Source organism: Bradyrhizobium sp. AUGA SZCCT0182 (assembly GCF_018130185.1).
In the GTDB taxonomy this organism is placed as follows: Bacteria; Pseudomonadota; Alphaproteobacteria; order Rhizobiales; family Xanthobacteraceae; genus Bradyrhizobium.
Map to the genome: position 1 here is coordinate 57,672 of NZ_JAFCLY010000024.1, position 57,671 is coordinate 115,342.

The following is a 57,671-nucleotide window of genomic DNA, read 5'->3' on the forward strand; positions in this document are numbered from 1 at the left end:
GAAGGATTCCTACGCCAATTACGCGAGCGAGCATAAAGCGCTCTATGGCTGAGGTGGCGGTGCCGGACGATCTTGCCAGATAAGGAAAAGAAGAAAATGGCCCGCCTGCCCTATCTCGAAGCCGACCAGGTCGCGCCTGAGTATCGCGACATGCTCAAGCGCAACACCAATTTGCACAAGCTCCTGGTCAATTCGCCCGACATGGCGCGCGCCTTCAACGGCATCGGCGGCTACATCCGCTTCCAGAGCAAGCTCGATCCGCGCCTGCGCGAGCTTGCGATCCTGCAGGTCGGCTGGATGGAGAAATCGGAATATGAATTCACCCATCATGTGAAGATCGGCAAGGAGTTCGGCGTCACCGACGACGACATCAAGGCGATGATGGCGGAGACCGAGGGCAAGCCCTCGAACCTCGAACCGCTGGCGAAAGCCATCCTGCGCGGCGCCCGCGAGATGGTGCGCGAGCTTGCCATGTCGGATGCGACCTTCGCCGAGATCAAACAAGACCTCTCCGACGAGCACATGACCGACCTCGTAGTCACCATCGCGTTCTACTGCGCCGTGGTCCGCGTGCTGGCGACGATGAAGATGGACAACGAGCCCTATTACAAAGAGGTACTGCAACAGTACCCGATCCCGGGAGTGGAGTGAAATGCGCCTGAAAGATCGTGTCGCCATCGTGGTCGGCGCCGGCCAGAGCCCCGGCGAAGGCATCGGCAACGGCCGCGCCACCGCGCTCACCTTCGCGCGCGAGGGCGCCAGGGTGCTGTGCGTCGATCACCATCTCGAATCGGCGCAGGAGACCGTCGACTTGATCGCGGCCAAACAGGGTACGGCGATCGCCTTCAAGGCCGACGTCACCAAGAATGCCGACATCAAGGCGATGGTGGCGGATGCGCATGGCCGCTGGGGCCGCATCGATATCCTGCACAACAATGTCGGCGTCAGCCTGTCCGGCGGCGACGCCGAACTGCTTGATATCACCGAGGAGGCGTTCGATCGTTGCGTCGCGATCAATCTGAAGAGCTGCATCCTCGCCGCCAAGCATGTGATCCCGATCATGCGCCAGCAAAACAGCGGCAGCATCATCAACATCTCCTCGATGGCTGCGATCACCACTTATCCATACGTCGCCTACAAGGCGACCAAGTCCGCGATGATCGCCTTTACCGAACAGCTCGCCTACCAGAACGCGCAATATGGCATTCGCGCCAACGTCATCCTGCCCGGCCTGATGAACACGCCGATGGCGGTGGATACCCGCGCGCGCGAATTCAAGAAGACCCGCGCCGAGGTCGAAGCCGAACGCGACAGTAAGGTTCCGCTGCGCCAGAAGATGGGCACCGGCTGGGACGTCGCCAATGCCGCGCTGTTTCTCGCATCCGACGAAGCGAGTTTCATCACCGGCGTGACGTTACCGGTCGATGGCGGCGCGAGCGTGCGCCGCGGTTAAGGATTGTGGCGCTTTGACGCAATGCAGCACGTCACGATTCGAGACAGTTGAAATATTCCAATGACACGATGATGTGACGGCGCATCATCGCACGTCCAAATCCTGACTCGTTGTGGTCGCATGAATTTCATGAGCGGCGGCTATCACGCGCCTTGAGAACGTGAGGAGTCTTTGGACGCCATGAACGATGAAATCGACTACGATCTGACGCCCGACCAGTGGGAAGTGTTGAAGAATTTGCGCAACTCCGCATCACGGCCACAGCGGATGAATCGATTCACAATTCAAGGCCTGATTGCGCTTGGACTCGTTACGATCAACGGCGATGTGCCGGTCCTCACGTCAAGCGGACGCAAGGTGCTGGTTAGAGGCTCATCGTGCCTGCTGCTCGATCTTGCGGCGTAATGTCGCCGTCGTGTCACAGCGGCTTCTCGTCATCCGTCACCGGTGAAGTGATGACGAGGAACACCAGATCGGCCAGGCCGGAATTCGAGATGGCGTGTTCCACGCCCGGCGGCAGGAAAATAAAATCGTGCTTGCGCACGACGTGGTTCTTGCCGGCGATTTCCATCAGCCCCTCGCCCTCGAGCACGTGATAGATCTGCTCCTGGATCTTGTGCTTGTGGCGCGCGACCTGGGCCATCGGCTGGTACATCGAAATCCGGTAGTCGATGTGACGCGAGCCCGCCGTCTCCGGCATGACCAGCGGTTTCGACAGTGCGCCGCCAAAATGATTGGGGAATTCGCGCCAGGGCACTTCGGCGATGTTGCGGATGAAAGCGCCGTGATCCTCTGAAGCCATTTGGTGCTCCTTCAGTTACCGCGACGATCAGATCACCAGCGCGCCGCCGTCGATATAGACGATCGATCCCGTCGCAAAGCCGTTCGCCATGAACGACAATATCTGTCGCGCGATGTCGTCGCCGATCCCGACCCGGCCGACCGGTAACGCCGCGGCGGTTTTGGCGAGCATATCACGGCGCGCCTCCTCCGGCATTGCGGCGCGGATCGGCGTATCGATCACGCCGGGTGAGACGGCATTGACGCGCACCGGCGCCAGTTCGAGCGCCAGCGCTTTTGCCAACGATTCGAGTGCGCCATTGGCCGCACTGACGATGGCCGAATTCGGCCGCGGGCGAACGCTGAGGAAGCCGGAGACCAACGTCAGCGATCCGCCGGGGCGAATCTCGGCCGATCGCGCTACCCGCCAGGCGCCCCAGAACTTGCTTTCCATCGTGGACCGCACGTCCTCCATCGCGACCGTCTTGAACGGACCGGTGCGAAGCTGGGCTGCCGTGACCACGACATGATCGACCGGGCCGCAGGCGCGAAACAGCTTTGCGATGCTTTCGTCGCTGGTGACATCGGCCGGGATCGCGATCGCGTTCAGCGTTTCCGCAACCTTGTCGAGGCGCTCGACATTCCGCGACGAAACAATCACATCGGCGCCTTCGCGCTTGGCCATTTCCGCGGTCGAAAGACCGATGCCGGAGGAACCACCGACGACGACGATTTTCTTGCCTGCAAGCAACATGCGCTCTCCTCAGTTCAAATCAGACGGGCTGATAGCGGGTGCCGATGCCCGCCTTGCTTTGGCCCAGGCCGGGCAATTCCCAGACGCCGGCGCCGGTGGGATTGATATCGGCGGCGATATCGACGTCGATCAGATAGGGCTTGTTGGCGGCGATGCCCCTGCGGATGGCCTCGCCGATATCGCCGGCGCGATCGACCCGCACGCCCTCGACGCCGCAGGAGCGCGCCATCGCGGCAAAATCCGGATTGTAGCGCTGGCCGGTCACGGGATCGTGGAAGTCGGTCGCCAGTTCGCGGCCGCCGAGATAACCGCGCTGCAGCCCGCGGATCGAGGCATAGGCGTAATTGTTCCAGACCACCCAGACGACGGGCAGATTATATTCGACCGCGGTTCCAAGCACGTTGGCGTGCATGAAAAAGGCGCCGTCGCCGCACACGGATACGCAGGGCCGGTCGGGCGCTGCGAATTTCGCCCCCATCACGCCGGCGACACCAAAACCCATCGGGCCGAACCCCATCGAACCGATCAGCGAGTCCGGCCGCTTCGGCTTGCAGAAGGAGAGCAGCCAATTGTGGTGCACGCCGATGTCGCTGACCAGGATCGCATTCTCGGGCAGCGCCTTGTCGATCTCAAGCGCAGCACGCTGCGGGTTGATGGGCATGGTGTCGTCGGAAAATCCGGGTGCGACGAACTTGTCCCACTCCTTGCGATAGGTATCGATCTGCGCCAGCCATTTTTTGCGGCTGTCGCCCTTCTTGGTCAGATCGGCGCGGCGGTCGAGTTCGGCATGAACCTGCCGCAGGAACGTCCGAACGTCGGCCATCAGCCCGAGCGCGACCGGATAGTTGCGGCCGATCTCTTCGGGGTCGATGTCGACATGGATCAGCCGCGTCGGCGGAATGGTGAAGGAATAGCCGGGAATCCACGAACTCGAGGTACGATCGTCGAACCGCATCCCCATCGCCAGCAGCACGTCGGCCTGACGCGTCGCGTGGTTGGCCTGGTAATGACCGGCACGCGCGACGAGGCCCAGCGCCAGCGGATGGTTGCAGTCGATCGCGCCAAGCCCGCTGGCCGATGCCGCCACCGGAATCTGCAGCCGCTCGGCGAGCTTCAGCAATTCCTCGGCCGCGCCACCATAACGCACGCCCTGCCCGACGATCATCACCGGCCGCTCGGCGCCGAGCAGCATATCGACCGCCTTCACCACGCCCTCGGGATCGGCGCCGCAGCGGCTGGAGATGTTGGCGTTCCAGGCCTGCGCGTTCGGCGCCTCCTCGGCGGCCGACTCCATGAACACGTCAAAGGGAACATCCAGCACGACAGGTCCCGGACGTCCCGACATCATCGTCTTCCAGGCTTGCCGAACCGCGAGCGGCACCATCTCGCCCCGCGTCGGCTGGAACACCTTCTTGCAATAGGAACGCACAGTGGAGGGAAAGTCGGCCTGATAGTGCCGATACAATTCCTGAAACGCCCCGCGATTGAACTGGCTGGTCGGCACATTGCCGGTCACCGCCATGAACGGCACCGAATCGAGGAACGCATTGCCGAGCGAGATCGGCAGATTGGCCGAGCCCGGCCCGCAGGAGGTGAAGGTCGCGGTCGGCCGCCCCGATACACGGTAATATACGTCCGCCATGAACCCGGCGACGCTCTCATGGTGGACCGAGATGGTCTTGATGTCGTCGGAACGCTCGTACAGCGCATCGATGAACTGGATATTGCCGTGGCCGCACAGGCCGAACACCTGCGGCACCTTCTCCTGGATCAAATAGTCGACGATGACCTGGGCCCCGTTGAGCATATTGCGCGCCATCGGATCACTCTCTCCCTGCTCAACAAGCTTGGACGCCGCGTCTTAATTCGCGCGGCCGGCAAGGGCGGACCCTATTTCTCATAATACTGTACGTCAATTGCTATTGTGGTATAGATGAACAGGCCCGCAGCGGAGCATCATGCTATTCATTGACGAGGACAGCCTGATAGAATTCGGCCCTGCCCTCCTGGAGACCCATCCGTGAAATCGCGAACCAAGCCGAAGACGAGCGAGAAGCCCGCCACGCCACGCAAGACGGCGGTCGCCCGGCTGGTGCAATCGAACGCGCCCAACATCGACGACGACGCCGAGGAGCGTCAGCGCGGCGGCGTGCAGTCGCTCGGGCGCGCGTTTTCGATCCTCGAGGAAGTCGCGCGCCACCGCGAGGGCATCAGCCTCGCTGAACTCAGCAAGCTTGTCGGCCTGCATAATTCCACCACGTTCCATCTTGCCAAGACCCTCGTCACGCTGGGCTACATGCGCCAAGAGCGGGATTCCAAGCGCTACCGCGTTGGTCGGCCGTTGTTCGCGCTCGCCGCCAGCGCGCTCGATGAAATCGAGATGGTCAATCTCGCAACACCGGTGCTGGAAGATCTCTCGCGGGAAACCGGCGAGAGCGGGCATTTTGCGGTCCGAATGGGCGATTCCGTCGTGGTTATTGCCCGCACCAGCGGCTCCGGCGCGTTCCAGCTCACCGACCGGGTCGGCGTGGTGCGACCGGCGCACTGCACTGCGCTCGGCAAGATCATCCTGGCCTCGCTGCGCCCCGACCAATTGAAGCGGTTCCTCGAACGTGTCGAACTGAAGCCTTCGACCGGCAAGTCGATCACCGATCCTGCCGTGCTGCTGCGCGAAATTGCCGAAATCCGGCGCAGCGCAATCGCGATCGACGACGGCGAGTACAACGCGGAAGTGCGCTGCATCGCGGTGCCGGTCTATAATTTTACCGGCGACGTGATCGGGGCGCTGGGCATTTCCGGCCCGATCTGGCGGATGTCCGACCAGGTGCTGAAAAGCCGCGCCAAACTGGTGCAGACCGCCGCCGCCCGGCTGTCCGCCGAGTTCGGCGCCCGCGACACCGCGAAGTCCTCCTAACGCCTCTCCCCAATCGCCTGAAGCGAATCTGCGACGCATTTGGCGTTGACAGGCGCGGCTGTGTCCGGAATTATCCTCCAATAATAAAAAAACGTCTCTCACATCCTCGCATAGCGAGAATCGGAGGCAGGACGTCGTGACGCGCCCCCAGGGAGGAGACCCGCCATGTTCAGCTACAGCCGACGTACTTTGTTGAAGACGGGCGCCGCGTTTGCCGGCGCTTCCGCTTTGGGATTTCCAGCGATCGTTCGCGCCCAGGCAACCCGGATCAAGATCGGACATCTCGTGCCGCTGACCGGCTTTCTCGGCGCGATCGGCAGCTACGCCCAGCTCGGCGTCAAGCTCGCCGCGGAAGAGATCAATCAATCCGGCGGCATCACGGGCAAGCAAATCGATCTGATTTCGGAAGACTCGGTCAATCCCGCAACCGCCTCGACCAAAGCCCAGCGCATGATCGAGCAGGACGGCGCCGTGGTGCTGCTCGGCGAAATCTCCTCGGCCTCCTCGCTGACCATCATGCAGGTCGCCGAGCGCAACAAGAAGGTGTTCTTCTCGACCGGCGCGCGCTCCGACGCGCTGCGCGGCAAGAACTGCAACCGCTACTCGTTCCACTGCGACATTCCGAACACGGTGATGGTCAATGCCGTCGGCACCGCGCTCAATCAAAAGGGCATGGTGAAGGGCAAGAAATTCTTCACGCTGACCGCGGACTACATTTTCGGCCACGATCTGCTGAAAGCCGCAAAAACCTTCTTCGACGCCAACGGCGCCACGCTGGCCGGCGACGAACTGATCGCGACCGACGTCACCGATTTCAGCCCCTATCTGCTGAAGGTGCGGCAGGCCAAGCCGGACGTGGTGTGCTGCAACCTCGCGGGCAACCAGGTCACCAATCTGGTGAAGCAATATGCGGAGTTCGGCTTCCCCTACCCGCTGGTCGGCTTCAACCTCAACACCGGCGACGCCTGGGCCGCCGGCGAAGGCAATCTCAGCGGCACCTGGCCGACCGTCTGGTATCACACGCTCGACAACCCGGCCTCCAAGGCCTTTGTCGCCGCCTTTACCCAAAAATACGGCAAGCCTCCGGAGAACCACGCCTGGATCGAATACGTCACGCTCAAGCTGCTGGCGCAGGCGATCAACGAGATCAAATCGACCGAGAGCGACGCGCTGATCGCGCATTTCGAAAAGCAGACCGAGTTCGACATCATGAAGGCGCGCAAGGGCTATTTCCGTTCCTGGGATCACCAGCTGGTGCAGGAGGCCTATCCGTTCACGGTGAAGCCGAAGGGCGAGATGAAGGACAAGTGGGACATGCTGGTGCTTGGTGACGCCGTGCCGGTGGCGGCAGAGCCGCTGGAGAAAATCTATCCGACCAAGACGCAGAATCCCTGCGAGATGAAGGCCTAACGCGCCACTTGGCGCGCTAGCCCCGTTTGGCGTGAGCGGCGCCGGCATCGACCAGCCGGCGCCGCTTTTGTTCAAGGTAGACACATGCAATTCACGTTCTTGCTGGAACAGGTGGTGAATGGCCTCGTGCTCGGGGGCTATTATCTCCTGATCGCGCTCGGGCTGTCGCTGATCTTCAGCGTCGGCGGCGTCGTCAATCTGGCGCATGGCGCGTTCTTCGCGCTGGGGGCCTACGTCTCCGTCGAGATCACCAAATATCTCGGCTTCGGCTCCGCCGTCGTGCTGTCGCCGATTGCGGTGGCGATGCTGGGCATCCTGTTCGAACGATACATCCTGCGCCGTTTTTACACCGCTGATCCGATCCTGAGCCTGCTGGTGACGTTCGGACTCGCGATGGTTGCCGAACAGGCGATCCGCATCATCTGGGGCGCGCCGCCTATTTCGGCGGCGATCCCGCCCGCGCTGCGCGGCTCGGTGTTCCTCGGCGACTTCCTGTTTTCCCGTTACCGCCTCCTCATTCTTGCTGTCGTGATCGGGGTGCTGGTCGCCGTATGGCTGCTGCTGCACAAAACCTCCTTCGGCCGCGTGGTGCGCGCCGGCATCCAGCGGCCCGACATGGTCGCTGCCCTCGGCATCCGGCTGCAGCCATACATGACCGTGATCGTGATGCTCGGCGTCGGCATGGCCGCACTCGCCGGCGCGTTCTTCGCGCCGATCACCATCGTGCAGCCGGCGATGGGCGCCGACATCATCACGGTCGCCTTCGTCGTCGTCGTGATCGGCGGCCTCGGCAGCTTCTGGGGCGTGGTGATCGCAGCCCTTCTGGTCGGCGTGGTGCGCGGCATCACCATCCATTTCGAGCCCGCCGCCGGCGAGGCGTCGATGTATGTCCTGATGTTCGTGGTGCTGCTGGTGCGGCCGCGCGGGCTGTTGGGCGAGCGTATCGAGAAATTCGAATGAAGCAGTCGTCCGCCTCGAAATACCGACCGCTGCTGCTGGCGGGCCTTGCACTGATTGCGCTGCCATTCGGCATGCAGGCGCTTGGCCTGTCGCACAACACCGGGACCATGGTGGTGGCGCTGGCGATCGCGACCATGGGACTCAATTTGTGCGTCGGCTACACCGGCCTCGTCTCGTTCGGCCACGGCACCTGGTTCGGCATCGGCGCCTATGCGGCGGGCCTGATCCAGCTCAACTGGTTCCCCGGCGCGATCTGGCTGCCGCTGCTGCTGTCGCTGGTCGTGGTGGCGGTCGCCTCCGCGGCCGTCGGTATAGTTATCCTGCGGCGCCGCGGCGTCTACTTCTCGCTGCTGACGCTGGCGCTGGCGGCGCTCGCTTACACCACCGCCTTCCGCTGGACCAGGGTAACCGGCGGCGAAGACGGCCTCGGCGGTCTGAAGCGCGGCAGCATCGGCGCCTTCGATCTCGACAACGCGCTCAATTATTACATCGTGGTCGCGGTGCTCAGCCTCGGCGTGCTGTATCTGTTGCTGCGGCTGGTGCGTTCGCCGTTCGGCCATGTGCTGGTGGCGATCCGCGAGAACCAGCTGCGCGCCACGTTCCAGGGCTATCCGGTCGAGCGCTACAAGCTCGGCGTCTTCGTGATCTCGGCAGTGGTCACAGGCTTTGCCGGCGGGCTGATCGGATTCCAGAATTACCTTGTCTCCGCAGAAGCGGTGTCGGTACCGTTTTCCGGCGAACTGCTCGCGATCGTCGTGATCGGCGGCATGCGCAGCATGCTGGGGCCGGCGCTCGGCGCATTGTTCTTCATTCTGTTCCGCGAACTGTTTTCGATCTGGACCTCGGACTGGTTGCTGTGGTTCGGACTGATCTTCGTCGCCTTCGTGCTGTTCTCGCCGGACGGGCTGGTCGGCATCTGGGCGCGGCTGAGCAAACGCTGGTGGCCGGCGCCGGAGGAATCCGCGGCGATGAGCCGGCGCAAGATCTACGATGGCCTGCCGCTGCCGGCCTTCCTGATGCCGAAGGGGCTCACCGGCACCGTGCTGGAAGTGAATGGCGTCTCCAGGAGCTTTGGCGGCATCCGCGCCGTCAACAATGCGAGCCTTACGGTCGGCGCCGGTGAAATCCATGCGCTGATCGGCCCGAACGGCGCCGGAAAAACCACGCTGTTCAATCTGGTCTCGGGGCTGTTTCCGACCGACAAGGGCACCATCAAGCTCAACGGTCGCGAGATCCAGGGCGTGCCGTCCGACCTGATCTGCCATCAGGGGCTGGCGCGCTCGTTCCAGATCACCAACCTGTTCAAGGGCCTGTCGATCTACGAGAATTTGCGGTTGTCGCTGCAGGCGCAGAGCGACATGCGCTTCAATTTCTGGCGCGACATCGACAGCTATGAGAGCATCCACGCCGAGACCGCGGAGCTGATCAAGTTCCTCGGCCTCGAAGGCATCGAGACCATCGAAGGCGGCGAACTGTCCTACGGAGGGCAGCGGCTGGTCGATCTCGGCATCGCGCTCGGCTCCAAGCCGCAGGTGCTGCTGCTCGACGAGCCGCTGGCCGGCCTTGCCGCTGCCGAACGCGAGCGCGTTTCGAACCTCGTCAAGAACGTCGCCGCCAATATCCCCGTGCTGATCGTCGAGCACGATATCGACCGGGTGCTCGGCTTCTCGCACTCCGTCACCGTGATGAACCAGGGCGAGGTGCTGATGACGGGCCCACCCAGTGCGGTGCGTGCCGACCGCCGGGTGCAGGAAATCTATACCGGCACCGGCGTTCCCGAGGTGGAGCACAGCCGCACCGACGAAGCCAGGGAGAGCGCGGCGCAAGTCCTGCGCTTCGAAGGCGTCAACACCTTCTATGGCAAGAGCCATATCCTGCACGACGCCTCGCTCGACGTGCGCGAAGGCGAGATCGTCGCTTTGCTCGGCCGCAACGGCGCCGGCAAATCGACGCTGCTCAAGACGCTCGCCGGACTGACGCCGCTGTCGTCGGGTAGAATCGAATATGCCGGCGCCGATATCGCCCGCCTGCCCGCGCCCGATATCGCGCGCATGGGCATCGGCTATGTGCCGCAGGGGCGCGGCCTGTTCGCGGGCATGACGGTACGGGAAAATCTCTCGCTCGGACGCCTCGCGCGCAAGACCGACGGCAGCAACGGCGTGGTGTGGGACGAAGCGCAGATCCTGCAGTATTTCCCGCGGCTGGCCGAGCGGATGGACGTCGCGGCCGACTATCTCTCCGGCGGCGAGCAGCAGATGGTCGCGGTGGCGCGCGCGATGTCGGGCAATGTCAAGCTGCTGCTGCTCGACGAACCGTTCGAAGGACTGGCGCCGACCGTGATCCTCGAACTCTTCAAGGTGTTCGACCAATTGCGGCGGCATACGTCCATTGTGATCGTCGAGCACAATCTCGATCTCGTGCTGGCGTTGGCCGACCGCGTCTTCGCGCTGGAGCGCGGCGCAGTGTTCCATCAGGGACCGGCCGCGCCGCTGCTGACCGATCTTGAGTACCGGAAGAAGATTTTGTGGCTTTGAGTAGTTCGTCATTGCGAGCGAAGCGAAGCAATCCATAGCCAACTCAACGGTAGAGATGGATTGCATCGTCGCTCCGCTCCTCGCAATGACGGGGTTGGGTTCTTGAGAATAACGCACAGGGAGGCAACGATGCGAAACCTGATGACGATGCTGGTAGCCGCGACGGCGTTGCTGGCACATAGCGCCACCGCGGCCGACAACCAGATGACCATCGCCGTGTTCACCAAGAATTCGACCAACCCGGCGTATGAAGCCTTCCGCATTGCCGCCGACCAGATCGCGCGGACCAGCGGCACAAAGGTCGTGCACTTCGTGCCGAAGCAGCCTGACAATGTCGACGAACAGAAGGCGATGGTGGAGCAGGTCATCAAGGATCGGCCGGATGCGATCATCTTCATTCCCGTCGATGATGTCGCGATGGTCCCTTCGGTGAAGCTGCTCAACGAAGCCAAGATTCCGGTGATACTGGTCTCCAATCCGCTGCCAGGCAGTTTTGTCACCTATGTCGGCGCCGACGATTTCGAGATCGGCTATCGCGAGGCGCGCTATCTGTTCGAGCATCTCGGCGGCAAGGGCAAGATCGTCGTCATCGAGGGTACCCCGGCGGCCCCCACCAACCGCGAGCGGCTGCGCGGTTACCAGCGCGCTTTCGGCGAATTCCCCGGCATCGAGGTGCTCGGCTCCGCTGTCGGCAACTACCAGACACCCGACGCCAGGCGCGGAATGGAGAAGCTGCTCGCCGAGCACAAGCAGATCGACGCGGTGCTGTCGGCCAATGACAGCATGGCGCTCGGTGTGCTCGACGCGCTCAAGACCGCCAACCGGAGCGCGATCGTGATCGGCATCAACGGCATCCTCCCGGCGGTCAAGCAGATCGAAGCCGGCGGGATGCTCGCGAGCGTCGACTTCAACATGTTCAAGATCGGCTGCACCGCGACGCGGGCGGCGGTGCGCCATCTCAAGCGCGAACCGCTGCCGGAGAAGGTGATGCTGCCGGCCGAGGTGATCGACAAGACCAACTACAAGGCATGGCTGGTGCCAGTCGATCAGCGCTCCTGCCCGGACTGGAGCGAGGTCGTTCGCTAATGCTCTTCGGGGCGGTTGCGCGCGATGATCTCGGCGGCGCCCTTATCGAGCAATTCGAGACCGACCGCGCGACCGAGTTCGCGGGGCCGGTCCGCTGCCGCCGTTCGCGACGCTTCGATGAAGCGCGCACCGGTTTCATCCAGCACCGCCGCCGTGAGCGTCATGTCGCTGCCGGAAATGGTCGCGTGACCCGCGATCGGCGAGTTGCAATGGCCGTTCAGCACCCACAGCACCTCGCGCTCGGCCTCGGCGCAGAGCCGCGAGGACGTGTCCTCGATGCCAGAAAGATAGCCACGCGTGAGCCAGTCCTTCTCGACGCATTCGACCGCGACGATGCCCTGACCGACCGACGGCAGCATTTCGGTGACGGAGAAATCATAGGCAATGCGGGAGGTCATGCCGATGCGCTCGAGGCCGGAGCGTGCCATGACCAGCGCATCCGCCGGCCCGACCTCGCCGCCATCGGGCAGCCGCTGCATGTCGCCGCGATCGAGTTTTGCGATCCGCGTGTCGGCGGCGCCGCGGTAATGGATCACGGTCACTTCCGGAAACAGCCGGCGCAGATAGGCCGCGCGGCGCACCGCGTTGGTGCCGATCTTGAAGCCTTTGCCGCGCGAGGCCCGAAAAGTTTCTAGCGAAAGTCCCGGACGCAGCACCAGTGAATCATTGGCGGCATCGCGCGGCAGCGTCGCTGCGATGACGAGGCCGGGCGTCTCCTCATTGCCGGGCACGTCTTTGAGCGAATGCATCGCGGCCTGCAATTCGCCGGCGCGCATGGCCTGACGGATTTCGGCGACGAACGCGCCGCCCTTGCCGCCATGGCGCAGCAGCTTGCTGGTCTGGTCCTGATCGCCACGGGTTTCGAATTTTACGATCTCAACGTTCAGCCCCGGATTGGCCGCGCGCAGCAGCCGCGCGACCTCATCCGTCTGCGCCAGCGCCATCACGCTCTTGCGCGTGCCGATGCGTAGGGGTTGGTCTGACACAGGGTCTCCGTTTCGAGGCGATCAATGGGTGGGGGATTAAAGCAAAGGGGCGGGTAAGACAATCCGCCTTCGTCCGTTGGGCTACGGCGCGACAAGTCCGCTCTCGTCGTCCCGGCCTTGAGCCGGGACCCATACGCCGCGGCGTTTGTTTTGAGAGGCGCTGTTCGTCGACCTTCTTTCCATGGCTGGTTTCGGTGGCTATGGGTCCCCCGATGCGCAATTGCGCATCTGAGATCGCGCTTCGCTTGTCCGGGACGACGAGGATATAGTTTCGCGTTCCCGCGGCGCAATGCGCCCGAGGTTTGCATGTAATCTTCACCCTTCAAAGAGAGGGCGCAGGGAATGCCGGATGCGCGCTGCACCCGCGGTCTCGCGTGCGGTTTGCACAAAACAAAGTGCACACGAGCATACAGGGCAGCGGAGAACATCCGACATTCCCTGCGCAGTGGCTTTACGGCTTATGCCGTGCTCTCCCCGGAGACGAGTTCTTGGTTGACTCCGTCGCTGCCGTTCCCGCTTGCGCTTCTCCGACAGCTTGACGCCTGCAACGGGCGCCAGGACCACACGGTTTTGCCGTACGCTCGATCCACGCCGTCGTCAGACGTGAGCCCGGCGTCCACCGCAACCCGTCCAACGTCCGTGACGACGGCCGACGCCCTTCTGAGTAGGACGGGATGGGCAAACATATGCACCTGATTTGCCTTCTGGTAAACCGAAATATTTTTCATTTCGGGGCTTGACATGATTTCTGCAAAACAGAACTGATTTGCCCGTCGGGTCGTTTTCGTGGAAGCCGGCCACACGAAAGGGTCGGGTCCCTCCCCTTGCGGGGGAGGGAACGCACTATGTGCTTGGCGCGACTGCGTACCGCAACCCGCAAAACCACTTCCCTACCCATACCCCATCCCTCCCCGACGGGCAGCCATCCCGGATTGGGCATTGTGCGGCGCAACAAAAGGAATAGATTCACGGCCTGAAACGAGGTCGTAAGTGTCTGAAATCAATGCCAATGCCTGGGTTTCCTCAGGCCACCGCCCGATGGGCTTCCCCGAATTCGTTATCATCATCGCCTCGATCATGGCGCTGAATCCGCTGGCGATGGACATGATGCTGCCGGCGCTGCCGAACATCCGCTCCGCGTTCCACCTCACCGACGCCAACCGCCCGCAAATGGTGCTGTCGATCTTCCTGGTCGGCTTCGGTGTCGGCCAGTTCGTGATGGGGCCGTTGTCCGACCGCTTCGGCCGCCGGCCGGTGCTGCTCGGCGGCATGACCGTTTATTTTATCGCGAGCCTGCTGGCGATCGCCGCCCCCTCGTTCGAGACGTTACTGCTGGCGCGCGCGCTGCAGGGCCTCGGTACCTCGGCCACCCGCGTCATCGCCACCTCGATCGTGCGCGACTGCTACGCCGGCCGCCGCATGGCGAGCGTGATGTCGCTGGCGATGATGGTGTTCATCGCGGTGCCCGTCATCGCGCCGTCATTCGGTCAGGCGGTGCTGATGCTGACGCAATGGCGCGGCATCTTCATCGTGCTGATGGTCTATGGCATGGTGACGCTGATCTGGAGCGCGTGGCGCATGCCGGAGACGCTACCGCTTCAGCTGCGCCGGTCGCTCGCCGTCCGCGACATCCTCGACGCCTTCCGCCAGACCGTGACCAACCGCCAGACGCTGGGCTATGCGCTGGTCTCCGGCGGCGTGCTCGGCTCGCTGTTCGCTTACGTGTTCACGTCGCAACAGGTGTTCACCGAGATCTACAAGCTCGGGCATTATTTTCCCATTGCTTTCGCAGGCATCGCGATCGGCACCGCCATCGCCGGCTTCGTCAACTCCCGCTTCGTCAATCGTCTGGGCATGCGCGTGATTTCACACGCCGCATTGCTCGGTTACGTCGCCGTATCCGGCATCATGCTGGCGGCGGTGAAATTGCAGATGCTGCCCTTGCCGCTGTTCATGGCGCTGTCGGCGCTGATGATGTTTTCGTTCGGGCTGATGATCGCCAACTTCACGGCACTGGCGATGGAGCCGCAGGGCCACATCGCCGGCACCGCCTCGTCGCTGTACGGATCGATCACCACCCTGCTCGGCATCGGCATCGGCACCACGATCGGCCAGGATTACGACGGCACGCTGCTGCCGTTCGCGACCGGCTTCTTCCTGTGCACGCTGGCGTCGCTCGGCGTCGTGCTGGTGGTGGAAAAGGGCCGGCTGTTCAGGCCGCATCAGGTGGCGGGGTACTAGCTTCGTAGGCGGGTAGAGCCAACGGGTCGCGGATCGGCCGGAACCATCATGAGCCAGGCGGCTTGGTCTCCAGCAAGGGATAGCCAACACCGGTGTTCGACCAACCCGACCTCGATCGGGGGTCTCGGGCTATCTGCCAATGCCCAGGAAACGCTGGAACAAGCGAAGGAACCGTATGGCCATCAAAAAACACGGCGTCATTATCGAAACGCCAACGGAAGCTCGCCAGGCCGAGCCTGGACCGTCGATACTGTTTTTGCTCCTCATCAGCCTGAGTATTGCCGTGGTCACTCTGGCAATTGTCTATTTCGTGTTTTTCCGAACCTGACGCTTACAATTGCATCAGCATAATTCCGGAACGATACGGAGGAACGGGCTTTACCTCTTCAGATCGAACTCAACCGATGAGATGGCTCAATGCAAACGCTACCCGTTGACCGCGCGCTGAGCATATACGGCGCCCTTGCGGACCGTTCCGAGACGAAGGGCACCCGCGAGCGTCTTTCAAGGCATCTGATGAAATTATACATCGACGGTGAAACGAACGAGCACCGCTTGACCGTGCATGGGCTGTCATACCTTCAAGAGCTGGATCGGGAAAACGATTCCAGGAACTGAGGTTTTTCGGGCGTCATCCCTTTTGCGCCAGCCGCTGCTTTCGCAGTGAATTACGCCGCATGATTCTTGCCTTCGCAGCGCGGACGGCATCGGCTCTGGTCAGTTTGGTTTTCGGCAGTGATGCTCTCGAACGATCCGCGTCGTCCGAGCCGGGCATTGCAGGAAGCAACGGTGCCGGCCTCGTCGAACCGTGATCGACGGGCTGCATGTTCATTGGGCCGGCGCAGCGTGGTTTGCCTTTTTGCATACAGGAACAACGCGTTGCTGCCGGATTAGTTCGACGTCGCGGACCGCACCGGGCTGGCAAACTGCTCGCCCAAAGTGCCTTCGAAGAAGGCTGGTTCGCAGTTCGCAAAATGGTTCCTTCGTCTCCGGTGAATACACCGCCCTAACCGGTGCAACCTATGCGCCGGTCGCGCCTTGGTTCACGACTGGATATTCAGACCATTTTTTCGTTCCGCCGGCATTTACTTCCCGCCCCGCCTTAGAAAGCTTCAATGAGTTTGATCACCCGAAAAGTCAGCACCGGACGCACGATGGACGAGTTGCTGGCTTTGCTGAGTGCCGTCGCCTGCTCGATCCTCGCCGCATTGTTCATTGCGGCGCTGTATTTCGGTCGAGAAATATTCGTACCCATCGCGCTGGCTATTCTTCTCAGCTTTGTGCTCGGACCGCCGGTCGGATTGCTGCAGCGAGCCCGCGTTCCCCGCGGCCTGGCGGTCGTGGGCATCGTCTTTCTGGCATTCTCCGTGATCTTCGGACTTGGCACCCTCATCGCCAATCAATTGACCCAACTGGCTGGAGACCTGCCGGTCTATCAATCGACGATGCGTGAAAAGATCAAATCAGTGCGCGGCGTCACGGCGAGCAGCGGCACCCTCGAACGTGCGGCGGATATGCTCCAGGAGTTGAGCCGGGAGCTCGACAGGCCGAAGGATGACAAATCGGTCCGCGGGGCGATCCCGCGTCTCGGCGCGCCAAATGCTGCCGTCACGGCCTTGCCGATCCCAGTTGAAGTGCGTCAGCCTGACCCGGGAGCCCTGGAGAACCTGCGAACCCTGATCGCACCATTGCTAAACCCGCTTGCCACCACCGGCATCATCATCATCTTCGTCATCTTCATCCTGATCCAGCGCGAGGATCTGCGAAACCGCCTAATTCGATTGGCGGGCTCGCATGATCTGCAACGCACGACAGCGGCGCTGGACGATGCGGCAACGCGCCTCAGCCGGCTGTTTCTGGCTCAGCTGATGATCAACGCCACTTTCGGCGTGATCATCGGGGCGGGACTTACGTTAATAGGTATTCCCAGCGCGATCCTCTGGGGCATTCTGGCGGCCGTGCTTCGGTTCGTCCCCTACATCGGCACAGCCATCTCGGCGGCTTTTCCGCTGGCGTTGGCGGCCGCCGTCGATCCTGGCTGGTCGATGCTGGCATGGACCATCGTGCTTTTTCTGGGAGTCGGACCGATCATCAGCCAGGTGGTGGAGCCGCTCGCCTACGGCCAGAGCACCGGCCTTTCTCCCGTCGCCATCGTCGCTTCGGCGACGTTCTGGACCGCATTGTGGGGGCCCATCGGGCTCGTCCTTGCAACGCCCTTGACCGTTTGCCTCGTCGTCCTCGGACGTCATGTCGAGCGGCTCGAATTTCTCGACGTGATTTTTGGCGACAGGCCTGCATTGTCACCGCCGGAAATGTTCTACCAGCGAATGCTTGCCGGCGATCCGATCGAGGCGGCAGGAAAGGCCGAAGAATTCCTGAAGGAGAAATCGCTGTCTTCCTATTTCGACGAGGTCGCCCTGAGAGGCCTTCAACTGGCGCAGGCAGATGCCAAGCGCGATGCCCTGGACCAGGCGCGCATGATCAAGATTCGCGACGCCGTTACCGAGTTTGCCAGCGACCTTTCCACCCAGGATGATTCGATCCCCGAGGTGACCTCGCCGACCATGGATGCGGAGGCGGCGGCCGCGGTCGAAACCGTCCCGGATGCCGCGATATCAAGCAATTTGCCGGTCGTGCAAAAGGCCGATCTACCGCCCAGCTGGCAGGGAGAAGCGCCGGTGCTCTGCCTGGCCGGACGCACCCCGCTCGACGAAGCCGCAGCGGTGCTGTTTGCGCAGCTTTCCAACGCGCATGGCCTCGGTGCACGGGTCGAGCCTGCGGACGCACTTTCGTCGACCAGGATCGTGCAGCTGGATTTCACCGGTGTCGCGATCGTCTGCCTGTCCTATCTCGACGCCAGCAGTCCCGCCCATATGCGCTACTCGGTTCGGCGCCTGCGTCGCCAATTGCCAAAGGCCACGATCATCATGCTCGGTTGCTGGGCCGAGAACCTCGACAAAGAATCGCTGGAAGAACTGCGGGAGGCGGCTAAGGCCGACATCGCCGCGGGGAACTTGCGTGAAGCGATGATGATCTGCCGGACGGCTGCCGGCGTGGAGGAAATCGATGAACCGCCGGGCCTCGCTACACCAGCCCTCAAGATTGCGTAAGAAACCGCTGGATCAGCCCGAGCACCTCATCCGGTCTGTCGTGCTGCAGCCAGTGGCCGGCGCCGGCGATCTTGGCGAGTTCGGCGTGCTTGAAATGCGACATCACACCGGCCTTCTCGGGATCGGGCAGAAAGCTTTCGCTGGCCGCGACCAGCAGCGTCGGGCAGGCGATGCGTGACCACAGCCCGATATTGTCTTCGAGCGACAGCCGGTACGGCGCCCGCGCGCGCAAATAGGGATCGTACTTCCAGCTGAAACTGCCGTCGTCGTTGCGCTTCATGCCGTGGGTGGCCAGATGCATCGCCTGCTCACGCGTCAGCCGCGGGTTGCGGCCGACGATCCGATCGGCGCCGTCGGCCACGGTCTGATAGCGATGGATTTTCCGCTGCGCCAGCTTGTCGAGGTCGCCGGCCCAATCCGATATCCTGACGTCGGCGGGTTTGGGGCGCCGCGCCGGAAAATTGGTCACGCCGTCGAGCACGACCAGCTTTGAAACACGCTCCGGAAAAGCCCCGGCATAGGTCAGGCTGACCATGCCGCCCATCGAATGGCCGACGATGGCGACCTTGTCAAAACCTTCCGCTTTCGCGAGGCCGGTCAGATCGTAGACGTGATCGGCAAGGCTGTAACTGGAGCCGGAAGCCCAGCCGGAATCGCCATGGCCGCGCAAATCGGGCGCCACGACGTGATAATCCGCAGCCAGCGCCCGTGCCAGATAGTCCCAGCTGCGGGAGTGATCGAGGCCGCCATGCACCAGCAGCAGTGGCGGCGCCTGCGCGTTACCCCAATCCGTAAAATGAAGCTTGAGCCCCTGCGACTGAAAATAGCGCGACTGCGGCGCGTCCGATGCGATGTCCATCGGGAATACTTAAAGGCTGGCGCAGCAGAGGTCCAGCGTCGCACCAATACGTGAGCCGCCTATTGAGGCATGGCCGACCGATGGAAATGCACGATCTGCCAATCGGCGCCGCGCTTTGCCACCACGAAAGTGACCCGTCCCGATGCGCTGATCGGGGTTCCGTCTTTGACACGAGTCGTCGTATCGAGACCGGTAACCAGCACGGCGTTGTCAGAGAGCACCATCGAATCATAGCTGTTGAGGGTCGCCCCTCTCGGCCGGTTGTTGAGAAGCGCGGCTTCAAAATAGGTTCTGATACCCTCGGGCTTGGTCACGACTGCCTTGCTTCCGGTCCCCATGAACAGCGCGTCCGGCGCATAAAGTTTGACGATCGCGTCAACGTCCGACGCTGTGAATGCCTTGGCCCATCTATCGATGATCTGAAGCGCATCTGTTTTTGAATCCGCAGCCGCCGTCGAAATCGAAGCCATCAAAATAAACCCATAGAGAAAGAGACGCATGGCACACCTCCCAATATCTCAGGCGATGGAGGTTACGACAACTCAGGGAAAATCATAGCCCCATGATAGGCGGTGGTGTTGATCGCAATGGCGTGGGGCTCAGTTCAACCGCAGCTCGGTGATGTGCCGCGGATCCGGGTTCAGCTCGCCCCGTTCGACGCGCATCACGATGTCGGTCAGCGCGGCATTGGCACGGCACGCAAGCCCGACCTTCTCGCCCTCATCAACCACAAAGCCGTTGATGAATTCGATCTCGGTGCGCCGGCCCTTCTGCATGTCCTGGCCCATCGAGGGACGTTGCCCTGATGCCGTGCGCTTGCCGTCCGCAAAACGCTGCTCGTCGCAGGCGCGCATCGCCGCCTCGTCACCCTCGCCGGCCAGCGCGATGGTCTCCGGCGCCAGATGCAGGATCTCTTCCAGCTGATAGCCATGCGCCTGGCCGACGCGAATGGCTTCGCTGCCGAGCCGGGTGGAGAAGCGGCGGATCGGCTCGCTTTCCAGCATCTGGCCGCCGGTCATGCCGGTGCAGGCGGAAAGCCCGTTGCCCATCGCATTGGCGACCAGCTTGGACCAGCGCTCGCCCCACAGATTGCTGGTGACCTTGGCGCTGTCGGTGTAGCCGACCAGGCGGCAGATTTCCTCCGCCCGTGGCGTGATGCGGCCGTGCACTTCGCCGGCGCGAAATACCGTGTGCGCGGCACCGTGCTTGCCGGCGCCGCGGTGGATGTGGCCGGGCTCCGGCAAATTGACCGTGATGCTGCTGGCGATGCAGCCGAGCGTCTTGCCCCAGCCGACGATGCCGGCGATGGTTTCTTCATTCATGCAGTTCTGCAGTGACACGACATAGCCGTCCGGTGCCAGATATTGCCGAATCAGCATGGTGGCCCAGGCGGTGTCGTAGGATTTCATGCAGACGAAGGCGATGTCGACCGGCGCCTCCTTCGCAAGCTGCTGCGCGTCCGTGACGTGCAGCGCGCGCACCGGAACCGAGAACTCCGGAACATCCATCGCGTGGGTGACGCGCAGGCCGTGCTTTCGCATATGCTCGACATGCTCGGGCCAGGGATCGATGAACGTCACGTCCTCGCCCGCCTGCACCATGTGGGCGCCGGCATATCCGCCGACGGCGCCGGCTCCGACGATCGCTATCTTCTTGCCCATGCTTTCCCCTTCGTTTTCTCTTTTTCTTACTGGCGAGGCTAGCGCACCGGAAGGCCTCCCCACAATGGCCGAACGCATGCGGCAGCCGAGCGCCGCTATGACGTCATGGTGCATGAGTTTCATATATTCGCCAAAACCGCCTATACTCGCCCGGTCTGGCGCTGGATGCGACGGGCGCAACAAGGAGAATTTTCGTGACGGGAATTGCGACGGCGCAGGCCTTTGAGCCGCGCTACATCCGGCTCGACCCCAACGACAATGTCGCGATCGTGGTCAACGATCTCGGACTGCCGGCGAAGAGCCGTTTTGCCTGCGGTCTCGAGCTGCGCACCTTCGTGCCGCAGGGCCACAAGGTGGCGCTGTCGGATATTGCGCCGGGCGCGCCGATCCGCCGCTACAACGAGGTGATCGGCACCGCGGCACGGCCGATCCTGGCCGGGGAATGGGTCGACGAGGCGCGCATCGACATGCCGACGCCGCCTGAACTCGACAGGCTTGAACTCGCCACCGCCGTCCCTGCCCCGCAGGCGCCGCTTGAAGGCTATACGTTCGAAGGCTTTCGCAATCCCGATGGTTCGGTTGGCACCAAGAACGTGCTGGCGATCTCGACCAGTGTGCAATGCGTCGCCGGCACGCTGCAGTTTGCGATCAAGCGCATCAAGGCCGAACTGCTGCCGAAATATCCCAATGTCGACGACGTCGTCGGGCTGACGCATAATTACGGCTGCGGCGTTGCGATCAATGCGCCGCTGGCGATCGTGCCGATACGCACCCTGCAGAACCTGGCGCTGAACCCGAATTTCGGCGGCGAAGTCATGGTGGTCGGCCTCGGCTGCGAGAAGCTCGTGCCCGAGCGGCTGCTTCCGGAAGGAACAGACAGCAGCGTGGTGCGGATGCAGGACGAGGCGTTCGACGGGTTTGGCGCCATCGTCGACGCCGTCATGGAAATGGCGGACGCGCGGCTTGCCGTGCTCAATGCGCGCCGCCGCGAAACCTGCCCGGCTTCCGACCTCGTGATCGGCCTGCAATGCGGCGGCTCCGACGCGTTTTCCGGCGTGACCGCCAATCCTGCGCTGGGTTTTGCCGCCGACCTGTTGGTGCGCGCCGGTGCCGCCGTGATGTTTTCCGAAGTCACGGAAGTGCGCGACGCCATTCATCTGTTGACGCGGCGCGCCGCCAATGAGGACGTCGGCCGCGCGCTGATCCGCGAAATGGACTGGTATGACGGCTATCTCGCCAAGGGCGACGCCGACCGCAGCGCCAACACCACGCCCGGCAACAAGAAGGGCGGGCTCGCCAATATCGTGGAGAAGTCACTCGGCTCGATCGTCAAGTCCGGCACCAGCGCGATCGTCGACGTGCTGTCGCCGGGCGAGCGCGTACGCAAGAAAGGCATGATCTTCGCGGCTACGCCCGCCAGCGACTTCATCTGCGGCACGCTGCAGCTTGCGTCGGGAATGACGTTGCAGGTGTTCACGACCGGCCGCGGCACGCCCTATGGCCTCGCCGCCGCCCCGGTCATCAAGGTATCGACGCGCACCGAACTGGCGCGACGCTGGAAGGACCTCATCGACTTCGACGCCGGCCGCATCGCCACCGGCGAAGCGACGATCGAGGAAACCGGCTGGGACCTGTTCCGCCTGATCCTCGACGTCGCGAGCGGCCGCACCAAGGTGTGGTCCGACCGTTGGGGCATTCACAACGATCTCACGCTGTTCACGCCGGGACCGGTGACCTGAGGCGCGTCCACTTCGTCGCAAGTTGCCATTAGGCCTGCGTTAACCATTGCGCCGGGCGATTGCGCCTGGCTCGCGATTGGGCCGTTGCGCCCGGCGCTTCAAATCATGCGATTTATTTAAGCGAACATTACGGAATCTAGCATAGGCAAAGGGGCAGCATCGCGCATTGGTCGGCGATTGAGGAGCCCTGTTTTGCAGCCCTTCCCGAGAGTTACTGGCCGCCACTATTTGCAATTTTCGTATTGGCTTCCGTCACGCTGTCCTACCATTGCAGTGGAACAGCGAGAGCGCCTGAATCGTATGCGTGACGCGCAAGGGATCTAGCCATGAATGCGGACAGCGTTGACGTGCTGGGTGTTCGACAAAGGAGAATGTTGCCGCGATCTCGCTGGCTCGCTCTGCTGGGACTGGGTTTTGCGTTTGTACTTATTGTGCCATGGCTGCAACGAGCCCTCTGGTTGACACCATGCCCTGGCCGGATCGCGGGCGACTGCGCAGGTGAGTTGGACGACCTGCGCTGGACGTTCGCCATCCAAACCGGGCTCTGCATCGGTGCCATTGTGATCGGCGCAGCAATCAGCTCTGTTGGCGAGGTTGGTCGAATAACCGGGAAGATCGCTTCCTGGATCGGGGCACGGACGAATTGGTGCATATCCGTGACCGTCATCGCCGCGATGCTGCTGCCGTTGGCAGTGGCCTACTTCATCCTGGACCGGTTTCCGAATTCCGGCGACGAGGACTGCTATCTGTTTCAGGCGGGAGCGTTTGCTGCGTTTCGATTGTGGGAAGCCCCGCCAATCCTGGGGACGGATTTGATCCCGTTCCGCACCTATCTTTTCGAATCCAAATGGGTCAGCCAGTCCCCACCGGCATGGCCGATGGTGCTCTCGGCAGGGATGCTGCTGGGAATACCGTCATGGACGGTAAATGCCTTGCTGGGTGGAGCCAGCGTCGCAACGCTTGCCGCGTTTTGCCGGCGTGTCGGTAATCCATCCGCGGCTGTCGTTGCGGCGGCGCTTTTTGCGCTGACCCCGTTCTACGTCATGAACGCGGCTTCGTATTTTCCGCACATCCTCGCGTCACTGCTGATCCTGTCGTTCTGCCTCTGCCTGCTGCCGGATGGTGAGATTCCGCGGGGGCACAGGCTGGTCGCGGCGGGAGCCATCGTCGGTTTGCTGGGGGCGACACGCTATTTCGACGTGTTGCCGCTGATTCCGGCGACGCTGTTGTGGTTGAGCCGGCAGCGGCGGAACGCATGGCCGCGCCTGATCGGACTTCTGGCGGCAGGACTTATCCCGGTACTGCTGCTGCTGATGCTCTATCATTATCTGATCACCGGCAGCCCGTTCCGCACCGCATATTACGTTATCAACACGCCGGAGGTATCCAATATTTTCGTAAGCCTCGACCCCCTGCGGATCTTCAATGGGGTGGCGATAACCGCGGGTCGCCTGGTCGAACTTGCGTTGTGGACGTCGCCGGTTTTGCTGATCGTGTATTGTTGTTGCCTCGTACTCAAATTCAAGGACCGCAAGGTCGCCTATTACGATCTGATTTTTCCGGGCTTCGTGCTGGCCTATGTGATTTACGCCGATTTCGGCGGCAACCGCTATGGTCCTCGCTTTTACTTCGATGCGTTCCCTCTGATGATGGTCACCATCGTTTCGGCGCTCCCTTCAGTCACCGCGAGACTGGAGCGGTCGACGGATCGCGCGATGCTGCCGCTCGCTCCGATTGCCTGCGTGCTGTATCTAGTTGGCATCTGGCCGCTGGTGCTGACGGCCTTCCAGTTCCAGGTGTTTTCGCGCCAGGAGCCGTTTCGGTTGGTGCAGCAAGCCGTGACCGGGAAGGCGATCGTCATTCACGACACCTCCAGCGGCCTCGGCATGCATGATTGGGACCTCGTGCGCAATCCGCCATCCATGGACGCGGCCATTCTTCATGCCCGTGTGGGGACCGATGTCGGCGCGCTGCGCAAAGCGTTCCCCGACCGGTCGATCTGGCGCTACAGTCGCCACGATCCAACGCAGCCTGGTCAGCTGATTCGGGTCACGCCGTAGTTGCCTCTGGGTTCTGTCCCGGAAATTCGCTGACAAAGTCGCGCGCGTTTCTGAAGGATGGAGTCGACGGTGGCGGTCCACACGGATGGCGCGTTGGGCGATGAGGGCGAAGCCCGGAGCCGTTCGCTGAATTATTTCTGTTCCCGCATCGCCAAATCGTACGCGCGGATCGTGGCCCTGGCGCGTTCTGCAACTTCGGCCGCGGTCATTCCCGGCTTGTAAAGGCTGGTGCCGAGACCGAACGCGTGAATGCCGGCCTTGGTATATTCCGCAAAATTCTTGTCGGAGATTCCGCCCACGGCGGCGATCATCAGACCTGCGGGAAGCACGGCGCGGATCGCCGTGATGCCCGACGCGCCAAGGACGCCGGCCGGAAAGAATTTCAGCGCGGAAGCCCCTGCCTTCGCCGCCAGCAGCGCCTCCGTCGCGGTAAACACACCGGGCATCGTGACCACGCCGCGGTCCCAGGCGGCGGCGATGACATCAGGGTCGACGTTGGGGGACACCATCAGCCGCCCGCCGACGTCATGGAGCCGCTCGACATCCTCCGGCGTCAGCACGGTGCCCGCACCGATCAGGATATCGGCAGAGGCTTTCTTCACGGCGATCTCGATGGAGCGGAACGGATCCGGGGAGTTGAGCGGGATCTCAATCGCCGTCAGGCCGTGTTCGATCAGCACGCCGACGATGCCCTCAGCCTCTTCGGGTTTCACGCCGCGCAGGATCGCGACCAGCGGACGCTTCATCGGCGGGAATGGAACAGGGTTCACACGTTTGGTCCTTCTATAAAGTCCAGATGGCCTTGGCAGCCGATGCAAGACCGCGTCGGACCGCATCATCTGAATCGATGGATTGGACCGCAACCGAAAGGCTGTCAAACGCCAATCGGTACAGCGCCTCGAGCCTGCCTGACGCAACCAGGGTAATGACGCGCCTCGATCGATCACCAGCCAGTCCCGCCGCCAGTTCGAGGCCGATCAGAGTTCCCGATATTTTCTCGCGGGCCGCGGCAGCACTGCCGCCATATAGAAGCTGACCCGAGCGCACCTGGAACAACAAATTGGCCGCGAATGCAGGCGTCTCAAAGGCGGCAACGACAGCCGATTTGAAGGCCTGGGTATCCACGGCTTCGTCCGCGTTCGCTACGGCTAGCGACAGGATCGTCCCTTGCGATACGGCGCTGAAGAGTTCGCCGGTCATGAATGTGGTGAAGCGTTCAACGGTCCCACCACGCACGCTCGCCCATTTCGAATGGGTGCCGGGCATGCAGACCAGCGCTTCACCATCTGCACCGAGAACACCGAGAAGTTGGGTTTCTTCGCCCCGCATCACGTCCGGCGCCTTGGGGTCGCGCTGCGCGATGCCTGGAAGGATGCGGATATCACGCGACTGTTCGGGAACCGGCACGGCACGCTGCAGGATGGATGTGAGGCTTGCCGGCGTGTCGAGATATCCCGCTTCAACCCAGCCCTGCCGGGCGCCCGCCATGCCGCAGATGACGACTGGCAGGTGATCGGCGGCACCGACGGCATCGAGATGCGACTGCAACACGCTGGCAAAACCGATTTTGGCGGCCGCCATCATGCCTTCATCGCTGCGTCGTTCCGCCAGCACGTCGCCGGAACGATCCATCAGCCAAAGCCGGAAGCTGCTGGTACCCCAATCGACGGCGACATAGGCGGCCTGGCTCATTTCGAAATCCGTCCCGATGTTCGTGCTTTCTGGATGGCGCTCCACACCAGATACGGCGTCGCCGGCATGTCCAGTTCATTGATACCGAGCGGCGACAAGGCGTCGAGCACGGCGTTCATGATGGTTTGCGGCGCGGCGATGCTGCCGGCCTGCCCGGTTCCCTTCACGCCCAGCGGATTAGACTTTGTTGGCGACGATTCATTCAGACCACCGGCGAAGCTCGGCAAATCCTGCGCGCGCGGCAGCGTGTAGTCCATGAAGGAGCCGCTGAGCAGCTGCCCCTCGGGATCGAACACGATGTGCTCCAGCAGCGACTGTCCGATGCCCTGCGCCACCCCGCCATGCACCTGGCTGAGCGCCACGCGCGGATTAATGAGGCGGCCGAAATCATCGACGATGGTGTAGCGATCGAGCCGCACGACGCCGGTGTCGGGATCGATCTCGACTTCCGCGACATGGCAACCGTTCGGAAAATTGTAGAGTTCGGAACTGTTGGTCGCGCTTCCCTCGAGCCCCGGCGTCAATCCCTCAGGCAGATTGGCGGCATCCCGTGCGGCATCGGCTACCTTGCCGATCTCGATGGCGCGCTCGGTGGATTTCACGACAAAGCGGCCATCGACGAACACCACCTGGTCGGCCGGGGCCTGCAGCAGATGCGCTGAAATCAGCCGTCCCTTCTCGATCAACTTCTCGATCGCCATGACAAGCGCGGTGCCGCCCATATGCATCGAACGCGCGCCGCCATGGCCGTTGCCGCCCGGCAGAAAGTCCGTGTCGCCCTGCTGGAAGCGGAATGCATCGATCGGCAATCCCAGCAGGTCGGCCGCGACCTGCGGATAGGCGGTCTCATGACCCTGGCCGTTGGACTGCGTACCGACCGCCAGCGACACCGTGCCGTCGGCCTCGAACGCGGCCCGCGCCATTTCCAACGGCACACCGCGGGACGTTTCGAGGAAGCAGGCAATCCCGAGGCCGCGCAGCAGGCCGGCTTTGTCCGATTGTTTCCGCCGCTTGCGAAAACCGTCGCGATCGGCGAGCGCGATCGCGTCGTCCAGATTGGCCTTGAAGCGGCCGCCGTCGATCTTCATGCCCATCGCGGTACGATGCGGAAACCTGCTGACGATGTTGCGGCGGCGCAACTTGACGGCATCGATCCCGGTTTTGATCGATGCAAGATTCACCAGCCGCTCGATCAGATAATTGGCTTCGGGCTTGCCGGCGCCGCGATAAGCGTCGATCGGCGGCGTGTTGGTGAAAGCGCCGCGCACTTCGTAAAACACCGAGGGGATGTCATAGACGCCGCCGATCGCGCTGCCGGCCGCGTTGGTGGAGCTAATCGGGCCGCTGGTCGACAGGTACGCGCCCATATTGGCGACCGCCTTCACTTCCAACGCAAGAAACCGGCCATCGGTGTCGAGCGCGAGTCGCGCGCGGGAAAAGAAATCGCGGCCATGCGCCGAGCTGACGAAATCTTCTGATCGTTCGCAGACCCAGCGCACCGGGCGGCCGAGCTTCCTTGCCGCCCACAGCACCAGCACATATTCGGGATAGACGTAGTTCTTCATCCCAAAACCGCCACCGACGTCAGGCACCACCACGCGCAAGCGCTCGAGCGGAATCTTGAAGACGGCGCTAGCTAGCACCTTGCGGGTGTCGTGGACGGCCTGACCGGTCACCGACAGCAGAAACTTGTCGGTCGTGCGATCGTGGAAGCCGATCGCGGCGCGCGTCTCCAGGGGAGCTGCCACGACGCGGTTGTTGAACAGGTCGCATTCGACGATATGCGTAGCCTGCACCATCGCCGCGGCAACAGCCGCCGCGTCGCCCCTATGGAACAGGAAGGCGGAATTGCCCGGCGCCTCCTTCCATAGCAGTGGGGCGTCCGGCTTGAGCGCCGCGGTCGCCATGGTGACGCAGGGCCTGGGCTCATAGGCGATGTCGACCGCTTCGGCGGCCGCCACCGCCGCCTCCAGCGTCTCTGCGACAATCAGGACGACGGGATCGCCGACATGCCGCACGAAATCACGGGCCAGCGCGGGGCGCGGCGGTGCGATGATCGGCTCGACCGCATCAATTGCCGTGACGCAAGGCAACTCGCCGATGCCGTCCGCCGCGAGGTCGGCTTCGGAAAGCACCGCCACAACGCCGGAGAGCACACGGGCCGCGTCCAGATCGAGCCGGGTAATGCGCGCGAAGGCGTGCGGCGAGCGGACCACATGGGCGTGCAACACATCAGCCACGTGATCATTGGCGACGTAGGTCCCGCGCCCGGTGAGGAAGCGATGATCCTCCAGCCGGTTCAGGGACTTGCCTTGATAACGCTCGCGCAACCGCTCACCTCTTTGCCGAAACACCCAAGGTTATATTGGGCGCTTGCGGGGACCGCCACCCTCCTTGCCCCGTCGAATTTGGGTTGCGGACCTGTCGAGCACTTCGCGCGCTCTAGCGGGCTGGACCCGATGACGTCTGCCGAGCCCAATTCCTGTTGGCCGAGACGACACCGGTGCCAACCAGGATCCCAACGAGAACGAGGGCCATACCGGCGACCAGCTCCACCGTCAGCGATTCGCCAAGCATCGCGATGCCCAGCGCCATCGCCGTGATTGGATTGAGCGTCAGATACAAGACGGTCGTCGTTGGAGGCAGCCAGCGCAATGCCCACATGAACAGTGAAAACTGCAGAACACCGGCGACGGTTCCAAGGAACAGCACCGCGATCCATCCTTTTGTACTGATCGCCGGCAAAGCAACGCTGCCTCGCTGGAGACCGACAACCGGCAACAAGACAGCGACGGCAAATACCATCGCCAATGCCGTCACGAAAATCGGCCCGTGGCGCATCAGGGTTGCGCGGCTGAACACGGAGTAGATGGCGGCGCAGAGCACGCTAAGAAGCATCAACCCGTCTCCGACCACGTAATCGGCATTTCCCCGCCCGAATGCAGCGGTGCCAAACGCCACGGCGATACCGGAAAACGCCAGCACGACACCTGCGACCTTCGCGGTTGTCAGCTTCTCGCGTCCAAAGGCAGCTGCGACGATAAGGGTCTGGATCGGTATCGTCGCCAGACCAACCGCGCCGCGCGCGGCCGGCACGTACTGGAGCGACGCATTGAAGGCCCAGGGAAAAAGCACAAAGAACAGAATTCCGAACCCGGCGATCTTTGCACACTCGGATAGCGCAAGGCCGCCGCGCGGCCACATCGCCAGCAGAAACGGCGCAAAGCAGGCGATCGAGATCAGGTAGCGGTAGAAGACCAGCGAGATCGGGTCGATCTCCCCAATGACGAAGCGCGTGGCCACGACGGCAGCGCCTGCGATCAAGGCCGCTGCCGCCGCGGCGGCATGGGCGAGCACAATCCTGTTCATGACGTCGCCACCTCGATCAGCCGCCCGGCTGCCAGCCAGTCACTTTCAAATCGAAAGTTACGCTAGCATGACACTTTAAAAATGCAAGTCGGTCTGATAAATTATCGAAGCACACCGTTCCGGGCAGGTCCGGTGCTGGAAACACGGGCACGTTCGCCATGGCAAAACATGACTTCCGATCGACATGCTCCATCGCGCGCGCGCTGGAGGTCGTGGGCGACAAGTGGACCCTGCTCATCGTTCGCGACCTGATGTGGCACCGCAAGCAGACCTTTCAGGCGCTGCAGGACAGCGCTGAACGGGTCCCCTCGAACATCCTGTCCGAACGGCTCAAGAGGCTTGCGGAATGGGGCCTGGTGAAACGCGAGCCCTACCAGCAAAACCCTGTCCGATACGCCTATCAGCTGACCGACGAAGGAAAGCGCCTGGAGCCCGTCCTGCTGCAGATCATGAATTGGGGCCACGAGCATCTCGGTGGCGGGCGCTACGACCCGAAATCAGGCAAGAGCTGGAAAGCGCGAACCGGGGTTTAAAACGCGCGGCAAGTTCGATCTGTCGCTGGATCGCTCCCGACAACGCTTTCGTATTGAGGGTGAAGTTCACAAGTCCTTTTCGGCGAGTTTGCGAAACGCGTCGGGAACGGAAGAAGAGACGCCCGGCGCCACCGATCCGTAGCCGATCGCATCCCATCCGAAGCGTTCGCGGATTTTATCAACCGCATGGTCGGCCGCCCCACGTGCCATGCCTCTTTTGGTGCCGGGGCGGCGTGCTTCATCGCCAAGTCCGAGCGGCAGTTCGAGCTCCACATTTCGTTGCTCCCCGAGATGCGACACGGAAATCGCCAGGAGCGAGATGGTTTTCTCGTGAGGATGATCGGCGAGGACAGCGCGCACCAGATCCTCGGCGACCTCGGCCAGAATCAGGGTCGCGGAGATTGGTGCGTCGAGCGTGACCGAACGCGTGACTGAATTCAGATTGGCGAAGCGAACGCGGACCGTCACCGTCCGCCCAGGCCTGGACTTGGCGCGGAGCCGGGTGCCGATACGGTCAGCAAGGTGAAGCAGGGTGGATCGAACAACCCGCTGTTCGGCGGGTTTCCTGCCAAGCGCCGATTGCGCTCCTGCCGATCGAGCCCGGCGGTGAGTCTTGATTTCCCGTGGATCACGATTCCACGCCAGCGCCGAAAGTTTCGTCCCTGCCGCGGAACCAAGCACCCGCTTGAGCGAACATCCGGGTGTCGCTGCCAGCTGCCCGATCGTGAGCTCGTCGATTTCAGCCAGCCGTGTCCGCGTCGCCGGACCCACGCCCCACATCAGCTCGACCGGCAGGTGGTGAAGGAATCTGAGCTCCGTGTCGGGATCGACAACGACGAGCCCGTCGGGTTTGGCCACTTGCGAAGCAATTTTCGCCAGATGCTTGGTGCGCGCGACACCGACCGAGATCGGAAGGCCGAGCTCCGCGCGCACGCGTTGGCGGATCGCCGTTGCGATTTCGGCGGGCGGACCGAACAGATGGGTGCAGCCCGCGACGTCGGCAAAGGCCTCGTCGATGGAGATCCGCTCGACGAGGGGCGTGAAATCGCCGATCACCTTGATGGTGGCATCGCCCAGCCGTTGGTATTCCCTGAAATGCCCACTGACAAAAATGAGGTGCGGACAGAGTTCGCACGCTTGCCGTCCCGGCATGCCGCCGCGGACTCCGAAGGCCTTGGCTTCGTAAGACGCGGCAAGCACAACCCCACCACCGACGGCAATGGGTTTGCCGCGCAGCGATGGATCAAGCAGCTGCTCTACCGAGGCATAGAACGCATCCAGGTCCGCATGGAGGATGGTGGCTGTCGTTGCCATCCGACCGTTCGCCCATGACGTTTCGACGAGGTTCTCGCAGAGAGAACATAATGAGAACGAGAACGCCTTGTGTCAAGCGATCGGAGACGCGCGGACATGCATCGGCATTCAGCCGTGATACGCAAACAGCTCGATCGGGTCATTGAAGCCGCGCACCGGATGTTCACCGACGCGTTCGAGATCGAAATCGCTTTCAACAGAGTCGGCGAACGCGCGAGACAGCAGCACCGTTTTCCCTAACTGTTTGGTGAGGGCTTCAAGACGCGACGCCATGTTGACGGCCGGACCGATGACCGTGAAGTCGAGCCGGCTGCGCGACCCGATATTGCCGTACATGACGTCGCCGACGTGGACACCGATGCCGTAGTTCAGCGGCGCACGGCCGGTTTCGCTGTTCTTTTCGTTCAGCGCCGTCATGGCCTGACGGGCCTCAGTCACGGCATGCAGCAGGTTTGCGCAGGCCGAGGGCTGGCTGAGCGGAAAAATGGCGAGCAGACCGTCGCCGATGAATTTCAGTATTTCGCCGCCATGCCGCGCGATCGGCTCCGACATCGCGTCGAAATAGCCGTTCAGGAGATCAATGACGTCATCGCGCGGCCAGTTGTCGGAGATCCGGGTGAAATCACGCAAGTCGCAGATCATGATGGCGGCGCGAACGGTCGTCCCGGTTCCGCGCCTGGTGGCGCCGGCCAGAATGAGTTCGCCGGCGTGCGAGCCGACATAGGTTTCCAGCAGCGTTCGCGCGAGCCGGTTCTTGACCCGGATTTCGCTGACCAGCGCCAGCACCGGCAACAGTTTCAACAGGGCGGCGATATGCGCGGCGTCGAAACCACCTGGCCGGTCGGTTGCAAAGGTCACGATGTGCCGCTTGCCGAGCGTATGGTACAGCGGCCACGCCACATAATCGGTCAGGCCTTTCGCCCGCATCTCGTCATAGACGGCGTGCTTGCGGCCGAGCGCAGGATCGCGCTCGAGATTCTCGCGCACCTCGGTGACACCGTCATGGATTTCGTTGGCGGGACTGCCGATATATTCGGATCGCTCCTGGACATCGTAGTCAACGCGCGCAATCTCGGCCTCGCGCATCCCGTCTTCCCACATGATCCGGGCGCCAAGCCATTGCGGATGGTGGATCAGGATATGAAGCGTCGCCCGTTTGACGGGAATGCCGGCATGCTGGAGCCGGACACAAAGCTCACCGAAAATATTGTCGATGAAGCGCTGATCGCGCGTGCCGTTTGTCAGCCAGTGCACGACGTCGCCGTCAGAATGCGCTCTAACGGGATCGATATTCGGCGGCGCGTCCATATTGGCTCCCGAGTTGTGACCTGGATCGACGGTACGGGATATGTCGTGTCCCCATCCGACAGCGTCAATGCAGTCCGCCGCAATCCGGATGCACGTTTTCGGGAGATCGATAGTTGCCGCGTGTTCAGCGCGGGAGGACGCGGCGGCAACACTCCGAGCATAGCCTTCCAGTTCGGGTAGGACGCCTTGGGACTGTGCCGGATCATCTCGTGGAAGACGCGCTCCTTGGTCTCGAAATAGAAATGGATCGTCCCCTTGGTTGCGGATGCGCGGGCGGCGACGTCCTCGCCTCGTAGCCGTTCCTGACGAATTCCTCGAAGGCCACATCGAGGATCGCGGCAGGTCGTTGCGCTGTCGGCGGGCCGTTCCTTCGTCTTCATCTCAACGCCCATTCACGTAGAGTATCTAAATACCTTCAATACACTGTTGACTTTCGAGTCAGCCAACTTTAGTAAGTGATTACTCACTTGATTGGTTCGGATGTGTCTTATGGCGTCAAAGTGGCCCTGTTGCCGGCGGTGCGTCCGGATGCGTGCGAGGGAATCCGGTCCAGGCCGGAGCAGCGAGAGCCGCGGCCGTCCAGCAATCGCGGGCGCCTGACGGAGCGAATGGTCGCCGCATCCCGCCGTGCCGAATGGCGAAGCGACACCCGATACGCGGCGGGTTGCCCCTGAGCGCTCACTTCCAATCCGGAAATGTCATGAACTGCATCGGTCTTCGGACATTCGTAGCCTTGGCCATGGTTTCAGCGCTCAGCCTTCTCACCGCCGGATGTTCGTCGCTGCCGAGGACGCCGCATAGCGTTGCGGATGCATCCTCCGCGCGCGTGCTCGATCTGACGGATTTGCGCCGCTACGCCGACGAGCCCGCCGCCACGTTCCGGCAATATCCCGCACAGGCCATGCTGCGCGGACCCCGCACCTACCTTGCGTTATCCGGTGGCGGGGCCGACGGCGCCTATGGCGCCGGTGTGCTTATCGGCTGGACCGAGACCGGCAGGCGTCCTTCGTTCTCGATCGTGTCGGGTGTCAGCACCGGCGCGCTCATCGCGCCATTCGCGTTTCTCGGCCCCAGCCATGACGCGACCTTGCGCGAGCTCTACACCAGCGGCATCGCCGAGAGCCTGCTCGACGCCCCGAACCCGTTCAATGCCATCTTCGGGGCGGGCCTGTTCGGCAACGCCCGGCTGCGCGAACTGGTGGCCAAATATATCGATGCCGACTTCGTCGCGGCGGTCGCAGCCGAACACGCCAAGGGGCGGCGGCTGCTCGTCGTCACGACCAATCTCGATTCGCAGCGCACCGCGATCTGGGACATGGGACGCATCGCCGCGCTCCACACGCCCGCAGCATTGAATCTGTTCCGGGACGTCGTCGCCGCATCGGCGAGCCTGCCCGTGGTGTTTCCGCCGATGCTGGTGAGCGCCGAAGCGAACGGCAAGCGTTTCGAGGAGATGCACGTCGATGGCGGCGTGACCGCGCCTGTGCTGACGTTGCCGGAGGCCTACCTGCTGCACGATGCCAAGCCGGGCAAGCTGGACAATCTGCAGCTCTACATCCTGATCAACAACAAGGTGGACCGCGAATTCAAGCTGGTTCGGAATGCCACCGTCGAAATCGCCGCGCGGTCGTCATCGACGATGACGAAAATCCAGACCCGCTCTATTCTGTACAGCACCTATATCTTCGCCCGCCGCAACAAGTTCGGATTCAACCTGACTTACATCGAGGGCGATCAGCCGGCTTCGCCGACCTCCGGCTTCGACACCGCCTATATGCGCTCGCTGTTCCAGTACGGTTACGACAGGGCGCGCGGCAACCGTCTCTGGTCGGTATCCCCTCCGCCGGACGAACTGGAACCTGCGCCGATGTCCGGCGTCTCATCCACGCGGCATCTCGCCAGCGGCGATTGATGTCAGCCCCGACTTTCAATCCGGCACGTGCAAACAACGAAGGCAGCCGATGTCAAACAAGCAACGATTTGCGGTCATCCTTTTCTCCCTCCTCGCGCTTGCTCCGCCGTTTGCGATACCCCCGTTGTCGGCCACGCAGGCCGCTCAGGAGGAAGGCGCAGAGGGCGAGCGCATTCACCAGGAGGCGGTCAACCGCGAGCTCGAGGCATTCCGTGCAGCACAGCTATCACTGCGCCAGGCGATGGGAATCGCTGAAAAGCGGCACGCCGGTTCGAGAACCGCGGATATCAGCTTCGATGGCGCGTCGGGCTCCCCGGTCTATCGCGTGAAGACCGTCCAGGATAACCGTCTCTGGGAACATGCGATCGATGCGAAAACCGGCGACACGATCGGCGCAGAAACGGTGTCACACCTAAAGGACCTCAATCCGGACGACCGGAACAACGTCATGGCGCTGCGGACCGTCCGGCAAGAGCTGTCGGACGCCGTCATCATCGCGGAACAGGTAGCGTCGGGACGAGCCATTGGCGGAAGCCTGATGGACGACAATGGCAAACTCAATTTCGTCATCGTCGTGGTGAGCGGCGGCAGCGATCTGAAGCAGGTCGTTCTCGAACCTCCGCAAGCAAGAGGCCGGGCATCGAACCCCCGCCACGGATCGCGATGATTCCAGCTCAAAGGTCGCGCAAGCCATTGATTTAATGGTCGGAGTGGCAGGATTCGAACCTGGTGTCTGCCTCGGGAGGGGTTGGACGAACAAACCGCCCACGCTTCGCGCCAGCCCAGATCATCGAAGTTTGCATTCGCTCAAATGGAGTATTCATAGTGGAAGCGCCCTCTCCCTTCCTCCCTCGCACCGTCGCTATTGCGACCTTCGTATTCTTCGCACCGGTCGAAAGCTATCTGCGGTATGGCGGGCCAGGAAGGTCTCGCGAGCGCGCATCACACGACGAATGTGTACCTTCAGCAAGGCCCGAAGGACGAGATATCAGCCGAGTCGAAAGTCCTTGGCCTGTTATCGAACGGCGCGGTGGTGCGCGTGACCTACACTGAGCGGCTTCGCCGGACGGCTGGCGCGTGGCAAGCCGCGTGCATTCGCTTCAACCAGCGTCGCGCCGAAAAGCGCGGCACGTCCATCGTCAATCTGTAACTGACTTGAATTGTGCGCAAGAAAGACACCTTCCATGCGTGGACATCTGTGGGGAAACGTTGTCGTCTGGCTGCTTGCAGCGTTCTTCTTGGTCGGGGCTTTCGGCAATACTTTCGTCAGCACGGAGATTGCCGCTGACTATGCCCGCTGGGGCTATCCGGAGAACTTTCATTATCTGACCGCGTTCCTCGAATGCACGACAACCGTCATGCTGATCCTCAAACCTCTCCGCCTTTACGGATCGCTGCTTGGCGGCGCCGTCATGCTGGCCGCTGCGGGGACCGTTGTATCCCATGGGGAATATGCGCATGCAGTTCCCCCTTTGGTCGTCCTGGGTGTTTGCGCGTTCGTTGCTGTTCTGACGGTCAGATCAAAGCGGTCACTGCAGCAATGACCGCAAATCCATAGAACGTGAGGACATGACGAAGTTGGATCACGCCGCCGGACCGATATTGGAGGCATGTCGCAACGAAACGAACAGACACTACAAGCAGCCCGACAACACCCTTTCGACCATGATCAGGACAATGCAGCAATCAGATCGTCGGCGCGGGTCACCATCGCCACGTTCTGGATCGCGTAGTTCACCGCGGCGATGTGCCATTCGGCGTTCATGGTCGAGCAGCAATCCTCAGGCACAACCATGTAGAATCCCTTGTCCGCGCCAGTGCGGGCGGTATGTTCGATCGACATGTTGGTCCAAGCGCCGGTGACAATGACGAAATCGCGTCCAGCCGATTTCAGCATGGCCTCTAGTCTTGTCCCTTCCCAAGCGCTCATCCGCATCTTCTCCACCACCTGGTCGCCGGCGTGCGGCTCCAGCCCCGGCACCGGCGCAGCACCCCAGGTGCCGCGCACCAGTGCTTTCGCGTCGATCAACCCCTCGAACAGCGGTGCATTCGCCGTCACGCCGGGCGCGCCCGGCTCCACCACGAACCAAACGTGAATCACCATGACGCCGCGCGCACGCGCGGCCTCCGCGAGCCGCTTCGCGTTGGCGATGGCGTTCTGTTCGCGGCAATGCGCCGGTGAGCCGGACGACTCAAAAGCGCCGCCGTCCATCACGACGTCGTTCTGCATATCCTGAATGATCAGCGCGCAGCGCGTCGGATCGACCGCGTAACCCGGCTCGGCGAGCTGGGCTGCGGACCGATTGACCGTGGCCACCGTGGCTACCGGAGCCGGTGCCGGCCGGGCTGCGGCCGGCGCGTTCTGGCCGGCGCGCATATAGGGCTCGTTGCGCGGTCCGACCTTCACCGGCACCGCATAGACCGAATGCGTCGCGGTGATGTAGAGCGTGCGCCAATCCGGCCCGCCCCAGGTCAGGTTGCTGACCAGTTCGGGAACGCGCAGCTTGCCGATCAATCTGCCGTCCGGCGCATAGACCCAGATCCCGCCCGGCGCCGAAACCCAGACATTGCCGAGCGCGTCGCATTTCATCCCATCCGGCACGCCAGGCTCGGTGGCCGAGACGATGTTGGAGGCGAACACCCGCCCGTTACCAAGACCTCCGCCGGCATCGACGTCGAACACGCGGATCAGATGCTTGACGGTATCGTTGACGTAGAGCCGCTGCTCACCCGGCGAAAAGCACAGCCCGTTCGGCTGATCGAACAGATAGCGGTCGACCAGCAATTCCGGAGGGCCGCCGCGCGGCGGCACGCGATAGACGCCCTGGAAGCCGAGCTGACGCGGCCGTTCGACGCCGTAGACCGGCATGCGGCCGTACCACGGGTCGGAAAAGTAGATCGCACCGTCGGACTTGACGCAGACGTCGTTCGGCGAATTCAGCTCCAGCCCGTCGAAATGCGACGCCAATATCTCGCGCCGGCCGTCGGGGCGTTCGCGCACCAGCGTGGAGGTGGCGTGCTCGCAGACGATCAGGTTCAGCCCGGCATCATAGGTCATGCCGTTGCACTTGTTGGATGGACGCATCGCTTCGCGAACGCCCTGCCCGTCGAGACGGCGGCGCACGTCGCCCGGCATGTCGGAGAACAGCAAATCATGCGCCTTCGGGTGCCAGACCGGACCTTCCGTGAACTGGAATCCGGTGCCGGCCTGCCGTACCGGCGCCCACAGGTCGATCAGTTCGGCAAAGGATGGCCGCAGCGCGATATGCGTGGTCATCGCCGGTCTCCGAAACCGCCGCTCACGCTGCAAACCAATTGCGTGACGGCAGCGATTGCACGATCGGTCCCGGCACCGCCATGTCGAGCCGTCCCACGACCTGGCCGTGCTCGATCTTGGCGGGCTTGTCATGCACCGGCAGCAGGAAGCGCGAGCCGGAAAGCAGCCGTTTGATCGCGGCCTTCTCCTCGCGCTTGGTGTTGCCGTGGTTGCCGGTGGTGCGGGGCTCATTGTGATGCAGTTCGTGGAAAGGATTCACGATCTGGTCGTTGAAATCATAGATCACGTCGCCGCATATGGTGGCGCGGCCCTCGGCGGTCTCGACATGGATGTTCATCGAGCCTTCGGTGTGAGCGCCCGCCGCATCGACGGTGACACCAGGGCAGACCTCGATCGGGCCGGACAGTTCGAGATCTTCCAGCCGCAGCGCGTGGCGGGTGTGCAGCCGGTCGATCAGGTGCTTGATGTCAGGCGCCGGATATTGCGGATGCATCAGGCCCGACACCGAATATTCCAGTTCGCGCCGGTTCAGCAGCACCGTCGTGTTCATCGGGAACAGCTCGTCCTTACCGGCATGGTCGATGTGGAGATGGGTGTGCATGACGTAACGCACATCACCCATCCGCACGCCATGCCTGGCGAGCTGGTTCTCGATCATGTTCTCATGGTGCTGCAGCCCGCGCATGCCCAGGCTTTCCATGATCTGATTGTGGCGATAGCCGGTATCGACCACCATCGGCCACGGACCTCCGAGGATCAGGAAGCCGTAAGTGTATACCCGCCTGGTGCGCCCGCAATCGCGCCCCAGCACGAGAAAGCTGGATTCCAGTTCAATGTCGCCGTAGTCCAGGATCTTGATTTCGAGCGCCATGTGATTGTTTCCCCTCGTTGAATCCCGTTGTTTTCTGAAATCAAGCCAGCCGGTAAATGCCGGCGGCGGTATCGTGAAAGATCGCCTGACGGTCGGCGACGGACAGCACCTGCGTCGCCACGCGATAGGCCTCGAACAACGCCTCGTAGCGGGTCCAGAGCTTTTCGATCGGAAAGTTCGAACCGAACATGCAGCGGCCCGCGCCAAACAGCCGCACGGTTTCACCGACCACGAAACCGATATGCGCCGGGTCGTTGCGATGCAGGAAGGTGCCGAGGCCGGACAGCTTCGCCACGACGTTGGGCCGTTGCGCCAGCAGCGCCATGCCGGTGCGCCAGGCCTCAAGGCCGGCCGGCGACAAATCCTCCAGCATGCCGGCGTGCTGCAAGACGAAGCTGACGCCGGGACAGGCATCGGCAAGCTCGGCTGCACCAGCCATTTGCGGCGCGAAGACCTGCAGATCGAAGGCCCAGCCATATTCGCTCAATCGCGCGATGTTGCGCCGGAGCGTGGGATCGCGCGCCAGATCCGGGCCCGATGCGAAACGGTATTGCGGATTTTCGTGCCAGTGCAGCTGCATCCTGACGCCGCACACCAGCGGGAATGCCGCCAACTGCTCCAGCTGAGGCCGCACATCCTCGGCGGTGAAATCCGCATAGGCGACGATGGCGTGCGGCCAGCCGGTTTCCCGCGCGGCGTCGGTGACGTAGCGGACCTCATCGAGGAAACGCGCCTTCGCCCAGTTCGCCTGCACGTAGACCGACCGCGTGACGCCGGCGGAGGCAACATCCGCCAGATATTCCGCGATGGTGTAGTCGCGGCGGATCGGCTCGTAGGGGCCAAAGATTCGCGGCAGCATCGGACCGAGCAGCCAGGGCAGATCCTGCTGCCGCCAGATGTGATGATGCGCATCGACGCAGCCAGACGCAGGCTTACTCATCGGGCGGCCCTCCGTCGCGAGAGATCGAGAACGTGCCGGCAGAGCCGCTCCGTGGTCGCGCCATTGGCGACGCTGTCGAGCATCGGCAGAACCGCGCGCAGTGCAGCGGTCTCCGGGCGATAATCGGCCGCGGCGGCAAGCGGCGTCAGCCAGTCGATCCGCCAGGCGCGCGCGGCGAGATGGCCGACCGCACGGATCATCTGCGCCGGATCGCCGCGCTCAAGCCCGTCCGACAGCACCAGCACCAGCGCGCCGCGGGCATAGCTGGCGAAACGCGGCACCGCGAGGAAGGCAGCCAGCGCGTCGCCGATCCGCGTGCCGCCGTCCCAGTCGGCCACGAGGTCCGCCGCGGCGGCAAGCGCCTGCTCGCGGTTCTTCAGCCGCAGCGCACGGGTCAGCCGCGTCAGCCGCGTACCGAACGTGAACACCTCGACACGGGGCGCGGCGTTGACCAGCGCATGGGCAAAACGCAGATGCGCGTCGGAGCGCGCCTTCATCGAGCCCGACACGTCGATCAGCAGCAGGATGGCGCGTGGCCGCAATTGGCGTTCGCGGCGGCGCAGCCGGATCACCTCGCCGTCGGTGCGGATGGAGTCCCGCAGCGAGCGCTGCAGGTCGAAGCCCCCGCCGCGCTTGGTGGAACGCATCCGATAGCCACGGCGGCGCGGCAGCCGGTCCGGCAGGTGCCGGCTGAAACGCGCCAGCTGCTGGCTTTCATCGTCCGGCCGCAGTGCGCGCCGCGACAGCGCCTCGCTGGCGGTCGCCGCCTGCCCGGTTTCGTTGATGTCGTCCGACAGCGGCGCGTCATAGCCGGCGCCATCGTCCTGAACCTCCATCTCCTCGTCGCTTTCGGCGACCTGATCCGACAGCACGCCGGCAAGGCCGAGAAAATGCATATCGAACAGCAGGTCGAAATCGGGCTGCCGCTCGAACGGCGGCGCCAGCGTGGCAACGCCGGCGCGGCGGATGTCCTCGATATCGCGCGGGCCGAGCAGTTCGATCGCGCGCAGAAAAGCCAAACCCTGTTCCGGCGCGACCGAAAAGCCGTTGCGGCGCAGCAGCGCGATGAAATCGAGCAGCGGCCGCGCCGCGCGCGGTAGAGCTGATACCGTCATGCCGCGATCTCCGCGATAATGGCGTCGAGCCGCGGCGCGATGAAGGCGAGATCCTCCTCGTCCTTCAGCGCCACGCCGATCGCGCGGCGGAACGCGGCCGGCCACGGCGCGCCGGTTTTCGCCAACAGGGTCGCCGCCTCCGCCCAGTCGATCGCTTCGGCGACGCCGGGCGGCTTGGTCAGCGGCTCCTGCCGCAGCCGCCCGACCGCCGTCACGATCGCGCGTGCCGTGGCCTCGGCGACGGAGGACGCGCGCATCATGATGATCCGCGCCTCGCGCTCCGGATCCGGATAGGCGATGTAGTGATAGACGCAGCGGCGCCGCAATGCCTCGTGCAGATCTCGGGTGCGGTTCGAAGTCAGGATCACCACGGGGCGTTCATGCGCGCGCAGCGTGCCGCGCTCCGGAATCGAGATCGAGAAATCCGACAGGAATTCGAGCAGGAACGCCTCGAATTCCGGATCGGAGCGGTCGATTTCGTCGATCAGCAGCACGGTCGATTCCGGCCGGCGCAGCGCCGCCAGCATCGGCCGCTCGATCAGGAAATCGTCACGATAGATGTCGATCGGCTCATCGCCGGCCTGACGGATCGCGAGCATCTGGCGCGGGTAGTTCCACTCATACAGCGCGGCGGCGGCGTCGATGCCCTCATAGCATTGCAGCCGGATCAGCTGCCGCCCCATGATCCCGGCGATCGCTTTGGCGGCCTCGGTCTTGCCGACACCGGGCGCACCTTCCAGCAGCAGCGGCTTGCCTAGCGCGAGCGCGAGATAGCCGGCCGTGGCGAAGCCGTCATCGGCGAGGTAATAGGCCGCGCGCAGGGCCTCGGCCAGTTTCTCCGGCCGATCGATCCCTCCGACACTTCCGCGCACCGCCATCCCGATGTCCCCTATGCGCGCCGGGCTTGCGGCCGCGCGCCGCCCTGCGCTTTCAGCGCACGCAGGATTTTTTCCGGCGTGATCGGCAGCGTATCGATCCGCACACCGATGGCGTTGAAGATCGCGTTGGCGACCGCCGGCAGCACCGGATTGGCGCACATCTCGCCGGGACCCTTGGCACCGAACGGACCGTCCGGCGCCGGACGCTCCAGCACCGTGATGTCGTGCGGCGCGATGTCGCCGGGGCCGGGCATCAGATATTCGTTGTAGTCACGGCCGCCATGTTCGGGGTTTGGATAATACGGCTCCGGCGTCTCGTAGAGCGCGTGGCTCATGCCCATCCAGGCGCCGCCGACCAGTTGCTGCTCGACCATTTTCGGATTGAGCGCGCGGCCGAGTTCATAGGCGCTGGTCAGTTTGTTGACCATGACGTCGCCGGTTTCGTCGCAGACTTCCAGATCGACAACCAGGCAGGCATGGGCATAGGCGGTGACCGGCGACATCTCGCCGGTCTCCGGATTGACCGTCGAGAGCGGGATCAGAAAGATGCCGCGGCCAGAGATCGTCTTGCCCTGCTTGAACTGCGCCGCCTGCGACGCGGCCTTGACGGTGATCGATTTCGACGCCGCACCGCGGACATGGATGTTGCCCTTGCCGTCAGTGACGAGGTCGTCGGCATTGACCTCGAGCTCCTCGGCGGCCGCCTCCAGCAGCACGCCCCGCGCTTCCTTTGCGGCGACGATCACCGCATTGCCGACACGATGCGTTCCGCGCGAGGCGAACGAGCCCATGTCGTGCGGACCGGTATCGCTGTCGGCGGTGTCGACATAGACATCCTCAATCGGCACACCCAGCGTTTCCGCCGCGATCTGCCGGCTGACCTGCTTCATACCCTGCCCGAGATCGATCGCCGACAGCGCCACGGTGAATTTGCCGTCCGGATTGGCATGGACCAGCGCCTGACTGGGATCGCCGCCGAGATTCATGCCGATCGGGTAATTGATGGAGGCCATTCCGCGCCCCTGATGCCGTGCCATCTCAACGCCTCCGTGTGAACACTGACGAGAACCGCGCCGCGCCGTGCTGGGGCGTCGCCGGCGCGTTGGGAACCGGCGGGGCCGGAGCCGGCAGCGGCGCGGCGGCGGCCGGCTGCGATGGATAGTTCGGCAGCGGTGCTGCCGGCTGATGCGCCGGTGGCGGCTGATAGACGGTCACGGCAGGAGGAGGCTGATAGGCCGGAAGCGGCGCCGCGCCTGGCGTCAGCTGCGGCGGCGCCTGCCGCGTCTCCGGCCGGCCGATCCGGCCGCTCTCATCGGTCACGGTCGGCGGTATAGCCGCGCGCGCGCCGCCGCCACCACTCAGCGACGAGGCGCGCCGCGCCGTCTCGCTCAGCGGCCAGTTCACCTTCTCCGCCACGACCTGCACGCATTCGATCAGCGCGGTGTTGTGGGCGACGCGGCGATGCGCCTTCATGTCGCCGTCGCGATAGGCGTTGAGGATGCGGAACTCCATCGGGTCGATGCCGACCAGATGCGCCAGCTTGTCCATCTGCACCTCGATCGAGAAGTCCACCCCGGTGACACCGAAACCGCGCATCGCGGTGGCCGGCACGCGGTTGGTGAAGACGCAATAGGCGTCGCCGCGCACATTCGGGATCGTGTAGGGCCCCGGCATGTGCGCGACGCATTTGACCACGCCATAGCTGGTCAGCCGCGTGTAGGCGCCGGCATCGAAATAGGAGGTGATCTGCCGCGCGACGATACGGCCGTCGCGCATTACGCCGTCCTTGATGACGTGCCGCTCGGCCCCGCGCGGCGAGGCGAACTGCATCTCCTCCTCGCGCCCCAGCACATAGCGGACCGGCCGCCCGGTGAGGATCGCGCCGAGCACCGCCAGCGGCTCGGTCAGCGAATCGACCTTGCCGCCAAAGCCGCCGCCGACGGTGCCGCCGATGAAATGCAGCCGGTTGGATTCCAGCGCAAGGATCTTGGCGGTGGTGCCAAGCGAGAAGAACAGGCCCTGCGCGCAGGAATGCACGACGTAACGGTTGTTGGTTTCGGGCGCGGCGATGGTGCCGTTGGTCTCGGTCGAGGCGTGCTCGATCGGCGACATCTGATAGCGCTCCTCAAGCACGTGATCGGCGGTGCGGAACGCCGCCTCGACATCGCCGAAGCGCAGTTTCTGATGGTCGTATTTGTCGTGATACTCGAAATAGTTTCCCGGATAGGTCTCGTTGACGACGACCGCGCCCGGCTTCAGCGCCTCCTGCACGTCGAACACCGTGGGCAGCGGATCATAACTGACCCGAACCAGCTTGACCGCGGCCAGGGCTTCCGCCTCGCTATCGGCAATGATGGCGACGATCGGCTCGCCCTTGTAGCGCACCTTGTCGACCGCCAGCGTCGGCTCGTCGTCCTTGCCGAAATCGATCAGGCTGAGCAGCGTGTTCTTGTTGAGCGGAACGTCCTGCCCCCGGATCACGCGTTTGACGCCAGGCGCGCGCTCCGCGGCTGTCACGTCGATGCTCCGGATCCGGGCGTGGTGATGCGGCGAGCGCACCACCTTCAGATGCAGCAGGCCGTCAAAGCCGTGATCGTCGAAGAAGCGGGTGCGGCCGGTGACATGCCCCAGCATGTCCTGGCGCTGCTCGCCCTTGCCGATCACGTTGAGATTGTCGTCACGCTCGTCGGCGAACAGATCCTTGCGAAACTCCAGCATCGGGATCTCCTCAGGCGCGGCGGACGCCGCGCTGCTGCGCGGCGGCCAGGATGGCGTTGATGATCGGCTCGTAGCCGGTGCAGCGGCAGACATTGCCGGCGATCGCCTCGACAACTTCGACCCGCGTCGGGTTCGGATTGCGGTCGAGCAGCGCCTTCGCCGCCATCAGCATGCCCGGCGTGCAGAAACCGCATTGCGCGGCGAAATGCTCCATGAAAGCCGCCTGCAGCGGATGCAGGGTCGGCCCGTCGGCAAGCCCGCTCGCGGTTTCGATCGATCGCCCCTCGCAGGTGACACTGAGCGTGAGGCAGCCCAGTCGCGGCTCGCCATCGACCAGCACGGTGCAGACGCCGCAGGTGCCCTGGCCGCAACCGAACTTCGGGGCGAAATCGCCAAGCCCGCGCCTTATCGTGCCGAGCAGCGTTTCCGCCGGCTCGACGAACACCGCGCGATCAGAGCCGTTGAGGCGAAACTGTACAGGCATCCGGGCCATTCTGCGTTCCTTCAGGATGTCTCGCCGGCAAGCAGCCGGCCGAGATGCACAGGCAATACTTCGCGGCGATACCATTCCGACGCGATCGCATCGGTCGCGGGCTGCGTGCCCTCGAGCGCCGCGGTCTTCGCCGCGGCAATGGTGGCCGCATCCAGGGTGCGGCCTTCCAGCACGCGCTCGACCGCCTTGGCGCGCAGCGGCGTCGGCCCCATCGCGCCATAGGCGACCCGCGCGCCGCTGATCCGTCCGGCGTTCTGCGGCAGATGCGCCGCGATCGACAGCACCGAAACACCCTTCGGCCGCACGCGCGCGACTTTGACGAAACGAAACGCATCGGCGCCGGCCGGGCGGCTGAATCCGACCGAGGCCACCAGTCCCACCCCTCCCCGCGCCCGGTTCGCCAGCATCTCCTCGAGCGGCATCACCCGCGCGCCGCCGAAACCGGCATGCAGCGTGACCACGGCGTCGAGCGCCAGCAGCGCGGTGGTGAAATCGCCATAGGGCGTCGCGGCGAACAGATTGCCGCCGATGGTCGCGGTGGTCCGCACCGCGGGGCCGCCGATGCCGCGCGCCGCCGCGTGCAGATAGGACAGGTCACGGTTGGCCAGCACCATCGCCATGGTGACGCCGGCGCCAAGTTCTACCTGCGCACCGCCGGTGTTCATCGTCAGCAGCGCCGGATCAAGCGCGCGCAGCAACGTGCCCTCCGTCATCACACCTTCGTTGATGGCGCGCACCAGCAGCGTGCCGCCGCCGAGCAGCTGCGCGCCGCGGTCGCTGGCCAGGATTTCAGCGGCTTCCTGTAACCCCTGCACGATGCGTACGTTGACGGGCATGGCGTTTCCTAACTAGCGAGTTCGGGCAGCTGGCGGACCGCCGCGATGCCATTTGAATAGACGTCGTTGGCCACGAGGTCGGCCAGCTCCGTCTCGCGCCCGGCCGGCGTGGTGAACCGGCCTTCCCATTGCCAGAAGCTGCGATTGCCGTCGGTGACCGGCAGCAGCCGGACATGGGCGACGTAGTTGAACAGCGGAATCGGCGTCTCCAGCAGGCAATAGCTGAAGGTCATTTCCAGATCCGACAACGCCAGCAGTTGCTCGCGCAGTTCGGCGCCGTCCTGCATCGTGAAGCGGCGGACGCAGCCGATCTTGTCGGACGGATAGCCGCGCTCGATCGTGCTCTTGGCAACGATCGGATGCCAGGATTCATGACCGTTGAAGTCGCGCAGCACCGCCCACAGCCGCTCGACCGGCGCGTCGATGATGGTGCTGCGAACCACCCGCGGCATGTTCAGGCTCCAAAGGCGCGGTTGAGCGCGTCGAAACCGGTCTGGAACACATTGCCGCCGACGCCACCGACCAGCTCTGCTTCCAGTTCCGGCGCGCAGTCGAAATCGGCGCTCCATTCGATGAAGGTGCGGTCCTGGTCGGTGACCGGCGTCAGCCGCAGCGAGGCGACGTAGTTGGTCAGCGGCATCGGCGAATCCAGGATCGAATAGGTGCAGAGCATGTCGAAGTCCGACAGGCCGAGCAGTTTTTCGCGCAGCCGGTCGCCGTTGCGCAGCGCGAACGCCCTGACGCAGCCGACCTTGTCGGCCGGCTCGCCGTTCTCGATCCGGCTCTCCGCGATGCCGGGGTGCCAGTTCGGCAGGCCGTTGAAGTCGCGCACGCGCGCCCAGACCTTGGCCGCCGGCGCATTGATGACACTGGATACGTAGACGCGGGCCATCCGATTACTCCTTGCCCTTGCCTTTGTCGCCCCGGCCCGACGGCTTGCGCTCGCCGGGACCCGCGCCTGCGGGGGCTGGTCCGTCGTCCTTCGCCTTCGGCGGCTGGGCCTCCTTGCCGACGCGCTGCATGTCACTGGCCTCGCGCATCAGCCCGCCCATCTTGGCGAGGTTGCCGCCCTCGATCCCGATTTCCTTCAGCACCTGATCGATCAGCGGCGCCTGCACCCGGTAGCGCAGCGCCGACTCGATCACCTCATCGGTCGGCGTGCGCGCGGTGCCGCCGCCATTGCCGGCCATGCCGCCGAGTCCATCGACATGCAGGATGCGGATGCCTTCGATCTTCTCCATCGGCTTGACACTTTCGCGGACGATGCCCTCGATCCGATCGAGCAGACGGCGCCGGAACAGGCCGTAGCGGGCCTCGTCGGTGAGCGCGTTCTCGGCCTCGTAGAGCAGCTTCTGCGCTTCCGCATCGACCGCAGCGCGGATCGCATGGGCCTCGGCCTCGATGCGCTTCTCGTCGGCGTTCTTCCTCGCCAGCATGACTTCGACCGTGGCACGGCGCTTGGCGTTCTCGCTTTCGCGCACCGTCTTGACGATCTCCTCGGCTTCCACCGCCTTGGCCTTCGCCATCTCCGCTTTCACCTGGGCTGCGGATTCCAGCAGCGACTTCTCGAAGATCGCAATCGCCTTGTCCATCACCGCGCTCTCGACCTCACGCTCGCGACCGACCTCGAGCTTGCGCAGGTCGAGGTCGCGGCCGACACGAGCCTCGTCGAGGCCGCGCTCGGAGGCGATGCGCGCACGTTCGATGTCCTCGCGCGCGGCGATCTCGGATTCCTGCAGTGCCTGGTTGCGCGCGATATCGAGCTGTTCGAGCGCCTTGCGGCGCTCCAGCCGCGCCACCTCCAGTTCGCGCTCGCGCGTAATGTCGACCTTCTCGACCTCTTGGCGCGCATTGATCTCGGCTGCGCGCACCGCACGGTCGGAATCAACCCGCTCGATCCTCCGCGCAGAGGTCGCGATAACGCGTTCCTCCTCGGCGATCTCGATGGTCTTCTTCTGATCGATCTGCAGCACCTCGCGGCTCTTCGACGCCGCGATCCGCCCCTTGTCGATCGCAAGCTCAGCCTCGATGCGGCTGACCTCGACCGCGTCGCGCTTCTTGATCTCGGCGGTCTCGATCGCCTTGGCGCGGTTGATGTCGAGGTTGCGGATTTCCAGATCAGAGGCGATGCGGGCGGTCTCGGTCGCCTCGCGGGCGGCGATTTCGGCACCTTCGAGTGTCTGGGTCCGCGCGATCTCCTGCGATCGAGTTTCCTGTTCGGCGAGGATGCGATGCGCCGCGATTTCCTTCTCGTTGGCGATCCGCGCCGCTTCCACTGCATGCAGGGCGGCGATCTCGGCCTCATCGATCGCCTGGTTGCGGGTAATGGTCAGCGCCCGGACCCGTTCCTCCTGGACGATGCGGGCGGACTCCACCAATTCCTTCGAAGCGATGGTCTCCTGCTGGACGGTGCGGTCGCGGACGATCTCGCGCGCCAGCCGCTTTTCCTCCGCGGCGAGGCGACTGGCGATGATGGCACTGTTGCGGGCGATTTCGGCGGTTTCGGTGGCGAGCCGCGCGGCGATGTCGGCCTCCTCGATCGAACGCCGCTTCGCGATGTCGAGACCCGAAATCCTCTGTTCGTTGGCGATCCGGTCGGTGCTGACGGACGCTTCCTGCGCGATCCGGGCGCGCTCGGTGGATTCGCGGGCGGCGATTTCGGCAGCCTGCAGCGCCCGCACCTGCTCGATTTCGCGCTCGCGGATCTCGCGGTCGGCGGCGATGCGGGTCTCCTTAATCAACTGATCATTGGCAATCCGTGCCTTCTCCACCGTCTCGCGCGCGGCGATCTCGGCCTGATCGACGGTCTGACTGCGCTCGATCTCGCGCTGGCGGACGTCGCGCTCGGAGGCAATCCGCGCCTCGCTGATGGCGCGCTCATTGCCAATCCGCGACTTCTCGATTTCCTCGCGCGCGGTGATCTGGGCCTGCTCGGCTTCGGTGTCGCGCATCGCACGCTCGCGGGCGATTTCCGCGCGCTGCACGGCGCGGCGCACCTCGACGTCGCGCTGCTGCTCCAGCCGCGCCAGCTCGCTCTCGCGTTCGATCTCGAGCGACTGCTTCTCCGCTTCGAGATTGCGCGAGCGGATCTTGATCATCGAATCCTGCTCGATGTCGTTGCGTGCCTTGCGCCGGCCTTCGATCTGCTCGATCAGATGGGTCAAGCCCTCGGCGTCGAAGCGGTTCGAGGCGTTGAAATATTGCAGGTCGGTCTGGTCGAGATTGGTCAGAGCCACCGATTCCAGTTCGAGTCCGTTTTTGGCGAGCGCCTCGGCGGCTGCCTCCTTGACCTTGGCGAGATAGACCCCGCGCTGCTCATGCATGTCCTCCATCGTCATCTCGGAGGCGACCGAACGGATCGCCGAGACGAACTTGCCGGACAACAGCTCGTGCAGCGTCTCCGGCTGCATGGTGCGCCGGCCAAGCGTCGAGGCCGCGAGCGACACTGCCTCGGGGGTGGCGCGGACGCGGACGTAGAAGTCGGCGTCGATGTCGACCCGCATCCGGTCGCGGGTGATGATGGCGCCGTCCTGGCCGCGATGCACCCGCATCTGCAGCACGTTCATGTTGACCGGTGTGATGTCATGGATGAACGGCAGCACGAAGGCGCCGGCATCGATCACCACTTTCTCGCCGGCAAGACCGGTACGGACGAACGCCGCCTCCTTCGACGAGCGGCGGTAGAGCCAGTTCACCAGATAGACGACGATCGCGATCACGATGATCGCGACGATCAGCCAGAGAATGAGCGCTCCGATCAGCTGGCCTGACATATCTGTTCTCCCTCTACAAAGTGCTGTCGCATGGTCCGTTCAGCTGCGGCTGATGGCCTTGAATTTCCGGGTCTGCTCGCGGATCGCGACTTCGACCGGCAGCCGCTCCATCGAGGAGGCGCCGTAGAAGCCATGGCAATGCCGCGAGTTCTTGATCACGAATTCGGCGTCCGAAGGTTCTGCGACCGGGCCGCCATGCACGAGGATGATCGCATCGGGCTTCACCGCGAGCGCCGCCGCCGCCCAGGTGTCCAGCATGGCCGGAACATCCTCGAGCTTCAGTGCGGTTTGTGCCCCGATCGCGCCGCCGGCGGTCAAGCCGAAATGGCAGACAATGATGTCAGCCCCCGCGCCCGCCATCGCTGCGGCATCGTCGGCCGAGAACACATAGGGCGTCGTCAACAGGCCCTTGGCGCCGGCCAACGCGATCATCTCGACTTCGAGCGCGTAGGACATGCCGGTTTCCTCCAACCCGATGCGAAAGCTGCCGTCGATCAGTCCGACCGTCGGAAAGTTCTGCACGCCGGAGAACCCGGCGGCTTTCACCTCGTCGAGAAAGCGCTCCATGCTGCGGAACGGATCGGTGGCGCAGACGCCGGCCAGCACCGGAGTTTTCTTCACGACCGGCAGCACCTCCGCGGCCATCTCCATCACGATCGCATTGGCGTCGCCATACGGCATCAGGCCGGACAGCGAACCGCGCCCGGCCATCCGGAAACGGCCGGAATTGTAGATCACGATCAGGTCGATACCGCCGGCTTCCTCGCATTTGGCCGACAGGCCTGTGCCGGCGCCGCCGCCAACGATGGGCTCGCCGCGCGCGATCATGTCGTGAAACCTGGAGAGAAGAGCCTGCCGATCGATCGCTGCCATGCTGTGATCCCCTACCGGCCCGCGGCGCGTGCGCGCGGCCGTGCGCCTTGCAGCGCGCGAAAATGCTGCACCAGCGCGGCCGCAAACGCCGGGCTGTTGATGTGATGCGGAACGCGAATGAGCTGGCGCGACGCCGTCTGCCGCACGCTCGCCTCCAGCGCGCCGAACAGCGCCTCGCGCGCCGCAGTGTCGAAGAACGGCTTGCCCGCCTCGTCGAGGGCCGAAACCCCGCCCTCCGGCACTAGAAAGCGCACCGGGCCTTCCATCAGATTGAGCCGTTCACCGATCCAGCGGCCCATCGCGGCATTCTCCGCAGGCAGTGTCCGCATCAGCGTGACCTGCGGATTGTGCTGATGAAGCAACCGCGTCCGGTAGCGCTCGGGGACGCTGTCGGGCGCGCCGAAATTGACCATGTCGAGCGCGCCGACCGAACCGACATAGGGAATCCGGGTCCGGATGATGGCGCCGAACCGATCCTCGGTCGCCGGAAACACGCCGCCGAACAACAGGTCGGCGATTTCGGTGGTCGAGACGTCGATCACCGCCGGCACCAGGCCGCCATCGACCAGCTTCTCCATCGACTGGCCGCCGATGCCGGTGGCGTGGAACACCAGGCATTCGTAGTCGTCGCCGATCAGTTTCGTGACCTGCTGCACGCAAGGCGTCGTGACGCCGAACATCGTGAGGCCGACCAGCGGCCGCTCACCGCCGGCATGGCGGCGCGGCGGCGGCGCCTTGCTCGCCTCGAGCCGCGCCCTCGCCATCCCGGCCATCGCCTGCGCGCCGTTCGCCAGCACCTGCCGCGAAATCGCATTCAGTCCCTGAACGTCGGTGACGGAATACATCATCATGATATCGGAGGGACCGACATAGGCCCTCGTGTTGCCGGAGGCGACGGTCGAGATCATCAGCTTCGGCACGCCGACCGGCAGCGCCCGCATCGCCGGCGTCGCCAACGCCGTGGCGCCGGAGCCGCCGGCAGAAATCAGGCCGAGCAGCCTGACGCCGTCGCGGCCGGACTTGCCCTTCACCCAGGTCTCGAAAGCCTCCGCCATCGCCGCCACGGCGGCGCCACGGTCGGCATTGAACACCCCGGCGGAACCGCGCGGGTGATGCAGCGCGATCTCCAGCGGCGGCACGTCCGCGCCGGAGATCCGGCCCGTGGTCGACAGATCGACCAGCTTCACCGGCAGGCCCGCCGCTTTGATGATGTCGGCGATGAAGCGAAGCTCCTCGCCCTTGGTGTCAAGCGTGCCGGCCACGGCGACGAATGGCTCGTTGAGACCACCTATGCTGCGCCCGACCTTGCGGTCGGATGCGGCGACCGCGGCCGCGACGGGCATGCGCGTCAGGGTGTGCGCCGATCCTTCGATCCGCGCCGCCGCAACATCGGGGCTCCAGCGGGTGGGCAGCACCGGGTTCGACAGGTAGACCCGGATGGGCGCATCGTTGCGAGCTGGCGCCGCTGCGGTCCGGCGGCCGCCGGGTTCACTCACGGAAGCAGGCGGCGGTTCGATCTCCTCGTGGCCATGGCGACCGACGCCGAGCAGGCGCTGCTGCAGATCGCGATCGGCTGCCAGCCGCGCCGCCTCGATAACGCGGTTGACCCGGCCGTTGACCATGATCGCGACCATGTCCGAGATCTCGGTTGCCACCCCGATGTTCTGCTCGATGACGAGGATGGCGACGTCGCCTTCCTCGCTCAGCCGCACCAGCATATCCTCGACCTGAGCGACGATGACAGGCGCGAGGCCTTCGGTCGGCTCGTCCATGATCAAGAGCCGTGGATTGAGCAGCAACGCCCGCGAAATCGCCAGCATCTGCTGCTCGCCGCCGGAGAGCTGCGAGCCTGCATTGTTCTTGCGTTCGGCAAGCCGCGGAAAGGTGTCGTAGACCCGCTCCGGCGTCCAGCCGCCGCGCGGACCGCGTTGCGCCAGCCGCAGATGCTCGTCGACGCTCAGCGATCGCCACAGCCGCCGGCCCTGCGGCACATAGCCGATGCCGAGCCGGGCGATGTCGGTGGTGGAGCGGCCGACCAGTTCCTCACCGAACGCGGTGATCGAACCGCTCGACACCGGAACCAGGCCCATGATCGCCTTGCACAGCGAGGTCTTGCCCATGCCGTTGCGGCCGACCAGGCTGAGCACACCCTCCTGCAGGGTCAAATCAACGCCCTGCAGCGCGTGCGACTGGCCGTAAAACAGGTTCAGCTCACGAACCTGCAGCGCCGGCAGCGTGCCGCGTAGCGGCGGACCACGGTCAGTGCTGGGCATGACCGCCCCCGAGATATAGCTCCTGAACTTCCGGATCGGATTCGATCTCGTCGGACCGGCCTTCCTTGAAGATCCGGCCGTTGTGCATCATCGTCACGCTTTCGGCCACACGCAGCGCGACATCCATGTCGTGTTCGATAATGATGAAGCCGATGTGCGCCGGCAGCGATGTCAAAATCGTCACCAGATCGGCGCGCTCGGTCGGCGACAGCCCCGCCGCAGGCTCGTCGAACAGCACGAAGCGCGGCGCGCCGGACAGCGCCAGCGCTATTTCAAGCTGGCGCTGCTGGCCATAGGCCAGCTCGCCGACCAAGCGGTCCTTGTCGTCGGTTAGGTGCACAGCCTCGACCAGTATTTCCGCTGCTTGCACGAGTGCATCGTCGGGGCGGGGCCGGACCAGCGAGAAACGGTTTCGCGAAACACCGCAGCAGGCCAGATAGACATTGTCCATCACGCTCAGCCCGGTGAAGAGCGAGGATATCTGGTAGGTGCGGCGCAAGCCCCGTCGGATTCTCTCATGGGGCGGGAAGACCGTCACATCCTCGCCAAAAAACCGGACCAGGCCCGCTGTGGGCAGAAAATCCCCGGTGATGCAGTTGAACAGCGTGGTCTTGCCCGCGCCATTCGAGCCGAGAACGGCCCGCCTTTCGCCCGGTTTCACCGAAAGCGTCACGTCCGAGATTGCGGCCAGCGCGCCGAACATCTTGGTGATGCCGCGCAGTTCCAGCGCATTGCCGGAGCTGGCATTGCCAGCCCCGGGCACATTCATCCGGGAAGACACGACCGGCGCGTTCATGCCCCGCCTCCCATCGTTGCGGCCTTGCGCGCCGCAAGCCCCGCGCGCCAGCGATCCCACAGGCCCAGCACACCATCCGGCGAGAACAGCACGATCGCCAGGAAGCCGATCCCGATGATCAGCTTGAAGCGATCCGCCGAGAATCCGAAAAAACCGAGAATGTCGGTCGAGAACACTTGCAGCAACACGTAGATGAAAGCGCCGATAAACGGTCCGAGCGGACGGCGCATTCCGCCGACTACCGCGACCACGAGCACATCGATCGCGGAGGAAATTCCGATCGTGCCCGGCGCGATCTGCGCATTCTGCCAGACCAGAAGAATACCGCCCGTGGAGGCGAAAACGCTCGCCAGGGCGTAGGCCGCCACGCGATGGGCGGTCACGTTGAAACCCAGTGCCGCCATGCGGCGCGGGTTGTCGCGCACGCCCTGAAGGGCGAGCCCGAAGGGTGAGCGCGCGAGATAGACGACTGCGCCGTAGCAAAGAGCGGCGCAAGCAAGGGTGAGGTAGTAGAAAGCCAGGGGATCGCGCCAGTTCACGCCGAAAAGCTTCGGCGGCAACACGAGGTTGAACCCGGAATAGCCGTTGAAGACCGAGTAGTTCTGTCGTGTGAAATAGAAGAAGGCCGCCGCGATCGCGAGCGTGATCATGATCGTGTAGATGCCATCCGTGCGAACGGCGAGCGCGCCGGATATCGTCGCGAAAAGAGCTGCGATCAGGAAGGCGGCCGGAAGCACGATCCACCAGGAGAGGCCGAGACTGACATTGGCCGCGCCGGACGGCCCAAGGATTGCGACCATGTAGCCGGCCATTCCGGCAATCGACATTTGCAGCAGGCTCACCATTCCGCCATAGCCGGCGAGGAACATCAGGCTGAGCCCGATCATGCCCAGAATGAAAGTCCAGCCCATTATCTGGAACAGCCAGAAATTGTTGGCCACGATCGGCAGCAACAGCAGGATCAACCCGAAGATCCACCAAGGGGCGGGAATGCGCTCGGACCACATTCGCTGGTCGACGGGGCTGGCGAAGCGAGGGGCTTGATCGGCAACCGACATGTCCTACCGCCTCGTTCCCAGAAGGCCCTGCGGCCGAAACGCCAGCACCGCCGCCATGATGAGGAAGGTGAGAACGATCGAATAGGTCGGCGCGTAGACAAACCCCATCTGCTCGGCCACCCCGATGATCAGCGCGCCCAAAGCCGCGCCGACGATCGACCCCATGCCTCCGACGATCACCACCACGAGGCTCGCCAGCAGGAAACGCGTATCCTCGCCGGGCGACAGCGACTGGAACGTGGCACCGATGATCCCCGCGATACCGGCAAGCCCGGCGCCGAAGCCGAACACCGCCAGAAACACCAGATGGATGCGCACGCCGGAAGCGGCCAGCATCTCACGGTCATCCACGCCCGCACGGATCAGCATGCCAAGCGCGGTGCGGTTCAAAACGAGCCACATCGCAATGCCGATCACGATTGCCGCGACCAGGATCCAGACGCGCACGGACGGGTAGCGCAGCCAGGTAATCGCGCCGGTCGCGTCGTTGACGTTGCTCACGAGGGGCAATTCCATCGGCCCCTGCAGGAATTGCGGAGCGAGGATCGAATATGATTGCCCGCCCCACCACCAGAGCATGAGGTCGGCAAACACGATCGAAAGCCCGATGCTGACCAGGGTCTGGCGGAGCTCTTCGCCTTCCATTTTCGAGAAGATGAAGAACTGCATCAAGAGCCCGATCAGCCCCACGACGATGAACACAATCGGAAATGCCAGCAGCCATGAACCCGAGGCGGTCGCGACCTCGTAGCCAACGTATCCGCCGATCAGGAACAACGACCCATGCGCGAGATTGACGACGCGCATCAGGCCGAAAATCAGCGTGAAGCCGGCTGCCACGAGGAAGTAGAGCGCGCCAAGCGTGATGCCGCCCAAAAGGGCATTCAGGAAGATTTGCTTGCGGCCCCAAACCGCCACCAGTTCGGGTGGCCAGGGGGCGAGCACAAGACACAGGAACGCTGCGGCCAAGAGGAAAAAAATCAGGCTCCAGAGCGGGTAGCGCTTGATGAAATTGTCCATCTCAGAACGGCCCAACAGCTTCCCGTGGCGGACTTCGCCACCGTTGGAATGAAGGCTAGATGGAAGTTGCCGGCCTGTCCTTTCCCGAACGTCTTTTCTCTAGCCCGAACGTCTCTTCTTTGGAGTGCAGCACCTCTTTTTCAGTGTGTGAGCGCGACGCTGCGCCGGTAGGCGCTCGGCGGCACGACGCCATTGGCGATGAAGAACCGCGAGAAGCTCGCCGGGGTCGCAAAGCCGAGATCAAGCCCGATTTCAGAAACCGTTTCCGTGCCTCTGGCCAATCGCTCGATCGCGCGCTCCATGCGCAGGGCGTTGAGGAAGATCGTAGGGGGCAAACCCATCTGCTCGCGAAACAGCTTGAAAAAATGCGGGCGCGAAAGGCCGGCGTTCCGCGAAATCTCTGCAAGGTCGACGGGCTCGCCGAGCCTCTCGCTCAGGAGGCTGATCGCGCGCCGCAGGCGGAAATCCCGCAGTCCCGAACAATGGGCAGCCGGCCTGTCAGCCGCGCTCGTCCACTGCCAGGTTTGATCGAAGGCCGCCTGGGTGAGGGCACTGAGCCGGTCTTCGAAAGAGCCATCGCAGCCGCCATGGTCGGCGAGAAGCCGTGCGGTTTCCAGGACAAGCCGGGTGATGTGGTCGCTCATTTCGACGGTCGAGCGGCCGAAGCGCAGGATTTCGAAGGCGGTGTGGCTCGCCTCAACAAACCAGCCCGGGCGAATATAGAGAACGAGCGTCAGCGTTGGTTCGCGGCGGTCAACCGGCGCGAAATAATGCGGTTGCCATGGGCTGATTGCCGTTGCGCAGAGGGGCGTGAGCGGCAAGGTCTTGCCATCGACAACCACGCTGGCGACCGGTCCGCTGACGTGAAAGATCAGATGCCCCTCGCGATGGGCATGCGGCACCATCGGCCGATCCAGCTCATAGAGGCAAGCGCGCCCGAACGCACCATGTGCGACCGCGTGAGCAATACTCATCGGTTTCCTCCCCGCCCATCTTTGTGTGCGGTTACGGAAGAATGTATAAGGAGATCGCGTTGTGACAACAGGCAAATTGCCCCGGCCGCCACCGGTCCAGGCCGTTTGCCACGCGCCGGGTGCTGCTCATTCGTGCTCACCAGGCGGCCTCGAGAATGCGGCGGCAGTCGCCGGGGGTCAGCCGTCGGGGATTGGCAAGCGCTCCAGGGTCGTTCGCTGCCAATTCCGCAAAACGGTCGAACTGAGCCGGATTGATCCCCATCTCCCGCAAGGAGGTCGGCAGGCCGATGGCGCGGGCGAAAGCTCCGATTGCGGTGCTGAAGTGCGGCTCCCGCGTTGTTCTGGCGAAGGTTTCGGCCATGGTGGCGTATCGATCGCCCACGGCTTCGGTGTTGAAGTCGGCCATGGCAGCCATCAATGGCACTTGGAGATCGCCATGCAGGACGCCGGGTCCAAGTTCAGCCTTGATCGGATGCGCAAGCGCATCGACCCCGCCAACCGCTTTTTCCAGCGCGAGCCCGGCCGTCAATGCCGCGACCATCAATTCGCGCTGCGCTTCCCGGTGACTGGGCGAAGCAAGCGCCACGGGTAGCCACCGCGTAAGCCGCTTTGTGGCCTCCAGCGCAAGCGCGTCTGCCGGCGGGTGATAGACCGGGCTGGCATAGGCTTCGATGGCGTGGACCAGCACCTCCATGGCCGCGGCGGCGAGGCGACGTGAGGATGCTCCCTCAAGTACCGTCGGATCGGCGATTACCCGGTCGGGGCGCGGGCAGGTGATCGGCTGGCCCTGCCCCAGGCGCACCCGCCGCGCCAATCCGAAATCGCAAAGGCCGGCAGGAACCGCGATCAGCATGAGGCGTTCGCCTCGCCGCAATGCATGCTCCGCGGCGAGACGCGCCTGCCCGACGGCCGCAGATCCACCCACGGCGATGAGCGTGCCGGTCCGGATGTCGCTCATGGCGCTCAGAATCCTGACAGTTGCGTCCACATGAGGGCTGGCACGATCGGTCCGCGCCAGGCTGATCACCGTCTGGCCGAGTGACTCCTGCACGCGCGCGCAAACGGCCGCGCTTCCCGGCTCGTTGTCAACGAGTACCAGCG

General features: G+C 63.7%; 52 protein-coding genes (2 of these 52 cut by a window edge). 19 read left to right on the forward strand and 33 right to left on the reverse strand.

Going from position 1 to position 57,671, the window contains the following annotated elements:
• From JQ611_RS24090 to JQ611_RS24105, 4 genes are all read left to right on the forward strand, one after another.
• A protein-coding gene (locus tag JQ611_RS24090; protein ID WP_212466789.1) for a hypothetical protein crosses the window boundary here: on the forward strand, window positions 1-52 show its 3' portion. Its footprint begins 893 nt before the window's first position; only the last 52 of its 945 coding nucleotides appear in the window; its start codon lies off the left edge, out of view; it ends in the stop codon at window positions 50-52.
• Between the two features lie 44 nt (window positions 53-96).
• Entirely contained in the window at window positions 97-651 is a 555-nt protein-coding gene (locus tag JQ611_RS24095; protein ID WP_212466790.1) for a carboxymuconolactone decarboxylase family protein, read from the forward strand.
• Window position 652: 1 nt separating this feature from the next.
• Entirely contained in the window at window positions 653-1,453 is an 801-nt protein-coding gene (locus JQ611_RS24100) for an SDR family NAD(P)-dependent oxidoreductase (RefSeq protein ID WP_212269703.1), read from the forward strand.
• A gap of 180 nt (window positions 1,454-1,633) precedes the next feature.
• On the forward strand, window positions 1,634-1,858 hold the full coding sequence (locus JQ611_RS24105; protein WP_212269704.1) for a hypothetical protein: 225 nt from the start codon (window positions 1,634-1,636) through the stop codon (window positions 1,856-1,858).
• A 13-nt stretch (window positions 1,859-1,871) separates the two neighbouring features.
• Here the strand turns inward: JQ611_RS24105 and JQ611_RS24110 are convergent, their stop codons facing one another.
• The 3 genes from JQ611_RS24110 to JQ611_RS24120 are packed head-to-tail and all read right to left on the reverse strand — an operon-like array spanning window position 1,872 to window position 4,806.
• Window positions 1,872-2,255, reverse strand: a complete 384-nt coding sequence (locus JQ611_RS24110; protein ID WP_212269705.1) for a cupin domain-containing protein — start codon at window positions 2,253-2,255, stop codon at window positions 1,872-1,874.
• A gap of 27 nt (window positions 2,256-2,282) precedes the next feature.
• Window positions 2,283-2,987 carry an SDR family oxidoreductase gene (locus JQ611_RS24115; protein WP_212269706.1) on the reverse strand — a complete coding sequence of 235 codons (705 nt, stop codon included), beginning with the start codon at window positions 2,985-2,987 and terminating at the stop codon, window positions 2,283-2,285.
• A 19-nt stretch (window positions 2,988-3,006) separates the two neighbouring features.
• A complete protein-coding gene (locus JQ611_RS24120; RefSeq protein ID WP_212269707.1) occupies window positions 3,007-4,806 on the reverse strand; it encodes a thiamine pyrophosphate-binding protein in 1,800 nt (599 codons plus the stop codon).
• A gap of 201 nt (window positions 4,807-5,007) precedes the next feature.
• Between JQ611_RS24120 and JQ611_RS24125 the strand changes: the two genes are divergently transcribed.
• The 5 genes from JQ611_RS24125 (at window position 5,008) to JQ611_RS24145 (ending at window position 11,891) form a co-directional block, all read left to right on the forward strand.
• Window positions 5,008-5,901, forward strand: coding sequence for an IclR family transcriptional regulator (locus tag JQ611_RS24125; protein WP_212214214.1), 894 nt, complete (start codon window positions 5,008-5,010; stop codon window positions 5,899-5,901).
• A 165-nt stretch (window positions 5,902-6,066) separates the two neighbouring features.
• Window positions 6,067-7,311, forward strand: a complete 1,245-nt coding sequence (locus JQ611_RS24130; protein ID WP_212466791.1) for an ABC transporter substrate-binding protein — start codon at window positions 6,067-6,069, stop codon at window positions 7,309-7,311.
• A gap of 84 nt (window positions 7,312-7,395) precedes the next feature.
• Window positions 7,396-8,271, forward strand: a complete 876-nt coding sequence (locus JQ611_RS24135; protein ID WP_212466792.1) for a branched-chain amino acid ABC transporter permease — start codon at window positions 7,396-7,398, stop codon at window positions 8,269-8,271.
• Window positions 8,268-10,805 (forward strand): branched-chain amino acid ABC transporter ATP-binding protein/permease, encoded by a 2,538-nt coding sequence (locus tag JQ611_RS24140; protein ID WP_212466793.1) that lies wholly within the window; start codon window positions 8,268-8,270, stop codon window positions 10,803-10,805. Before JQ611_RS24135 ends, JQ611_RS24140 begins: the two co-directional genes overlap by 4 nt.
• A 129-nt stretch (window positions 10,806-10,934) precedes the next feature.
• Window positions 10,935-11,891, forward strand: a complete 957-nt coding sequence (locus tag JQ611_RS24145; RefSeq protein WP_212466794.1) for a sugar ABC transporter substrate-binding protein — start codon at window positions 10,935-10,937, stop codon at window positions 11,889-11,891.
• Here JQ611_RS24145 and hemC read toward each other — a convergent pair.
• Window positions 11,888-12,877 carry a hydroxymethylbilane synthase gene (hemC, locus tag JQ611_RS24150; RefSeq protein ID WP_212466795.1) on the reverse strand — a complete coding sequence of 330 codons (990 nt, stop codon included), beginning with the start codon at window positions 12,875-12,877 and terminating at the stop codon, window positions 11,888-11,890. The genes JQ611_RS24145 and hemC overlap by 4 nt on opposite strands.
• A 990-nt stretch (window positions 12,878-13,867) precedes the next feature.
• On the opposite strand from hemC, the gene JQ611_RS24155 reads away from it, so the two are divergent.
• From JQ611_RS24155 to JQ611_RS24165, 3 genes are all read left to right on the forward strand, one after another.
• On the forward strand, window positions 13,868-15,118 hold the full coding sequence (locus tag JQ611_RS24155) for a multidrug effflux MFS transporter (RefSeq protein WP_312010852.1): 1,251 nt from the start codon (window positions 13,868-13,870) through the stop codon (window positions 15,116-15,118).
• A 175-nt stretch (window positions 15,119-15,293) separates the two neighbouring features.
• Entirely contained in the window at window positions 15,294-15,446 is a 153-nt protein-coding gene (locus JQ611_RS24160) for a hypothetical protein (protein ID WP_212385849.1), read from the forward strand.
• Between the two features lie 787 nt (window positions 15,447-16,233).
• Entirely contained in the window at window positions 16,234-18,228 is a 1,995-nt protein-coding gene (locus tag JQ611_RS24165; protein ID WP_212466796.1) for an AI-2E family transporter, read from the forward strand.
• Here JQ611_RS24165 and JQ611_RS24170 read toward each other — a convergent pair.
• The 3 genes from JQ611_RS24170 to JQ611_RS24180 form a co-directional block, all read right to left on the reverse strand.
• A complete protein-coding gene (locus JQ611_RS24170; protein WP_212385847.1) occupies window positions 18,215-19,087 on the reverse strand; it encodes an alpha/beta fold hydrolase in 873 nt (290 codons plus the stop codon). The two genes, JQ611_RS24165 and JQ611_RS24170, sit on opposite strands and share 14 nt — an antisense overlap.
• A 59-nt stretch (window positions 19,088-19,146) precedes the next feature.
• Entirely contained in the window at window positions 19,147-19,587 is a 441-nt protein-coding gene (locus JQ611_RS24175) for an SgcJ/EcaC family oxidoreductase (protein WP_212264174.1), read from the reverse strand.
• 99 nt (window positions 19,588-19,686) lie between these two features.
• Window positions 19,687-20,748: a ketopantoate reductase family protein gene (locus JQ611_RS24180; protein ID WP_212466797.1), complete on the reverse strand. Its 1,062-nt coding sequence runs from the start codon at window positions 20,746-20,748 to the stop codon at window positions 19,687-19,689.
• Window positions 20,749-20,951: 203 nt separating this feature from the next.
• Here JQ611_RS24180 and garD point away from each other — a divergent pair, with 203 nt between their 5' ends.
• Window positions 20,952-22,487, forward strand: a complete 1,536-nt coding sequence (garD, locus tag JQ611_RS24185) for a galactarate dehydratase (protein ID WP_212466821.1) — start codon at window positions 20,952-20,954, stop codon at window positions 22,485-22,487.
• 326 nt (window positions 22,488-22,813) lie between these two features.
• The gene (locus tag JQ611_RS24190) at window positions 22,814-24,547 is read left to right on the forward strand and encodes a glycosyltransferase family 39 protein (protein WP_212466798.1); all 1,734 of its coding nucleotides are present in this window, start codon (window positions 22,814-22,816) and stop codon (window positions 24,545-24,547) included.
• A gap of 131 nt (window positions 24,548-24,678) precedes the next feature.
• Here the strand turns inward: JQ611_RS24190 and JQ611_RS24195 are convergent, their stop codons facing one another.
• The 4 genes from JQ611_RS24195 to JQ611_RS24210 all read right to left on the reverse strand — a co-directional run bounded on the left by JQ611_RS24195 (window position 24,679) and on the right by JQ611_RS24210 (window position 29,608).
• Window positions 24,679-25,317 carry a 2-dehydro-3-deoxy-6-phosphogalactonate aldolase gene (locus JQ611_RS24195; protein ID WP_212466799.1) on the reverse strand — a complete coding sequence of 213 codons (639 nt, stop codon included), beginning with the start codon at window positions 25,315-25,317 and terminating at the stop codon, window positions 24,679-24,681.
• A 13-nt stretch (window positions 25,318-25,330) separates the two neighbouring features.
• Window positions 25,331-26,239 (reverse strand): 2-dehydro-3-deoxygalactonokinase, encoded by a 909-nt coding sequence (locus JQ611_RS24200; RefSeq protein WP_212466800.1) that lies wholly within the window; start codon window positions 26,237-26,239, stop codon window positions 25,331-25,333.
• Complete coding sequence (locus JQ611_RS24205) at window positions 26,236-28,569, reverse strand: xanthine dehydrogenase family protein molybdopterin-binding subunit (RefSeq protein WP_212466801.1); 2,334 nt, start codon at window positions 28,567-28,569, stop codon at window positions 26,236-26,238. Before JQ611_RS24205 ends, JQ611_RS24200 begins: the two co-directional genes overlap by 4 nt.
• Window positions 28,570-28,681: 112 nt before the next feature.
• Entirely contained in the window at window positions 28,682-29,608 is a 927-nt protein-coding gene (locus tag JQ611_RS24210; RefSeq protein WP_212466802.1) for a DMT family transporter, read from the reverse strand.
• A gap of 158 nt (window positions 29,609-29,766) precedes the next feature.
• On the opposite strand from JQ611_RS24210, the gene JQ611_RS24215 reads away from it, so the two are divergent.
• Window positions 29,767-30,141: a helix-turn-helix domain-containing protein gene (locus tag JQ611_RS24215; protein WP_212466803.1), complete on the forward strand. Its 375-nt coding sequence runs from the start codon at window positions 29,767-29,769 to the stop codon at window positions 30,139-30,141.
• A gap of 66 nt (window positions 30,142-30,207) precedes the next feature.
• Here JQ611_RS24215 and dinB read toward each other — a convergent pair whose 3' ends face one another.
• The 3 genes from dinB to JQ611_RS43060 form a co-directional block, all read right to left on the reverse strand.
• Window positions 30,208-31,455, reverse strand: a complete 1,248-nt coding sequence (dinB, locus tag JQ611_RS24220) for a DNA polymerase IV (protein ID WP_212466804.1) — start codon at window positions 31,453-31,455, stop codon at window positions 30,208-30,210.
• A 108-nt stretch (window positions 31,456-31,563) separates the two neighbouring features.
• Window positions 31,564-32,763, reverse strand: a complete 1,200-nt coding sequence (locus JQ611_RS24225; protein ID WP_212466805.1) for an adenylate/guanylate cyclase domain-containing protein — start codon at window positions 32,761-32,763, stop codon at window positions 31,564-31,566.
• The gene (locus tag JQ611_RS43060; RefSeq protein ID WP_409411294.1) at window positions 32,697-33,155 is read right to left on the reverse strand and encodes a TetR family transcriptional regulator; all 459 of its coding nucleotides are present in this window, start codon (window positions 33,153-33,155) and stop codon (window positions 32,697-32,699) included. Before JQ611_RS43060 ends, JQ611_RS24225 begins: the two co-directional genes overlap by 67 nt.
• 347 nt (window positions 33,156-33,502) lie before the next feature.
• On the opposite strand from JQ611_RS43060, the gene JQ611_RS24235 reads away from it, so the two are divergent.
• The 4 genes from JQ611_RS24235 (at window position 33,503) to JQ611_RS24250 (ending at window position 36,219) form a co-directional block, all read left to right on the forward strand.
• A complete protein-coding gene (locus JQ611_RS24235) occupies window positions 33,503-34,675 on the forward strand; it encodes a patatin-like phospholipase family protein (protein WP_409363252.1) in 1,173 nt (390 codons plus the stop codon).
• 124 nt (window positions 34,676-34,799) lie between these two features.
• Entirely contained in the window at window positions 34,800-35,342 is a 543-nt protein-coding gene (locus JQ611_RS24240; protein ID WP_249133412.1) for a PepSY domain-containing protein, read from the forward strand.
• 243 nt (window positions 35,343-35,585) lie between these two features.
• Window positions 35,586-35,825, forward strand: a complete 240-nt coding sequence (locus JQ611_RS24245) for a hypothetical protein (RefSeq protein ID WP_212264185.1) — start codon at window positions 35,586-35,588, stop codon at window positions 35,823-35,825.
• A gap of 34 nt (window positions 35,826-35,859) precedes the next feature.
• Window positions 35,860-36,219 (forward strand): DoxX family protein, encoded by a 360-nt coding sequence (locus JQ611_RS24250; protein WP_212264186.1) that lies wholly within the window; start codon window positions 35,860-35,862, stop codon window positions 36,217-36,219.
• 125 nt (window positions 36,220-36,344) lie between these two features.
• Here JQ611_RS24250 and JQ611_RS24255 read toward each other — a convergent pair whose 3' ends face one another.
• The 19 genes from JQ611_RS24255 to JQ611_RS24345 all read right to left on the reverse strand — a co-directional run.
• The gene (locus JQ611_RS24255; protein WP_212264187.1) at window positions 36,345-37,952 is read right to left on the reverse strand and encodes an isochorismatase family protein; all 1,608 of its coding nucleotides are present in this window, start codon (window positions 37,950-37,952) and stop codon (window positions 36,345-36,347) included.
• Window positions 37,953-37,974: 22 nt separating this feature from the next.
• Window positions 37,975-38,823, reverse strand: coding sequence for an MBL fold metallo-hydrolase (locus tag JQ611_RS24260; RefSeq protein ID WP_212385832.1), 849 nt, complete (start codon window positions 38,821-38,823; stop codon window positions 37,975-37,977).
• Between the two features lie 40 nt (window positions 38,824-38,863).
• Entirely contained in the window at window positions 38,864-39,763 is a 900-nt protein-coding gene (locus JQ611_RS24265; protein ID WP_212264188.1) for an amidohydrolase, read from the reverse strand.
• Window positions 39,760-40,878, reverse strand: a complete 1,119-nt coding sequence (locus JQ611_RS24270; RefSeq protein ID WP_212466806.1) for a VWA domain-containing protein — start codon at window positions 40,876-40,878, stop codon at window positions 39,760-39,762. Before JQ611_RS24270 ends, JQ611_RS24265 begins: the two co-directional genes overlap by 4 nt.
• Window positions 40,875-41,756 carry a MoxR family ATPase gene (locus JQ611_RS24275; RefSeq protein ID WP_212264190.1) on the reverse strand — a complete coding sequence of 294 codons (882 nt, stop codon included), beginning with the start codon at window positions 41,754-41,756 and terminating at the stop codon, window positions 40,875-40,877. The genes JQ611_RS24270 and JQ611_RS24275 overlap by 4 nt, the downstream gene beginning before the upstream one ends.
• 11 nt (window positions 41,757-41,767) lie before the next feature.
• Window positions 41,768-42,793, reverse strand: coding sequence for a xanthine dehydrogenase family protein molybdopterin-binding subunit (locus tag JQ611_RS24280; protein ID WP_409411295.1), 1,026 nt, complete (start codon window positions 42,791-42,793; stop codon window positions 41,768-41,770).
• Window position 42,794: 1 nt separating this feature from the next.
• A complete protein-coding gene (locus tag JQ611_RS24285; RefSeq protein ID WP_249133413.1) occupies window positions 42,795-44,474 on the reverse strand; it encodes a molybdopterin cofactor-binding domain-containing protein in 1,680 nt (559 codons plus the stop codon).
• A gap of 10 nt (window positions 44,475-44,484) precedes the next feature.
• On the reverse strand, window positions 44,485-44,967 hold the full coding sequence (locus JQ611_RS24290; protein ID WP_192740553.1) for a (2Fe-2S)-binding protein: 483 nt from the start codon (window positions 44,965-44,967) through the stop codon (window positions 44,485-44,487).
• Between the two features lie 11 nt (window positions 44,968-44,978).
• Window positions 44,979-45,803, reverse strand: a complete 825-nt coding sequence (locus JQ611_RS24295; RefSeq protein WP_212466807.1) for a xanthine dehydrogenase family protein subunit M — start codon at window positions 45,801-45,803, stop codon at window positions 44,979-44,981.
• Between the two features lie 8 nt (window positions 45,804-45,811).
• A complete protein-coding gene (locus JQ611_RS24300) occupies window positions 45,812-46,255 on the reverse strand; it encodes an SRPBCC family protein (RefSeq protein WP_212466808.1) in 444 nt (147 codons plus the stop codon).
• Window positions 46,256-46,257: 2 nt separating this feature from the next.
• A complete protein-coding gene (locus JQ611_RS24305; protein ID WP_212413190.1) occupies window positions 46,258-46,695 on the reverse strand; it encodes an SRPBCC family protein in 438 nt (145 codons plus the stop codon).
• A 4-nt stretch (window positions 46,696-46,699) separates the two neighbouring features.
• Window positions 46,700-49,576: a flotillin family protein gene (locus tag JQ611_RS24310; protein ID WP_212466809.1), complete on the reverse strand. Its 2,877-nt coding sequence runs from the start codon at window positions 49,574-49,576 to the stop codon at window positions 46,700-46,702.
• 39 nt (window positions 49,577-49,615) lie between these two features.
• Entirely contained in the window at window positions 49,616-50,449 is an 834-nt protein-coding gene (locus JQ611_RS24315; RefSeq protein WP_212385826.1) for a phosphoenolpyruvate hydrolase family protein, read from the reverse strand.
• 11 nt (window positions 50,450-50,460) lie between these two features.
• Entirely contained in the window at window positions 50,461-52,722 is a 2,262-nt protein-coding gene (locus JQ611_RS24320; RefSeq protein WP_212466810.1) for an ABC transporter permease, read from the reverse strand.
• Entirely contained in the window at window positions 52,709-53,491 is a 783-nt protein-coding gene (locus tag JQ611_RS24325) for an ABC transporter ATP-binding protein (protein WP_212264229.1), read from the reverse strand. Before JQ611_RS24325 ends, JQ611_RS24320 begins: the two co-directional genes overlap by 14 nt.
• A gap of 23 nt (window positions 53,492-53,514) precedes the next feature.
• Window positions 53,515-54,576 carry a branched-chain amino acid ABC transporter permease gene (locus tag JQ611_RS24330; protein WP_212264197.1) on the reverse strand — a complete coding sequence of 354 codons (1,062 nt, stop codon included), beginning with the start codon at window positions 54,574-54,576 and terminating at the stop codon, window positions 53,515-53,517.
• A 3-nt stretch (window positions 54,577-54,579) separates the two neighbouring features.
• A complete protein-coding gene (locus tag JQ611_RS24335; RefSeq protein ID WP_212264198.1) occupies window positions 54,580-55,596 on the reverse strand; it encodes a branched-chain amino acid ABC transporter permease in 1,017 nt (338 codons plus the stop codon).
• Between the two features lie 140 nt (window positions 55,597-55,736).
• On the reverse strand, window positions 55,737-56,570 hold the full coding sequence (locus tag JQ611_RS24340; protein WP_212466811.1) for a helix-turn-helix domain-containing protein: 834 nt from the start codon (window positions 56,568-56,570) through the stop codon (window positions 55,737-55,739).
• Window positions 56,571-56,706: 136 nt separating this feature from the next.
• Window positions 56,707-57,671, reverse strand: partial view of an iron-containing alcohol dehydrogenase gene (locus JQ611_RS24345; RefSeq protein ID WP_212466812.1) — the 3' portion only. Its footprint extends 91 nt past the window's final position; 965 of the gene's 1,056 nt are visible here — the last part of the coding sequence; its start codon lies beyond the right edge, outside the window — the gene reads right to left on this strand; its stop codon occupies window positions 56,707-56,709.

Bases quoted from the DNA above. Each gene is read 5' to 3' on its own strand.
- JQ611_RS24295 (WP_212466807.1), bottom strand. From the start codon at position 45,803: ATGCCCGTCAACGTACGCATCGTGCAGGGGTTACAGGAAGCCGCTGAA.
- JQ611_RS24135 (WP_212466792.1), top strand. From the start codon at position 7,396: ATGCAATTCACGTTCTTGCTGGAACAGGTGGTGAATGGCCTCGTGCTC.
- JQ611_RS24160 (WP_212385849.1), top strand. From the start codon at position 15,294: ATGGCCATCAAAAAACACGGCGTCATTATCGAAACGCCAACGGAAGCT.
- JQ611_RS24130 (WP_212466791.1), top strand. From the start codon at position 6,067: ATGTTCAGCTACAGCCGACGTACTTTGTTGAAGACGGGCGCCGCGTTT.
- JQ611_RS24305 (WP_212413190.1), bottom strand. From the start codon at position 46,695: ATGGCCCGCGTCTACGTATCCAGTGTCATCAATGCGCCGGCGGCCAAG.
- JQ611_RS24200 (WP_212466800.1), bottom strand. From the start codon at position 26,239: ATGAGCCAGGCCGCCTATGTCGCCGTCGATTGGGGTACCAGCAGCTTC.
- JQ611_RS24095 (WP_212466790.1), top strand. From the start codon at position 97: ATGGCCCGCCTGCCCTATCTCGAAGCCGACCAGGTCGCGCCTGAGTAT.
- JQ611_RS24250 (WP_212264186.1), top strand. From the start codon at position 35,860: ATGCGTGGACATCTGTGGGGAAACGTTGTCGTCTGGCTGCTTGCAGCG.
- JQ611_RS24175 (WP_212264174.1), bottom strand. From the start codon at position 19,587: ATGCGTCTCTTTCTCTATGGGTTTATTTTGATGGCTTCGATTTCGACG.
- JQ611_RS24225 (WP_212466805.1), bottom strand. From the start codon at position 32,763: ATGGACGCGCCGCCGAATATCGATCCCGTTAGAGCGCATTCTGACGGC.
- JQ611_RS24290 (WP_192740553.1), bottom strand. From the start codon at position 44,967: ATGGCCCGGATGCCTGTACAGTTTCGCCTCAACGGCTCTGATCGCGCG.
- JQ611_RS24170 (WP_212385847.1), bottom strand. From the start codon at position 19,087: ATGGACATCGCATCGGACGCGCCGCAGTCGCGCTATTTTCAGTCGCAG.
- JQ611_RS24105 (WP_212269704.1), top strand. From the start codon at position 1,634: ATGAACGATGAAATCGACTACGATCTGACGCCCGACCAGTGGGAAGTG.
- JQ611_RS24330 (WP_212264197.1), bottom strand. From the start codon at position 54,576: ATGTCGGTTGCCGATCAAGCCCCTCGCTTCGCCAGCCCCGTCGACCAG.
- JQ611_RS24145 (WP_212466794.1), top strand. From the start codon at position 10,935: ATGCGAAACCTGATGACGATGCTGGTAGCCGCGACGGCGTTGCTGGCA.
- JQ611_RS24340 (WP_212466811.1), bottom strand. From the start codon at position 56,570: ATGAGTATTGCTCACGCGGTCGCACATGGTGCGTTCGGGCGCGCTTGC.
- JQ611_RS24110 (WP_212269705.1), bottom strand. From the start codon at position 2,255: ATGGCTTCAGAGGATCACGGCGCTTTCATCCGCAACATCGCCGAAGTG.
- JQ611_RS24335 (WP_212264198.1), bottom strand. From the start codon at position 55,596: ATGGACAATTTCATCAAGCGCTACCCGCTCTGGAGCCTGATTTTTTTC.
- JQ611_RS24180 (WP_212466797.1), bottom strand. From the start codon at position 20,748: ATGGGCAAGAAGATAGCGATCGTCGGAGCCGGCGCCGTCGGCGGATAT.
- JQ611_RS24300 (WP_212466808.1), bottom strand. From the start codon at position 46,255: ATGCCGCGGGTGGTTCGCAGCACCATCATCGACGCGCCGGTCGAGCGG.
- JQ611_RS24325 (WP_212264229.1), bottom strand. From the start codon at position 53,491: ATGAATGTGCCCGGGGCTGGCAATGCCAGCTCCGGCAATGCGCTGGAA.
- JQ611_RS24270 (WP_212466806.1), bottom strand. From the start codon at position 40,878: ATGACGGTATCAGCTCTACCGCGCGCGGCGCGGCCGCTGCTCGATTTC.
- JQ611_RS24265 (WP_212264188.1), bottom strand. From the start codon at position 39,763: ATGAGTAAGCCTGCGTCTGGCTGCGTCGATGCGCATCATCACATCTGG.
- JQ611_RS24285 (WP_249133413.1), bottom strand. From the start codon at position 44,474: ATGCTGGAGTTTCGCAAGGATCTGTTCGCCGACGAGCGTGACGACAAT.
- JQ611_RS24320 (WP_212466810.1), bottom strand. From the start codon at position 52,722: ATGCCCAGCACTGACCGTGGTCCGCCGCTACGCGGCACGCTGCCGGCG.
- JQ611_RS24210 (WP_212466802.1), bottom strand. From the start codon at position 29,608: ATGAACAGGATTGTGCTCGCCCATGCCGCCGCGGCGGCAGCGGCCTTG.
- JQ611_RS24115 (WP_212269706.1), bottom strand. From the start codon at position 2,987: ATGTTGCTTGCAGGCAAGAAAATCGTCGTCGTCGGTGGTTCCTCCGGC.
- JQ611_RS24255 (WP_212264187.1), bottom strand. From the start codon at position 37,952: ATGACCACGCATATCGCGCTGCGGCCATCCTTTGCCGAACTGATCGAC.
- JQ611_RS24310 (WP_212466809.1), bottom strand. From the start codon at position 49,576: ATGTCAGGCCAGCTGATCGGAGCGCTCATTCTCTGGCTGATCGTCGCG.
- JQ611_RS24245 (WP_212264185.1), top strand. From the start codon at position 35,586: ATGGCGGGCCAGGAAGGTCTCGCGAGCGCGCATCACACGACGAATGTG.
- JQ611_RS24280 (WP_409411295.1), bottom strand. From the start codon at position 42,793: ATGGCACGGCATCAGGGGCGCGGAATGGCCTCCATCAATTACCCGATC.
- JQ611_RS24190 (WP_212466798.1), top strand. From the start codon at position 22,814: ATGAATGCGGACAGCGTTGACGTGCTGGGTGTTCGACAAAGGAGAATG.
- JQ611_RS24215 (WP_212466803.1), top strand. From the start codon at position 29,767: ATGGCAAAACATGACTTCCGATCGACATGCTCCATCGCGCGCGCGCTG.
- JQ611_RS43060 (WP_409411294.1), bottom strand. From the start codon at position 33,155: ATGGGCGTTGAGATGAAGACGAAGGAACGGCCCGCCGACAGCGCAACG.
- JQ611_RS24165 (WP_212466796.1), top strand. From the start codon at position 16,234: ATGAGTTTGATCACCCGAAAAGTCAGCACCGGACGCACGATGGACGAG.
- dinB (WP_212466804.1), bottom strand. From the start codon at position 31,455: ATGGCAACGACAGCCACCATCCTCCATGCGGACCTGGATGCGTTCTAT.
- JQ611_RS24235 (WP_409363252.1), top strand. From the start codon at position 33,503: ATGGTTTCAGCGCTCAGCCTTCTCACCGCCGGATGTTCGTCGCTGCCG.
- JQ611_RS24275 (WP_212264190.1), bottom strand. From the start codon at position 41,756: ATGGCGGTGCGCGGAAGTGTCGGAGGGATCGATCGGCCGGAGAAACTG.
- JQ611_RS24100 (WP_212269703.1), top strand. From the start codon at position 653: ATGCGCCTGAAAGATCGTGTCGCCATCGTGGTCGGCGCCGGCCAGAGC.
- JQ611_RS24140 (WP_212466793.1), top strand. From the start codon at position 8,268: ATGAAGCAGTCGTCCGCCTCGAAATACCGACCGCTGCTGCTGGCGGGC.
- JQ611_RS24260 (WP_212385832.1), bottom strand. From the start codon at position 38,823: ATGGCGCTCGAAATCAAGATCCTGGACTACGGCGACATTGAACTGGAA.
- JQ611_RS24315 (WP_212385826.1), bottom strand. From the start codon at position 50,449: ATGGCAGCGATCGATCGGCAGGCTCTTCTCTCCAGGTTTCACGACATG.
- JQ611_RS24120 (WP_212269707.1), bottom strand. From the start codon at position 4,806: ATGGCGCGCAATATGCTCAACGGGGCCCAGGTCATCGTCGACTATTTG.